This window comes from Candidatus Pantoea communis, assembly GCF_011752685.1.
In the GTDB taxonomy this organism is placed as follows: Bacteria; Pseudomonadota; Gammaproteobacteria; order Enterobacterales; family Enterobacteriaceae; genus Pantoea; species Pantoea communis.
This window is the reverse complement of sequence record NZ_VWXC01000012.1, coordinates 1-56,484: the sequence shown is the minus strand read 5'-3', so window position 1 is coordinate 56,484 and position 56,484 is coordinate 1. Positions and strand designations below refer to the sequence as shown.

58 protein-coding genes (1 of these 58 only partly in view) are annotated in these 56,484 nt (G+C 51.1%); 17 read left to right on the top strand and 41 right to left on the bottom strand.

Annotated features, from left to right (window positions below):
• On the top strand, positions 1–382 hold the 3' portion of the coding sequence (locus F3J37_RS16475; RefSeq protein WP_166934507.1) for a YbhB/YbcL family Raf kinase inhibitor-like protein. 161 nt of this gene lie to the left of the window's left edge; only the last 382 of its 543 coding nucleotides appear in the window; its start codon lies beyond the left edge, outside the window; it ends in the stop codon at positions 380–382.
• Between the two features lie 35 nt (positions 383–417).
• Here F3J37_RS16475 and F3J37_RS16470 read toward each other — a convergent pair whose 3' ends face one another.
• The 3 genes from F3J37_RS16470 to F3J37_RS16460 form a co-directional block, all read right to left on the bottom strand.
• Positions 418–1,281, bottom strand: a complete 864-nt coding sequence (locus tag F3J37_RS16470; protein ID WP_166934505.1) for a substrate-binding domain-containing protein — start codon at positions 1,279–1,281, stop codon at positions 418–420.
• A 119-nt stretch (positions 1,282–1,400) separates the two neighbouring features.
• A complete protein-coding gene (locus tag F3J37_RS16465; protein ID WP_166934503.1) occupies positions 1,401–2,042 on the bottom strand; it encodes a LysE family translocator in 642 nt (213 codons plus the stop codon).
• A gap of 67 nt (positions 2,043–2,109) precedes the next feature.
• On the bottom strand, positions 2,110–2,553 hold the full coding sequence (locus F3J37_RS16460; RefSeq protein WP_034829924.1) for an NUDIX hydrolase: 444 nt from the start codon (positions 2,551–2,553) through the stop codon (positions 2,110–2,112).
• Positions 2,554–2,711: 158 nt separating this feature from the next.
• Here F3J37_RS16460 and F3J37_RS16455 point away from each other — a divergent pair, with 158 nt between their 5' ends.
• Positions 2,712–3,101, top strand: coding sequence for a VOC family protein (locus F3J37_RS16455; RefSeq protein WP_369410674.1), 390 nt, complete (start codon positions 2,712–2,714; stop codon positions 3,099–3,101).
• 56 nt (positions 3,102–3,157) lie between these two features.
• Here the strand turns inward: F3J37_RS16455 and F3J37_RS16450 are convergent, their stop codons facing one another.
• A complete protein-coding gene (locus F3J37_RS16450; protein WP_166934500.1) occupies positions 3,158–3,511 on the bottom strand; it encodes a DUF1428 domain-containing protein in 354 nt (117 codons plus the stop codon).
• A 178-nt stretch (positions 3,512–3,689) separates the two neighbouring features.
• Between F3J37_RS16450 and F3J37_RS16445 the strand changes: the two genes are divergently transcribed.
• The 4 genes from F3J37_RS16445 (at position 3,690) to F3J37_RS16430 (ending at position 8,151) form a co-directional block, all read left to right on the top strand.
• Complete coding sequence (locus F3J37_RS16445; RefSeq protein WP_058960967.1) at positions 3,690–4,373, top strand: RipA family octameric membrane protein; 684 nt, start codon at positions 3,690–3,692, stop codon at positions 4,371–4,373.
• 100 nt (positions 4,374–4,473) lie between these two features.
• Entirely contained in the window at positions 4,474–5,001 is a 528-nt protein-coding gene (gene blc / locus F3J37_RS16440; protein WP_166934499.1) for an outer membrane lipoprotein Blc, read from the top strand.
• 458 nt (positions 5,002–5,459) lie between these two features.
• Positions 5,460–6,008: a hypothetical protein gene (locus tag F3J37_RS16435; RefSeq protein ID WP_240154116.1), complete on the top strand. Its 549-nt coding sequence runs from the start codon at positions 5,460–5,462 to the stop codon at positions 6,006–6,008.
• Positions 6,009–6,435: 427 nt separating this feature from the next.
• Positions 6,436–8,151 carry an ABC-F family ATP-binding cassette domain-containing protein gene (locus tag F3J37_RS16430; protein WP_166934497.1) on the top strand — a complete coding sequence of 572 codons (1,716 nt, stop codon included), beginning with the start codon at positions 6,436–6,438 and terminating at the stop codon, positions 8,149–8,151.
• A 90-nt stretch (positions 8,152–8,241) separates the two neighbouring features.
• Here the strand turns inward: F3J37_RS16430 and F3J37_RS16425 are convergent, their stop codons facing one another.
• The 4 genes from F3J37_RS16425 to F3J37_RS16410 form a co-directional block, all read right to left on the bottom strand.
• Entirely contained in the window at positions 8,242–9,045 is an 804-nt protein-coding gene (locus F3J37_RS16425; protein ID WP_166934496.1) for an anti-sigma factor family protein, read from the bottom strand.
• Positions 9,042–9,509 carry a sigma-70 family RNA polymerase sigma factor gene (locus F3J37_RS16420; RefSeq protein WP_240154121.1) on the bottom strand — a complete coding sequence of 156 codons (468 nt, stop codon included), beginning with the start codon at positions 9,507–9,509 and terminating at the stop codon, positions 9,042–9,044. Before F3J37_RS16420 ends, F3J37_RS16425 begins: the two co-directional genes overlap by 4 nt.
• 75 nt (positions 9,510–9,584) lie before the next feature.
• Positions 9,585–10,121, bottom strand: coding sequence for a tetratricopeptide repeat protein (locus F3J37_RS16415; protein WP_370529966.1), 537 nt, complete (start codon positions 10,119–10,121; stop codon positions 9,585–9,587).
• Between the two features lie 3 nt (positions 10,122–10,124).
• The gene (locus tag F3J37_RS16410; RefSeq protein WP_166934493.1) at positions 10,125–10,721 is read right to left on the bottom strand and encodes a cytochrome b; all 597 of its coding nucleotides are present in this window, start codon (positions 10,719–10,721) and stop codon (positions 10,125–10,127) included.
• A 172-nt stretch (positions 10,722–10,893) separates the two neighbouring features.
• Between F3J37_RS16410 and F3J37_RS16405 the strand changes: the two genes are divergently transcribed.
• On the top strand, positions 10,894–12,069 hold the full coding sequence (locus F3J37_RS16405; protein ID WP_166934491.1) for an efflux RND transporter periplasmic adaptor subunit: 1,176 nt from the start codon (positions 10,894–10,896) through the stop codon (positions 12,067–12,069).
• Positions 12,066–14,000 (top strand): MacB family efflux pump subunit, encoded by a 1,935-nt coding sequence (locus F3J37_RS16400; protein WP_166934490.1) that lies wholly within the window; start codon positions 12,066–12,068, stop codon positions 13,998–14,000. The genes F3J37_RS16405 and F3J37_RS16400 overlap by 4 nt, the downstream gene beginning before the upstream one ends.
• A gap of 76 nt (positions 14,001–14,076) precedes the next feature.
• On the opposite strand, the gene F3J37_RS16395 is transcribed toward F3J37_RS16400, so the two are convergent.
• Complete coding sequence (locus tag F3J37_RS16395; RefSeq protein WP_058960976.1) at positions 14,077–14,904, bottom strand: MurR/RpiR family transcriptional regulator; 828 nt, start codon at positions 14,902–14,904, stop codon at positions 14,077–14,079.
• 174 nt (positions 14,905–15,078) lie between these two features.
• On the opposite strand from F3J37_RS16395, the gene F3J37_RS16390 reads away from it, so the two are divergent.
• Together F3J37_RS16390 and F3J37_RS16385 are read left to right on the top strand one after the other, a co-directional pair.
• On the top strand, positions 15,079–16,635 hold the full coding sequence (locus F3J37_RS16390) for a maltose/glucose-specific PTS transporter subunit IIC (RefSeq protein ID WP_160867489.1): 1,557 nt from the start codon (positions 15,079–15,081) through the stop codon (positions 16,633–16,635).
• Positions 16,632–17,321, top strand: coding sequence for an N-acetylmannosamine-6-phosphate 2-epimerase (locus F3J37_RS16385; RefSeq protein ID WP_058960978.1), 690 nt, complete (start codon positions 16,632–16,634; stop codon positions 17,319–17,321). The genes F3J37_RS16390 and F3J37_RS16385 overlap by 4 nt, the downstream gene beginning before the upstream one ends.
• 69 nt (positions 17,322–17,390) lie before the next feature.
• Here F3J37_RS16385 and F3J37_RS16380 read toward each other — a convergent pair whose 3' ends face one another.
• The 4 genes from F3J37_RS16380 to F3J37_RS16365 form a co-directional block, all read right to left on the bottom strand.
• Entirely contained in the window at positions 17,391–17,606 is a 216-nt protein-coding gene (locus tag F3J37_RS16380) for a YdgH/BhsA/McbA-like domain containing protein (protein ID WP_034829885.1), read from the bottom strand.
• A gap of 281 nt (positions 17,607–17,887) precedes the next feature.
• Positions 17,888–18,199, bottom strand: coding sequence for a cupin domain-containing protein (locus tag F3J37_RS16375; protein ID WP_166934488.1), 312 nt, complete (start codon positions 18,197–18,199; stop codon positions 17,888–17,890).
• 173 nt (positions 18,200–18,372) lie between these two features.
• The gene (locus F3J37_RS16370; protein ID WP_034829885.1) at positions 18,373–18,588 is read right to left on the bottom strand and encodes a YdgH/BhsA/McbA-like domain containing protein; all 216 of its coding nucleotides are present in this window, start codon (positions 18,586–18,588) and stop codon (positions 18,373–18,375) included.
• A gap of 109 nt (positions 18,589–18,697) precedes the next feature.
• A complete protein-coding gene (locus F3J37_RS16365) occupies positions 18,698–19,828 on the bottom strand; it encodes an MFS transporter (RefSeq protein WP_166934487.1) in 1,131 nt (376 codons plus the stop codon).
• 129 nt (positions 19,829–19,957) lie between these two features.
• On the opposite strand from F3J37_RS16365, the gene F3J37_RS16360 reads away from it, so the two are divergent.
• The gene (locus F3J37_RS16360; RefSeq protein ID WP_166934486.1) at positions 19,958–20,707 is read left to right on the top strand and encodes an IclR family transcriptional regulator; all 750 of its coding nucleotides are present in this window, start codon (positions 19,958–19,960) and stop codon (positions 20,705–20,707) included.
• A gap of 51 nt (positions 20,708–20,758) precedes the next feature.
• On the opposite strand, the gene F3J37_RS16355 is transcribed toward F3J37_RS16360, so the two are convergent.
• The 4 genes from F3J37_RS16355 to F3J37_RS16340 form a co-directional block, all read right to left on the bottom strand.
• Positions 20,759–20,968, bottom strand: a complete 210-nt coding sequence (locus tag F3J37_RS16355; protein WP_166934484.1) for a YdgH/BhsA/McbA-like domain containing protein — start codon at positions 20,966–20,968, stop codon at positions 20,759–20,761.
• A 262-nt stretch (positions 20,969–21,230) separates the two neighbouring features.
• Positions 21,231–21,446: a YdgH/BhsA/McbA-like domain containing protein gene (locus F3J37_RS16350; protein WP_166934482.1), complete on the bottom strand. Its 216-nt coding sequence runs from the start codon at positions 21,444–21,446 to the stop codon at positions 21,231–21,233.
• Between the two features lie 132 nt (positions 21,447–21,578).
• Complete coding sequence (gene melB / locus F3J37_RS16345) at positions 21,579–23,006, bottom strand: melibiose:sodium transporter MelB (RefSeq protein WP_166934479.1); 1,428 nt, start codon at positions 23,004–23,006, stop codon at positions 21,579–21,581.
• A gap of 90 nt (positions 23,007–23,096) precedes the next feature.
• Positions 23,097–24,401 (bottom strand): alpha-glucosidase/alpha-galactosidase, encoded by a 1,305-nt coding sequence (locus tag F3J37_RS16340; RefSeq protein ID WP_166934478.1) that lies wholly within the window; start codon positions 24,399–24,401, stop codon positions 23,097–23,099.
• Between the two features lie 219 nt (positions 24,402–24,620).
• Between F3J37_RS16340 and F3J37_RS16335 the strand changes: the two genes are divergently transcribed.
• Positions 24,621–25,460 carry an AraC family transcriptional regulator gene (locus F3J37_RS16335; RefSeq protein WP_166934476.1) on the top strand — a complete coding sequence of 280 codons (840 nt, stop codon included), beginning with the start codon at positions 24,621–24,623 and terminating at the stop codon, positions 25,458–25,460.
• Positions 25,461–25,477: 17 nt separating this feature from the next.
• Here the strand turns inward: F3J37_RS16335 and F3J37_RS16330 are convergent, their stop codons facing one another.
• The 13 genes from F3J37_RS16330 to F3J37_RS16270 all read right to left on the bottom strand — a co-directional run bounded on the left by F3J37_RS16330 (position 25,478) and on the right by F3J37_RS16270 (position 38,351).
• Complete coding sequence (locus tag F3J37_RS16330) at positions 25,478–25,627, bottom strand: hypothetical protein (protein ID WP_166934474.1); 150 nt, start codon at positions 25,625–25,627, stop codon at positions 25,478–25,480.
• 92 nt (positions 25,628–25,719) lie between these two features.
• Entirely contained in the window at positions 25,720–25,935 is a 216-nt protein-coding gene (locus F3J37_RS16325) for a YdgH/BhsA/McbA-like domain containing protein (protein ID WP_058960987.1), read from the bottom strand.
• Between the two features lie 127 nt (positions 25,936–26,062).
• Complete coding sequence (locus tag F3J37_RS16320; RefSeq protein ID WP_166934472.1) at positions 26,063–26,956, bottom strand: dihydrodipicolinate synthase family protein; 894 nt, start codon at positions 26,954–26,956, stop codon at positions 26,063–26,065.
• 71 nt (positions 26,957–27,027) lie between these two features.
• A complete protein-coding gene (locus F3J37_RS16315; protein ID WP_166934470.1) occupies positions 27,028–28,356 on the bottom strand; it encodes a cytochrome c in 1,329 nt (442 codons plus the stop codon).
• Positions 28,349–29,953, bottom strand: coding sequence for a GMC family oxidoreductase (locus tag F3J37_RS16310; protein WP_166934469.1), 1,605 nt, complete (start codon positions 29,951–29,953; stop codon positions 28,349–28,351). The genes F3J37_RS16315 and F3J37_RS16310 overlap by 8 nt, the downstream gene beginning before the upstream one ends.
• Positions 29,954–29,973: 20 nt before the next feature.
• Complete coding sequence (locus F3J37_RS16305; RefSeq protein WP_166934467.1) at positions 29,974–30,474, bottom strand: sugar dehydrogenase complex small subunit; 501 nt, start codon at positions 30,472–30,474, stop codon at positions 29,974–29,976.
• Between the two features lie 56 nt (positions 30,475–30,530).
• Positions 30,531–31,910, bottom strand: a complete 1,380-nt coding sequence (locus tag F3J37_RS16300; RefSeq protein WP_166934465.1) for a c-type cytochrome — start codon at positions 31,908–31,910, stop codon at positions 30,531–30,533.
• A 2-nt stretch (positions 31,911–31,912) separates the two neighbouring features.
• Entirely contained in the window at positions 31,913–33,541 is a 1,629-nt protein-coding gene (locus tag F3J37_RS16295) for a GMC family oxidoreductase (RefSeq protein ID WP_166934463.1), read from the bottom strand.
• Between the two features lie 20 nt (positions 33,542–33,561).
• Positions 33,562–34,101: a sugar dehydrogenase complex small subunit gene (locus F3J37_RS16290; protein WP_160867473.1), complete on the bottom strand. Its 540-nt coding sequence runs from the start codon at positions 34,099–34,101 to the stop codon at positions 33,562–33,564.
• 382 nt (positions 34,102–34,483) lie between these two features.
• The gene (locus F3J37_RS16285; RefSeq protein ID WP_097119039.1) at positions 34,484–35,425 is read right to left on the bottom strand and encodes a sugar phosphate isomerase/epimerase family protein; all 942 of its coding nucleotides are present in this window, start codon (positions 35,423–35,425) and stop codon (positions 34,484–34,486) included.
• Positions 35,426–35,452: 27 nt separating this feature from the next.
• Entirely contained in the window at positions 35,453–35,881 is a 429-nt protein-coding gene (locus F3J37_RS16280) for a PTS mannitol transporter subunit IIA (protein WP_034829911.1), read from the bottom strand.
• 34 nt (positions 35,882–35,915) lie between these two features.
• Positions 35,916–36,926: a Gfo/Idh/MocA family protein gene (locus tag F3J37_RS16275; RefSeq protein ID WP_166934461.1), complete on the bottom strand. Its 1,011-nt coding sequence runs from the start codon at positions 36,924–36,926 to the stop codon at positions 35,916–35,918.
• Between the two features lie 15 nt (positions 36,927–36,941).
• Positions 36,942–38,351 (bottom strand): sugar porter family MFS transporter, encoded by a 1,410-nt coding sequence (locus tag F3J37_RS16270; protein ID WP_166934459.1) that lies wholly within the window; start codon positions 38,349–38,351, stop codon positions 36,942–36,944.
• Positions 38,352–39,105: 754 nt separating this feature from the next.
• Here F3J37_RS16270 and F3J37_RS16265 point away from each other — a divergent pair.
• Positions 39,106–39,975, top strand: coding sequence for an AraC family transcriptional regulator (locus F3J37_RS16265; RefSeq protein ID WP_160867471.1), 870 nt, complete (start codon positions 39,106–39,108; stop codon positions 39,973–39,975).
• Between the two features lie 60 nt (positions 39,976–40,035).
• Here F3J37_RS16265 and F3J37_RS16260 read toward each other — a convergent pair whose 3' ends face one another.
• Positions 40,036–41,127, bottom strand: a complete 1,092-nt coding sequence (locus F3J37_RS16260; protein ID WP_034829915.1) for a YncE family protein — start codon at positions 41,125–41,127, stop codon at positions 40,036–40,038.
• 450 nt (positions 41,128–41,577) lie between these two features.
• Between F3J37_RS16260 and fhuE the strand changes: the two genes are divergently transcribed.
• Positions 41,578–43,755: a ferric-rhodotorulic acid/ferric-coprogen receptor FhuE gene (gene fhuE / locus F3J37_RS16255; protein ID WP_166934457.1), complete on the top strand. Its 2,178-nt coding sequence runs from the start codon at positions 41,578–41,580 to the stop codon at positions 43,753–43,755.
• Positions 43,756–43,795: 40 nt separating this feature from the next.
• Here fhuE and F3J37_RS16250 read toward each other — a convergent pair whose 3' ends face one another.
• Together F3J37_RS16250 and F3J37_RS16245 are read right to left on the bottom strand one after the other, a co-directional pair.
• Positions 43,796–44,347 carry a C40 family peptidase gene (locus tag F3J37_RS16250; RefSeq protein ID WP_034829917.1) on the bottom strand — a complete coding sequence of 184 codons (552 nt, stop codon included), beginning with the start codon at positions 44,345–44,347 and terminating at the stop codon, positions 43,796–43,798.
• A 263-nt stretch (positions 44,348–44,610) separates the two neighbouring features.
• Complete coding sequence (locus F3J37_RS16245; RefSeq protein WP_166934455.1) at positions 44,611–46,128, bottom strand: MDR family MFS transporter; 1,518 nt, start codon at positions 46,126–46,128, stop codon at positions 44,611–44,613.
• A 79-nt stretch (positions 46,129–46,207) separates the two neighbouring features.
• On the opposite strand from F3J37_RS16245, the gene F3J37_RS16240 reads away from it, so the two are divergent.
• Positions 46,208–46,873, top strand: coding sequence for a TetR/AcrR family transcriptional regulator (locus tag F3J37_RS16240; protein WP_166934453.1), 666 nt, complete (start codon positions 46,208–46,210; stop codon positions 46,871–46,873).
• Positions 46,874–46,932: 59 nt separating this feature from the next.
• Positions 46,933–47,397, top strand: a complete 465-nt coding sequence (locus F3J37_RS16235) for an SRPBCC family protein (RefSeq protein ID WP_166934450.1) — start codon at positions 46,933–46,935, stop codon at positions 47,395–47,397.
• 55 nt (positions 47,398–47,452) lie between these two features.
• On the opposite strand, the gene F3J37_RS16230 is transcribed toward F3J37_RS16235, so the two are convergent.
• From F3J37_RS16230 to nac, 5 genes are all read right to left on the bottom strand, one after another.
• A complete protein-coding gene (locus F3J37_RS16230) occupies positions 47,453–48,541 on the bottom strand; it encodes an ABC transporter ATP-binding protein (RefSeq protein WP_166934448.1) in 1,089 nt (362 codons plus the stop codon).
• Positions 48,542–48,548: 7 nt separating this feature from the next.
• The gene (locus F3J37_RS16225; protein ID WP_166934446.1) at positions 48,549–49,613 is read right to left on the bottom strand and encodes an extracellular solute-binding protein; all 1,065 of its coding nucleotides are present in this window, start codon (positions 49,611–49,613) and stop codon (positions 48,549–48,551) included.
• 21 nt (positions 49,614–49,634) lie between these two features.
• A complete protein-coding gene (locus F3J37_RS16220; RefSeq protein ID WP_166934444.1) occupies positions 49,635–50,438 on the bottom strand; it encodes an ABC transporter permease in 804 nt (267 codons plus the stop codon).
• Positions 50,435–51,337: an ABC transporter permease gene (locus tag F3J37_RS16215; RefSeq protein ID WP_166934442.1), complete on the bottom strand. Its 903-nt coding sequence runs from the start codon at positions 51,335–51,337 to the stop codon at positions 50,435–50,437. Before F3J37_RS16215 ends, F3J37_RS16220 begins: the two co-directional genes overlap by 4 nt.
• A 338-nt stretch (positions 51,338–51,675) precedes the next feature.
• A complete protein-coding gene (gene nac / locus F3J37_RS16210) occupies positions 51,676–52,575 on the bottom strand; it encodes a nitrogen assimilation transcriptional regulator NAC (protein WP_166934441.1) in 900 nt (299 codons plus the stop codon).
• A gap of 490 nt (positions 52,576–53,065) precedes the next feature.
• Here nac and F3J37_RS16205 point away from each other — a divergent pair, with 490 nt between their 5' ends.
• A complete protein-coding gene (locus F3J37_RS16205) occupies positions 53,066–54,145 on the top strand; it encodes a porin (protein ID WP_304623236.1) in 1,080 nt (359 codons plus the stop codon).
• Positions 54,146–54,210: 65 nt separating this feature from the next.
• Here the strand turns inward: F3J37_RS16205 and F3J37_RS16200 are convergent, their stop codons facing one another.
• From F3J37_RS16200 to F3J37_RS16190, 3 genes are all read right to left on the bottom strand, one after another.
• Positions 54,211–54,549, bottom strand: a complete 339-nt coding sequence (locus tag F3J37_RS16200; RefSeq protein WP_166934437.1) for a helix-turn-helix domain-containing protein — start codon at positions 54,547–54,549, stop codon at positions 54,211–54,213.
• A complete protein-coding gene (locus tag F3J37_RS16195; RefSeq protein WP_058961005.1) occupies positions 54,546–54,887 on the bottom strand; it encodes a type II toxin-antitoxin system RelE/ParE family toxin in 342 nt (113 codons plus the stop codon). Before F3J37_RS16195 ends, F3J37_RS16200 begins: the two co-directional genes overlap by 4 nt.
• Before the next feature lie 120 nt (positions 54,888–55,007).
• Positions 55,008–56,279 (bottom strand): Glu/Leu/Phe/Val family dehydrogenase, encoded by a 1,272-nt coding sequence (locus F3J37_RS16190; protein ID WP_166934435.1) that lies wholly within the window; start codon positions 56,277–56,279, stop codon positions 55,008–55,010.
• Positions 56,280–56,484 lie beyond the last annotated feature (205 nt).

Here is a 56,484-nt window from a genome sequence, read left to right as displayed (position 1 = left end):
GTCGCCCGCGCTGAGCTGGGCCAATCCGCCCGTGGGCACCCAGAGTTATGTGCTACTGCTGACCGATCCGGCTGGCGCCAAAGGCTTGGGGGTGACGCATATGCTGGCGTACAACATTGATGCTACGCGTAATAAATTCCAACAGGGTGAGTTAAGCAAAGGGGGAAATTTTAGCTATGGCACCAATACGCCCGGCACGCAAAACTATTATGGCCCTTGTCCACCCGCAGGCGCGGGCTATCACCACTACAACTTTGTGCTGGTGGCGACCGACCTTGCGAACGGCAGTTTACCCGCAGGACTCAGTCACACTGAGTTAGTCGCAAAATTGAAAGGTCACGCGCTGGGTTCTGCAAGCCTGGTCGGGCGTTTAGAGAATTGATTGCAGCGGGTCGCCGGCCTGGCGACCCAATAAAATTAGTGTCGAATCGCACAACCGCACTGCGACATTTCTCCCGGCACATATTTTCCGTGATGGGAGTGGCGAACTTGCAACTCACCTTGCTGCCAGGCGTTGTCGGTATCAGCACGATTTTCCAGTAAGCGATTCAGTGCTTCGTTGACCAGCAAATCACGACGCTGTGCCCAACTGGTGAGATGCCAGGTGGAAGCGCGTGCTTCATCCACATCATCAAAACCTACGACTGCAACGTGTGCGCCCTGGCCAAAATCGCGCACTGCCTGCAATGCACCAAAGGCCAGCACATCGCTTTCGCAGAACAGTGCATTAATGCGCTCCGCTGCACGGGTTTTCTTCAGGTAGGCCATCATGGTCTGATAAGCCAGTTCTCGATCGTTAGCCCCGGCCACCAGCTGAATGTTCAGCGTTTTATGTTCTGCCTCAAGGCTGGACACCAGGCCTGCCATTTGACGCGCGGGATCGGCCTGCTGCTGACTGTGCATAAAGCCAAAGCGTTGATGTCCTTGAGACAGTAACAATAACCCCATCTCGGCACCCGCATCGAAACCATCGGCAATCACGACCTCAGCACCTGCTTCACGGCTCTGGCTTAAATGCACCGTCGCCACGTCAGGCAGTAGTTTTGCTGCGGTATGCAATTCATCCTCAAACAGGGATGTCAGAAATACCAACCCCGCCAGCGGCAAAGATGCGGCATTCTGCAACATACGTTGATAGCTTTCTGCTGAATCGACATTCAGCAACAGCGTCACTAAACCACGCGCGTTTAACTGGCGCGTCATTTCATTCAGCATCGTGACGGTATTTGGGTTAGTGAATTCATCGCTGACGATGCCGATGATATTGGGATTAACGGCCATGAACGAGCTCTCCTGCAACTTAGCGTGCGGTCATTATTTTGTAGGTAACGTAAGACACTTCACGTTACCCGATTAAGTCGCTATCGCCAATCATCAGACTTGCTGTCTCTTCTGCATTTTTAACGTCGGGTCAGGGCCAGGCGAATTCCCAGGCCAATGAATGTCATACCGACGATACGATCCAGCAGCTTTTGCAGCGTAATGTTGCGCGATACTGCACTCGCAGCACCGCCCGCCAGCAGGGCAAACGTCACATCAGTAATCAACCCAATCACCGCGTATGTTAGTCCCAACAGCAGGAAGGAACTCGCATGATAGTTACCCTCTACCACGACGAATTGTGGGAAGAACGAAATGAAAAACAATAACACTTTGGGATTAGTGATAGAGATAATAAAACCGCGTACTAAAAGATTACGTGTATTGGAGCGTGGCACCTGAGTCTGTGAGCGACATCCCTGTGGTTTGACAATAAACGTTTCCCACACCATCTTGCCACCTAAATAAATAAGATAAGCAGCCCCGATATATTTAATCGCTGTAAATAACATCGGCGAGGCGGTAATTAACGCCGTTAAACCTATTGCACTGGCCAACGCATGAGTACAGCTGCCGAGCGCCACACCGCTCGCAGATATCACGCCGCTGCGTCGCCCATTGGCCACGCTTTGCCCGATCACATAAGCGAGGTCCGGCCCCGGCGTGATACACAGCAGGAATACCGAAATGAGGAACAGGGGGAAATGGATGATATCCAGCATGCTAACTCCTTGTTGACGTGGCGTTTGTTGTACTGAGCATGGCCACGTAATCCAATCTGATGACGATTTATTTTGATACAAAGTAACGAAGGTAGAGTTGATACTCTTCGCTCATATTATCGGGCATATCATCAGTGGTGAAGAATGCCAATGACAACCCCTCACTTTTATCATTTATTAAATTACCATGCCATTTTTTTGACCAGTAGAGCGCGGTGACGACATTGATTTCATCTTTATTATTAAGCGTAAAAGTAAATTCTTTGCCAGAAAAGACTTTCAAAAAATGAAGTTCATCGATATCAATGTTCGTCTCTTCTTTCACTTCACGCACAGCGGTTTGTTCGAGGCTTTCACCCGGTTCCATCAACCCACCGGGTAGTCCCCAGCTTCCGTCTAATCGCTGTTGTAGTAAAATACGTTGCTTATCGTCAAGGATGATGACGTTCGCTCCCGCAAGCAGCAACATACGATGTCCAACTAAGGTTCTCATCTCACTGACATAGCTCATCATGCTCTCCATCCCGTTTAGAATTACGAAAAAATAGCGTTAATTCATGACGATTTAGCAACGCCAATACACAATGCGCACGCATTGCGCCATCACTCTTTTGTCGCCGCTACAGTATGAGTGACAGGACTAAACCTCATCGTCATGGAGTTAAACTTGTGGCAACACTTACCCTACGCGTAGCGCGACCGGTTTCACAACTGGAGCGCAGTCGTGAACTTTATCAATCAGGATTGGGACTGGATGTGATTGGCGCCTTTGAAGACCACCAAGGCTTCAATGGCGTGATGCTGGGAAAAGCAGATGTGCCCTGGCATCTGGAATTCACACAATGCACTTCGCATCCGGTCATCCCTTCACCCTCATCAGAAGATCTGTTGGTGCTGTATTTACCCGAGCGTGATAGGTGGCAGCAAACATGCCAGCAAATGGTATTGGCGGGATTTGTACAGATTGATGCGTTCAACCCATATTGGGATCAAAACGGAAAAACGTATCAAGATCACGATGGTTATCGAACCGTCATACAGTGTCAGCAGTGGCCGTAGCCTCTCGCATGCCTGACCGCGACAGAAATGTGCAGGGCGCCGACGCGCCCTGCACATTACTCTTCGAGTAGAATCGAGAAACCGCCGTAAATCATTCTTTTGCCATCAAACGGCATGTTTTCGCCCATCTCTTTCATCCGCGGATCGGACATCATTTTCTGATTGGCCGCATCACGCACTTCACGTGAGGGATATTCAATCCAGCTGAACACCACTGTTTCTCCCTCTTCCGCTTTCACCGACCGATAAAAATCCGTGAGCTTGCCTTCAGGTAGATCATCTGCCCAGCACTCCACGATGCGGGTGGCACCAAACTCCTTAAACAGCGGCGCTGCTTTGGCCGCCATGGCACGGTAATCCTCTTTATTAACTTCAGGCACCGCAACGACAAAACCATCTACGTACGACATAGGCTATTCCTCCGTCGTGCTGTACACGGCCGACAGTGACCGCAGAGTAAAGTGTACAAATGATGTGCAAATCATGAGCAACTGCAGCACTGAAACTGCGTGTTGTCTCGCAGATTCCTGCCTGCGGCCGAAATTGCGTTACACTGTGCACCTCGATAGTTACGCCATCAGGATAGTTATGCGCATCACCATTGATTCGGCCGATCAGCCGTTTATTCACCGTTTGCTCGGAGAAGAGATAGGACAAGTGGATACCCAATCCAGCGACACGCGTTTACAACACGCCCTCGACATCGCTCGGCAGCAGAAAAATCACGAAGCGGAACTCGACTGGAAACGCAATGCTGTGTTTTTAGCGTTGTTTATTTTCCTCTATGCCGTCCTGGGCGCCTCGCTGACGCTGGATCTCACCGCACAAGCACCCAGCCACAAAAGTCTGGTGTATGCATTAGAAGCTGTCCCCGTGCTGATCGCCTTTTCCGGTCTGTTTGTCTCGTTGTTATTCCTGTTCTTTACCCGCAGCAGCGCGCGACGCCTGCGCAGTTGGGATCAAGGCATTTTTGTGCTGGAGAAATACGTTGGCACCAACCTCTATAAGCAAATCAATGAGATGGGCGCTCGCACCACCAACTATTCACAGTCAGCCATTAACGTTGCGCTTGCCCTGTTTATTTGTGTGACCTGGGTGGTGATGTACAACTACTTCACCTTTACCACCAGCGGCGTGATTGGCAGCGTGATTTCTTTGTTTATCACCACCATGACCTACGTGATACTCGATATTCAGTTGCTGAAGTCAGGCACCTCTATTGCGATTGATGAGCCACTGATTCCGGCTGACGAAGATAAAGAGAAGAAATAATCCCCTGCATCAGGTGGCCTAAGGGCCGCCTCGATATTTCTTGCCTATAATCATGCTGACATACCCTTTAATACGGATCAGGATCGATAAAGGAGCAGTAATGAAAATATGGCCCATCGCCGCACTTGCCGCGTTATCGTTAACGCTGGTTGCCTGTAAATCCCCGACGCCACCAAAAGGTGTCACGCCCATCAGCCCTTTTGATGCCAACCGCTATTTGGGCAAATGGTACGAAATCGCCCGTCTGGATCACCGCTTTGAGCGCGGCAAAGATCATGTCACAGCCACTTATACTCAACGCAACGATGGCGGCATAAACGTGCTGAATCGTGGATATGATCCGGTGAAAAAAGAGTGGAGTGAGAGTGAGGGCAAGGCCTATTTCACCGGCAAATCGGATACCGCAGCGCTTAAAGTCTCCTTTTTTGGCCCGTTCTATGGCGGCTATAACGTGATCGCATTGGATGATGATTATCAATACGCGCTAGTGAGCGGTCCAAATCGGGGTTATTTATGGATCTTGTCGCGAGAGCCGAAGCTTCCGAATCAAGTGAAAAAACAGTACCTGGCTATCGCGCAAAGGCTGGGGTTTGATGTGGATAAGCTCATCTGGGTGGATCAAGGTTAAAGCTGCACTCAGGAATGAAGTCATTCTACTTTCCATCCCTGTGTAGTTCAGCATAACCGGGCGTGAGATTCTGGTTATGCTGCAGCGTTGGGGTGGAGAATCTTCAATCGGCGTATGACCAATAACTTGCAGGCTTGCAACCTATCACGGGTTACCCCTTATTGGATGAGGAACACATCATTCCGTGAAAACTGTACATGAATGATTTATTTAAACGAATCCCTTATTTATTAATCATATAACCAGGCATGTTTATAATGCGCTTCTCTTCGGAATATTGCCCTTTCAAAAAACCTGCTAAAATACGTCATCGTCTATGTTTTTATCAGTATAAAATATCTTTATCTGAAATTTCAAAGCTCTGATCATTCTGACTTATCAATCAACATGTTGAGTCAACCCATCAGGCTGCTGTTCGCTTTTTTTTTCATTATCGCATTGCCAGTGGTGAGGAAAAAATGAATGAAATAACAGAAGAATCCCCCAGAACAAATCTCAGATTATTATGGGGCTTACTGATTGTATTAACACTCATTTCGCTGCAGTGCCCAGCGAGCGAAATTAACCTATATTCTATCAACACGGGTTCCTACGTTTATCATCTGACCGGGAATCATGGGCAATACACTGAAAATTTTGAGAATAACTTCTTTTCGATAGAAAGAAAATTGTCCGAAGATTCCACCTATAGCGTCCTGATCGGCACCATGAAAAACAGCTTTGACGATCGCTGTCTTGCGTTAGGGGTGAGAAAAGACTGGAAAACCTGGGATGATGGCTGGACCTTTAAAGGTATCTACGGCTACACCGGTGAGTTTTTTTTCGATGCCTTTAAGGATTGTGGCGATCACGGTTCCTATCACGACTTTAAAAAGGCCACCGGAATAGGATTCTCACCCTATATTTATCATGGCTTTCAATATAATTTCACACCCTATTTCGGCATTGAATCGGGGATTATTATTCCCTCGGTATTTGTTATCACCATTCAATGGAGCTTTAGATAAAATCTGAAATTTAACGTACTGATTTTTCCAGCTAATCGAGAATAATTGTCACCAGCTTGAGGAACCTGTTCAGGGGGAGATACCGTTGCACTACGCAAGTTGGAAAATCATATCTTTTGACCGGGCATGGCCTGTGGCTTCACAACATCGCGAATATTCTGTGGATAATGCCAGCCCAGGTGACTATCATCAACCCACCCTACTCACTACTGATAAATAAGGAGGATTACTATGCCATCGTGTGAATTGTTTATTTACTCACACTTTTATAGTAATTGGCCGCGCTCAGCTATCTCTGCATTCGTGCTGCGATAATCCGCCTGAGCGAAGTCTACTGAAATTCTCATCCCTTCCTCCGGCTTACCGGGTTGTCGTCAGCAGTTTTTGACGTCAGGCGTTCGCACGCCTGCAACTTATGAGTAAGCACATGAGCACATTACTATCCGCACACGCTGTCGGCTTTGATAACGCCTTCGGTACCCTATTTCATGACATCAATTTCAGCCTCAAAAAAGGCGATCGCATTGGGCTGCTCGGTGATAACGGCACGGGAAAAAGTACCCTGCTAAAAATCCTCAGCGGAGAACTTGCAAGCAGTCAGGGCAGCGTTACGTTAGCCAACCACTGTTTGCTGGCACGAATTGAGCAACATCTTCCCCCTCAGCTCCAGCAAGCCACACTGCTGACAAGCGTGATTGCGCGTCTGCCAGAACAGCAACAGGTCAGTGAAGCCTGGCGAGCGGAAGCGCTACTCTCTTCGCTGGGGTTCGATGCTGAACAGCATACCCAAACGGCAGCCACGTTGAGTGGCGGTCAACATATGCGGTTACTGCTGGCGCGTGCACTTATTCTCCAGCCTGATCTGCTGTTACTGGATGAACCCAGCAACCATCTGGATCTTCCAACGCTGCTTTGGCTGGAACAGTTCCTGATAAATTGGAAAGGCAGCTTTGTGCTGGTCTCACATGACAGCACCTTGCTGGATCAGGTCACCAATTGCAGCTGGATCCTGCGCGATCAAACCCTGCAATTCTTCCGCCTGCCCTGCTCTGCGGCCCGACAAGCGCTGGCCCAGCAGGATGAAACCGATGCACAACGTTATCAGGCAGAACAGAATGAGATTGAGCGCGTCGAAAAAAGTGCCAAACGGCTGGCAATTTGGGGACGCACCTACGACAACGAAGGTCTGTCGCGTAAAGCGCAGCAAATGGAGAAGCGCGCCAGTTGGTTGAAAGAGGCACAAACCACGTTGACCGAAGGCAGCTTATGGCGCCTTCAACTGCTGGGAGAAGCGCTGGATGCCGATCGGGTGCTGGCGCTGACTGAAATGCACATTCGCCCAGCGGAGAACGCGCCTGCGTTGTTTTCGTTACCCAGCCTGCAGGTTAAAAGCGGCGACCGCATCGCCATTGTGGGCCGCAACGGCAGCGGGAAATCTTCGCTGCTGCGCCAACTCTGGCTGGAATACCAGCGTGAGACCACCACACTGTTTCATCCGCGTGCAAAGCTAGGTTATTACGACCAAAGCCTCACGCAATTACATGATGAGGAGAGTCTCAACGAGGCACTGGCGCATTTTGCCCCTCTGAGTGACGACCAGCGAAAGATGGCTCTGATAGGTGCGGGGTTCCCTTATCTCCGTCATCAGCAATTGGTGGGCTCGCTGAGTGGCGGTGAACGCTCACGTCTGCTGTTTGTCGGGCTGACACTCGCGCGCTATTCCTTATTGCTGCTGGATGAGCCCACCAACCATTTGGATATGCTGGGTAAAGAGGAGTTGGCAGCCGCCCTCAATCAGTTCGAGGGCGCGGTGTTGCTGGTGTCGCACGATCGCAATCTGATCGCCAGCAGCTGTAACCGTTTCTGGCTGATTCAGGATCAGCAACTGAGCGAGTGGCATGACTTTGCACAAGTGATTGAACTTATGGGGGCCGAACAACCGTCAGAAAAAAGTGTTGCTAGCGTTCAGCCCGTGGCGGCCGAATCGCATAACGACGAGGAGGAACTACTATTGGCCTTGTGCGATTTAGAGAGCAGGCTTGATGAAGATATGATGCGAAAGCCTAAACATCAAAAACCGACGTTGCAGACACAATGGCGCGTTGAGATTGCGCAGTTGAAACAGCTGCTGGGGATCTCGTAAGCGTTCTGCCGATAAAAAAAGCCCCTACGATATTTTGATGCAGTGTCGTAGGGGCATAATCGGGAGCGGTTCAAAGGTTGCCTTGTATATCTACACCAGAGCGACGCTCAACACCTGCGCCGCTCGTTTTAACTGATCAGCAGGATTGCGCCCAATCAACACGTACTGATATCCGCTGCGATGCCACCACACCAGATTCATGCCGTGCCGTTTTTCCTGCGCCAATGCACTCTGTTTACTCGCATCTTCCCGCGAAATACACAGGGCCATCGGACCGTAATTGCTGTGATTCCAGGCGATTTGAGTGATCAGTGAATCGTCGTAGCGCAACATACGCACACTTTTCAGGCTCGCTTCAGGAAGCGTCAATTGCTCAGTCGTCAGACGCAGATCGAGGTCGCGCGCCGTGCGTTGTAATGAACGCGCTAACACCTGTGGCGAACTGTCGACATCCGCCAACGTTTCCGGGCTATAGAGCGACATATATTGTGCTTCCAGTTCACGTATTCGCGCGCTCTCATCCTGTTCAGCTTTCGCGACGGGTCTGGCCCAAAAACCGACGGCACTGCCCACCAGCAGAAAACTGACTGATGCCGCGATCAACGCACGACGGCTAACCTGAACAGTCTCTTTTTTCGGTGCGGACGGCGTGTTGTCCAGCAGGTACGCCAGTCGTGACTCCATACGCTCCAGCGGCGCCTCATCCAGCATTGGCGCGAACGCATCCGCAAAAGGTTGATTGCTTTTCATCAGCTCAGCCGTCCGTGCTGACAACGTTTCACTGCGCTTTAATTCGGTTTCAAACGCCTGCGCATCCTCCGCGCGCATTTCACCATCCAGCCAGGCAACGATAGCTTCGTCGGCATAGGGCGAGGTAAATCGTGGTGCATTCACAAGCGTTTCTCCTGTACCGCAGGCCGCGCTGTCACTGCGCTGGCTAAAGTAGCGCGTGCCGCAGCGAGGCGGCTCATGATGGTTCCAATCGGTACGGCCAGCGTGTCGGCGGCTTCCTGATAGGTAAAACCCTCGACATAAACTAAAAATACCGCGTTGCGCTGTGCCTCTGGCAACTGCCCAACCCGTTGCATCACTTTGGCATATTGCATGCGCTGTTCATTGTGTTGCTGATGGTCGGGAGCGAGCAATTCATCACTCTCGACGAATCCCTGCCCCATGCGCACCCGCTGCGCGCGCAGTTCGTTGATCCACACGGAGTGCAGCACGGTAAACAGCCAGCGATCGATGCGTGTGCCCGGTGTGTACTGGGCGCTGCGTTCCAGCGCCCGCACACAGGTGGACTGCACTAACTCTTCGGCCACATCTTTATTACGCGATAACACCATCGCGTAACGCCACATACGCGTCAGATGCGCCGCCAGATGTTGACGGACTTCAGTGCTGGTAATATTTCTATCCTCCGTCAACAGCGGTCATCAGGACTCAGGATGACCATTAATGGCCGCGTGCAAATCCTGATACTCTTCACACTTCACACCGCACAGCGATTTGATGATAGTGAGCTGCTCTTTAGCCAGATCCGGTCGGCCTTTGATCATCCAGGCTTCACCTAAATATTCACGCACTTTGGCATATTTGGGGTCTAGTGCGATCGATTTCTGATAGTAACGCATCCCTTCGTCGGTGCGGCCCAGTTTACGTGTGGCGTAGCCGCGATAGTTCCATGCCTCTTTGGTGTTCTGATTGTGCAACGTATCCAGTAACGTCAGCGCAGCTTGATACTCGCCTTTTTTCGCCAGGTGGTAGGCGTAATTGGTCTTATCCTCATCACTCAGCATGCTGGTTTTTTCCGGCACGCAGGATTTGGTTTTACTGTCATACACTTGCCCTTTCGGACAATCCGGGATTTTCTTGTCACTGTCGTCATCACCCATGGCGAATGCAGTCGGTGCATGTAACACCATCAGCAATACCGGCACGGCAAACCAGCGAATTGAAGTCATCATCTTCATCATTCATTTATCCTCGCGGAGGGGCATCGAATCGCGCAACGGCAGCATACGGCGCAGCACGTTGTCACGCAGAACGTAGTGATGGAGTAACGCCGCCAGCGCATGCGCGCCTGCCAGGCTAATCAGCGCCCAGGCAACGTTATTGTGTAATCCCGCCAGCGTGTGACGCAGTGCGGTATCGACATGAATAAAGGTTGGAATATCGAACAGGCCAAAGAAATTAAACGGTTCCTGTTGCGCCCAACGAAACAGAAAACCCAATACAACCTGAGTGAATAACAACAGGTACAACAAGCCATGAACGGCATGCGCGATGATGCGCATCGGCGTGCTGCTTTCAGCTGGCGCCACGGCCAAATGCGTCTGACGTTGGCAATAGAAACGCCACAGTGGGCGCACAATCATCACCAAAGCCAGCAAAATGCCAAAAGAGATATGCCACGCCTGTAAACCCTTGCGCAGCGGTGTGCCCTTTTCCAGTTGTTCCCAAATGTGCGCCGAGGCAAACAGAAAAATGACGCTAAACGCAGTGATCCAGTGCAGCGTCATGCTGAAAGCGTCATAGCGTTGACGTGAGTTTTGGCGGGCCGGAGCGGACATAGCATTTCCCAAATAGTGAGTGGTTTAGGGGTAAACAACTCAACGACGATTTCTATTCGAAAAATTTTCATTTTTTTCTCAACGCACCCAACTTAATGCAGAAATCCTGACGAATTTTCTCCTGTTTGTTGCATTTAGTGATTACTATTCTCGCTTCATTAAAGGGATGCTTATGTTGAATACCTCTAAAAAGCGGCTTTTGGTCGCGATCGTTATTTTGGCGATCATTATTCTGGTCTGGGCCTACAGCAGTTCACGACCAAAACCGAACCCACTGGTCACCGCCGTTGTGCGTCAAGGCAACATCGAGAACGTCATCGCTGCGACGGGCAAAATGGACGCAATCGAACGCGTCAACGTCGGTGCACAGGTATCGGGGCAGGTGAAAAAGCTCTATATCAAAGCGGGCGATAACGTCAGTAAGGGCGAACTGATCGCTGAAATTGACGATCAGCCACAGCGCAGTGATTTACGCAATGCGCAGGCCGCGCTTAGCGTGGCGCAAGCCGATTTGGAGACACGCGAAGCGACCTTAGTCCGACAGGATGCGCAGTTCAAACGTTTGCAGCAAATGATCAAAGCCAATCTGGTGTCGCGCCAGGATTTTGACGAAGCGGCAGAAGCGTGGAGCACCGCGCGTGCTGAGTTGACGGCGCAAAAAGCGCGCGTCATTCAGGCTCAAATTGAGGTGGACAAGAAGCAGCTCGATCTCAGCTATACTCGCATCATGGCACCAATGGATGGCACGGTGATCGCCATCGTAACCAAACAGGGCCAGACGGTTAACGCCGCGCAGAGCGCGCCGACCATCGCCAAGCTGGCGCAACTGGGCACCATGACCATTAAAGTGCAGGTTTCCGAAGCGGACATCACCAACATCCACCCCGGCCAGCAAGCCTGGTTTACCACCTTCGCCAATCCCGATAAACGCTACAACGCGACGCTGCGTAGCATTGAACTGGCACCCGAATCGGTGATGAAAGATGATGCCTTGATGGGCAACAGTGAAAGTACGCCGGCCAGCAGTACCAATGCCGCCATTTATTACAATGCGTTACTCGATGTTCCCAATCCCGATAACACCCTGCGCATCTCAATGACCGCGCAAGTTAATCTGCTGCGCGACACTGCGAAAGACGCGCTGTTGATTCCGGTACAGGCAACGAAAAAAGACGCGGAAGGCAAGACCTTTGTCGAGGTGGCGAACAAGGAGAATCAGCCTGAGAAACGTATTATTACCACCGGTATTTCAGACAGCGTTGATATTCAGGTTCTCAGCGGCTTAAAAGCCGGTGAAAAAGTCATCCTTGCTACCCAAGCCGTCGGTGCGGACAAGGTGGTGATGTGAGCTTGATCGAACTGAAAAACATTCAGCGCAGCTATGTTAACGGTTCAGAATCTTTGCATGTGCTGAAAGATATCAATTTGCAGATCGCCAGTGGCGAAATGGTCGCGATCATTGGCCCTTCCGGCTCGGGCAAATCCACATTGCTGAATATTCTCGGCTGCCTGGATGCCGCCGACAGCGGTCACTATTTTATCTCAGGCCAGAATACCGCTTCACTCTCTCCGGACGCGCTGGCGAAAGTCCGCCGTGAACATATTGGCTTCATTTTTCAGCGCTACCACTTAATGCCGGACCTGACCGCATTAAGCAACGTCGAAATCCCGGCGATTTATGCCAATTTGCCGGGGCATGCGCGGCGGGCGCGTGCTGCTCAATTACTGGAACGGCTCGGTCTCAAAGGCCGTGAACACCATAAACCGGGTGAGCTCTCTGGTGGCCAGCAGCAGCGCGTCAGTATTGCGCGAGCGTTGATTAATGGAGCCGAGATTATTCTCGCCGATGAACCGACCGGCGCGCTGGATTCGCATTCTGGCGAGGAAGTGTTACGCATTCTTCATGACCTGAATCGTGACGGTCATACGGTAATTATCGTCACACACGATATGAAAGTGGCGCAACACGCTGACCGCATCATCGAAATCCAGGACGGTGAAATTTTTGCTGACAGCGGGCCAAAAACAGAGGCGACGCGATCGTGCTATCAGCCAATGGTGAGCAGAAGTCAGAGCAAGCTGCGCGGATTTATTGATCGCCTGCGCGAGTCAATGCGCATGGCGCTAAATGCCATGAATACGCATCGCTTACGCACCGCACTCACCATGACCGGTATTATCTTTGGTATTGCCGCTGTCGTCACTGTCGTCGCGCTTGGACAAGGTGCGCGTGAAAAAACGCTGGAGAGTATTTCCGGTCTCGGAACGAATGTGGTGTCCGTGTATGCCGGCGGTGATTTCGCCGAAGATGATGCGCATCCGGTGTTGACGCTGGTGATGGCTGATGCCGATGTGATTGCTCGCCAGCAGTTTGTCGACAAAGTCAGCCCTGAGCTGCTCTCGACCCAGCCGATCCGTTATCTCTCCAACTCGTCGAAAGCATCCGTATCGGGCGTCGGCAAAGATTACTTTGAGATTCAGGGCATCAAACTCACCGAAGGCAGCAACTTCAGTGATGAACGCCATGCCCGGCAAGAGATCATCATTGATACCAATACGCGCAATAAGCTGTTTGCAGCCAATGAAAAACCCATCGGAAAAATGATCGTGTTAGGGTCTGTGCCGGTGCGAGTCATTGGTGTGGCGCATGAAGATAACGGCATTTCGCCCAATCGTCTCAGCGTGTGGCTGCCCTGGAGCACCATGATGTACCGCATCAGTGGGCAAACAGCGCTCACAAGTATCAGCGTTAAACTTAAAGATGATGTGGTCAGCGGTCCGGCGGTGGAATCGCTGACGCAATTACTGACTGCGCGTCATGGCACCAAAGACTTCCTGATGTTTAACCGCGATAAGTACCGTAAAGCCATCGAAGGCGCGGCAGCCACCTTGACCTTGCTGATTTTGATGGTGGCGTCGATTGCGCTGATGATCGGCAGCATCGGCGTGATGAATATTATGCTGGTGTCCGTCACCGAACGAACGCATGAGATTGGCGTGCGTATGGCCGTGGGTGCGCGGCGTGGCGATATCATGCAGCAGTTTATGATTGAGGCGGTGCTGGTATGTTTGGTTGGCGGTTCACTCGGCGTGGCACTCTCACTGGTGATCGGTCCGCTGATTAGCCTGATGGCAGGCGGTGTACTGACAGCCATCTACTCATGGGAATCCGCGGGGGCAGCTTTCGCCTGCTCCACTATAATCGGCATGATTTTTGGTTATTTGCCTGCGCGCAAAGCTGCCCGTATGGATCCGGTCGCCGCGCTGGCGAGTGAGTAAATGTATCTTCTCGGGTGCGCATCGCTGCGCACCGATTTTTCCGTCATGTTGGAATTAAGAGCGAATGACCCAGCGGTCAGATTAACATCGGCAACGTTGCACTGGCCGTTTGCTGACTGGCTGTGGCGTAATGCGCATCATGTGCCATCAGCTCCCCCATTAACGCCTCAACCAGCAACATCGCCCCTACCTTCCCACTCAACGTTCCGGCATTAAGTGGACCTTCCGGTCGCGCCGCCACCAGCAACATATCCGCCAGATTGCCCATCGGGCTGCGCAGCGTATTACTTAGCATCAGCACCTGAGCTTTGCGCTTCTTCGCCACATTGACCACATGCATCAGATCTTTGGTGGAACCGGAAGCAGAGATCGCGATGACCAAATCACCTTCACCCAGGGTCGAAGCATTCATGGCCGCACGATGCATATCACCAAACAGCTGCGCGGATTTGCCCAGCCGTAGTAGACGATAATGCAAATATTCGCCGGTTATCGCGCTGGCAGCCACGCCATAGATTTGGATAGATCGCGCCTGATGCACCGCCGCACCTGCCTGCTGTAAGACCTCGCGATCAATAAATTTTCCGGTGTCACGCAGCGCCTGCACCGACTCTTCCACCAGCGCATCAACCGGATCGCCCGTTGCTGCCAGCGCGGGCTGACTCTGCTGCACATCCAGCGCCAGCGCCATCTTAAATTCGGTGTAGCCTTTGCAACTCAGGTTGCGGCACAAGCGCGTCACGCTGGCTTCGCTGGTGTCCGTCTCTTTCGCCAATTCGGTAATGGTGAGATACAGCACTCTCTGCGGTTCGGTCAGGATGAAGTCGCCCAGCTTTTGCAGCGCCGGACTGTAGCCCGGCAAGCCCTGCTTCAGATGCAGCAAAATATTTCCATTGTCCGTCATGACACCTCTCCATTAGCCATTATTGATGGCGCTTAGTGTGCGTAAAGGCCCTGCTTTGTGCCAGCAGAATTCATTATAAGTGAAAGCTATCACACTAATGGTAGTAATTTTCATCCGATGAAGTAGATTGTGATAATAATTTTTACCACAACAACACTTCGGGGATAAAAATTTATGTCAATGTTCAGTGGAGCCTCTTCAGGAGGCTGGTTTGAAAAAGCGCAACGTTTTGGAAAATCCTTTATGTTGCCGATCGCGGTATTGCCTGCCGCCGGCTTGCTGTTGGGCATTGGCGGCGCGTTATCCAATCCCAACACTGTTAAAGCCTATCCGTTTCTGGATATCGCCTGGCTACAAGGGGTGTTCACCATCATGGCCAGCGCAGGTTCGGTGGTCTTCGCCAACCTCGCAGTCCTGTTTGCGGTGGGCGTGGCGGTAGGTCTCGCGAAAAGCGACAAGGGCACAGCAGGACTGGCATCTCTGCTCGCCTATCTGGTGATGAATGCCACCATCAATGCCCTCTTGACGCTCACCGGCGTACTGGCCAGCAGTAATCTCAGTGCCGTGGGTCAGGGCATGGCGCTCGGCATTCAAACGCTGGAAACCGGCGTGTTTGGTGGTGTCGTGATCGGGCTGGTCACCGCGTTACTGCACAATCGCTATAACAAAATTGCCCTGCCACAATTTCTCGGCTTCTTTGGTGGCTCACGCTTCGTCCCGATTATTAGCTCGTTTGTGGCGATTATCGTTGGCGCGGCAATGACCATCGTCTGGCCGCATTTTCAGAAGTTGATATTCGGTATGGGTGGACTGGTCGATGCCACGGGGTATTTCGGCACCTTCATATACGGCTTTGTGTTGCGCATGCTCGGCCCGTTTGGTCTGCATCACATCTTCTATCTGCCTTTCTGGACTACCGCTTTGGGCGGCAGTGAAATGGTCAATGGTCATCTGGTTGAAGGCACTCAGCGCATTTTCTTCGCTCAGTTGGCCGATCCCAATACGCAGCAGTTTTATCTGGGGACGGCGCGCTTTATGTCGGGCCGCTTTATCACCATGATGTTTGGCCTGATCGGGGCTTGTCTGGCGATGTATCACACTGCCAAACCCGAGAACCGCAAACGTGTGGCCGGTTTGTTATTATCCGCCGCCCTCACCTCATTTCTGACTGGGATCACCGAACCGATTGAGTTCTCGTTCCTGTTTGTGGCGCCAGTGTTATATGTGATTCACGCGCTGTTCGATGGCCTGGCCTTTATGATCGCCCACATCCTGCACATCACCATTGGACAGACCTTCTCCGGCGGTTTAATCGATTTCATTCTGTTCGGTGTATTGCAGGGTGAAGCGAAAACCCACTGGATGTATGTGCCCCTGGTCGGCGTGCCATGGTTCCTGCTGTATTACTTTACCTTCCGCCTGCTGATCACTCGATTCAATTTCAAAACGCCAGGCCGTGAAGATGTCAGCATCGATACCTTGCCAGTTGCCGCTGGCGAACGCCCTTTGCAGGTGATTGAAGCGCTGGGCGGTAAAGACAATATTGCCGAACTTGACTGCTGCGCCACACGTTTGCGTATCACATTAAACGACAGTTCTAAACTTAATGAAGCCGCATTGAAGGCCACGGGCGCTCGCGCGGTTATCCAGCGTGGCAACGGCGTACAGGTGATCTATGGCCCGCACGTCACCATTATCAAAAATGAAGTTGAGGAGTTACTCGCGCTATGAAAGCAAACATGCTGGAGCAAATTAAAGGGAAACTGGTGGTGTCTTGTCAGGCACTGGAAAATGAACCCCTGCACAGCGCCTATATCATGTCGCGTATGGCATTAGCCGCGAAGCAAGGTGGCGCGTCGGCAATCCGCGCCAACAGTCTGATCGATGTAGAGCAGATTATGCAAACCGTGGATTTGCCCATTATCGCCATTATCAAACGAGATTATTCAGGCAGTGATGTATATATCACTGCCACGCTCAAAGAGGTCGATGAATTGATGGCGGCGAATCCAGCGATGATCGCGCTGGATGCCACGCAACATCAGAGGCCTGGCGAACTGCAGTTGCCGCAGTTGGTGGCGGCGATTCGTCAACGCTATCCGCAGTTATTGCTGATGGCAGATATCGCGACAGTTGATGAGGCGCTGCTGGCGGATGAACTCGGCTTCGACTGCGTAGGTACTACGCTGCATGGCTATACGGCGGAAACGCGCGGAAAGTATCTGGCGGCAAATGATTTTCACTTTCTGCGTGAAGTATTAACAGCAGTGAAGGCGCCAGTGATTGCAGAAGGCAATGTGGAAACACCTGAGATGGCGGCGCAGTGTTTAAAACTGGGCGCGCATGCTGTGGTGGTCGGTGGCGCGATAACCCGTCCTCAGCAAATAACGCAGCGTTTTGTCAACGCAATCAGCTAATACGTTTTATTAGGCCTTAAATAGCAAAGCCGCCCAAAGGCGGCCTTAACGCTGAAGCGGAAACTGAACTTATTTATACAGTTCTGCAGTCATGTGCACACGGTTGTTGGTGTTCGCTTCAGTGATTTTATACTGTGCGCCCTGCTGCTGAGCGACTGCGGCAACTTTCGCTTCGGCACCGTCAAGAGTTGATGACTCAACGGAGATGCTCTGGGCAAAGCTGGCAGCAGACATCAGTGAAAGAGCGGCGGCAGCGGCGATGGTCAGTGTTTTAATGGTTTTCATGGTCTTATTCCTTTGGGTTGTTTATGAAGGCTGTGTGCCTTCGATGGAAATAATAATAACCCAAGTTACCATTTCATTATTAACTATTAGTGCGATCATCATGATCGCACTAACCATAACTCACATTACAATAACGTCATTGATCGGTAGAGTGCCATCTTATCCACATTTCAGGTGAAAAGAGCGCTCGCTAACCTGTGGATAAATCAGCTTTTCCCGCCTGCAGTGCCAGCTCCCGCGCAGTGCTGTTTTTTTGTACGCCTTCGCGAGTTTGTCGAGGGCTAAACTGAATCTTCTTTTTCAATCACCAACACGCGTGCCGCACCTTGGGGATGAGCGACATGTTCGGTACCCACGCTGGCGAAGAAAATGTCACCCACGTTGAGCATCACTTTATGCACTTCCTCCCGCTCGCGGTAATGCATCTCGACCACACCATCTAACACCACGAAGACTTCTTCACCGTCATTGATGTGCCAGCGATAAGGCTGATCAGTCCAGTGCAATCGCACGCTGGTGCCATCAAAATTGGCAATATCGAGAGCCTCCCACGCACGCGCTGGGGAAAAGTTTTTGCCGACGATGATTTTCATGAGATGCCTGTTTTTGCTGAGTGATGACGCAACATGCTACAGACCAGTGAGCTGAGGTGTGAGACAAGGCAGGGACATTTCCGGTCAGATCACAGCACCCAATAACAGACTCCAGATTCCAGAAACAGCAAAGCCGCCCGAAGGCGGCCTTAACGCTGAAGCGGAAACTGAACTTATTTATACAGTTCTGCAGTCATGTGCACACGGTTGTTGGTGTTCGCTTCAGTGATTTTATACTGTGCGCCCTGCTGCTGAGCGACTGCGGCAACTTTCGCTTCGGCACCGTCAAGAGTTGAAGACTCAACGGAGATGCTCTGGGCAAAGCTGGCAGCAGACATCAGTGAAAGAGCGGCAGCAGCGGCGATGGTCAGTGTTTTAATGGTTTTCATGGTCTTATTCCTTTGGGTTGTTTATGAAGGCTGTGTGCCTTCGATGGAAATAATAATACCCTAAGTTACCATTTCATGATTAACTATTAGTGCGATCATCATGATCGTGCTAATTACATCTTACCGAGACCTTACACATCGCAATGATGTTGATGGCAGCTAATATGGCGGCGGCAAAAAAGGCCATCGAAAAGTGACCTGGGAGGTATGTCATGAACGCCGCCATAAATTGTCCGCCAAATATGGCCATTGATAAACGTGCCAATTGGCGCCCACGTTCCTGAGGTTGGCTTATTTCAACTGTCAGGTGATTCACCAAAGGCACTGACAGCCCAAACCCCATGCCTAATAAGATGCCGCCTGGCAGGCACAACATGACATCGGGGGCCGCTGCAAATTCAAGGTGTGCCAACAGGTAGCAAATGAACGCCATGATCAGCGTGGAATAGTGGCCGAATTGCAGCGCAACATGCGGCATCAGTGCTGCTGCCAGCACCGCCACCAGCGAGACAAATGAGAGAAAATAGCCAATATGTGCGGCATTCACACCCATCAAAGCAAACCGTTGCGGCAGCATAATAACGGCGGTGAAAAAACAGATCATGGAACAGAACGCCGCCAGCCATACCGGCCGCAACCGGCGATCGCTGTCCATTACGCCCTCTTCTATTGTTTCCGCTCTCATCTGCTGCTGAGGGCGCGGGACACAAATGAGCACCAACACCAGCAGCAGCCAAGAGAACAGATACAGCCCATACGGATAACGCCAACTTGCGGAGGCCAGAATCCCTCCCACAAAGAGAAACACTACGCCACCCAACTCGATTGCCATGCCTTGTCGCGCGATCATCTTTAATCGGGCTTCAGCCTGATAAAAACGGGCAATTAAACTGGTCCCGGCAGACATCACCACCGCTGTTGCGCCCCCCAGTAGGATGCGGTCGATGATTTGTGGCACTGCGCCCGGCAACCAAACACCTGCCACGCCCAATCCGCCATAGCAGAAAAGCCCAATCAGTAGCATAGGATAGGCACCAAAACGGTCTATCGCTCGACCTGCTAATGGCCCCGCCAATATCACGCCTAACGCAGGCAGCGTCACCAACCAACTTGCCAGATAAGCAACCCTTAATTGCGCGGCGATGTCACTCAATCCCGGCACAATGACGCATCCCACCATAATGGTCAGGCAACTGACAGCCAGGAGCGTAACTGCACCTGCGGGTTTAATTGATGTCATGATTTTTATTTATCCGAATAATGGAATGATTAACCATTTAACGGACATGAGTGTTACGACACCGGCGCATATTGTCAATGGCTACCGTGCTATAGTGGCGGCCATCTAAATTGATAAAGCGGAAGAGTGATGGCTGCAGATACAGAGGCTAACGGTTCGCAGGTTATTGCACGTGCCGCGACTATATTGCGGGCGTTAGAAAATCGACCAGCAGGATTAAGCATGTCCGAGCTGTCAAAACTGACAGCGCTACCGCGCACCACTGTACATCGACTTGTCACGTCGTTGATTTCTCAGCAGTTGCTGCTACAGGGCAGTGAAGGCATCAAGCTGGGTCCCGCGCTAGCAAGACTTGCCGCTTCGGCACATACCGATATTATCGCGCTCTCTCAACCGGCGATGGAGACGCTTGGACGTCGTACGCGAGAAACGGTCGATTTATGCGTCTGGCGCGGCAGCCATACGGCTCTGGTCAGCCAATATGCTTCCGATCAGGAGTTGCGCGTGGTCTCACCCATCAGCACTGCCTTTCCCACGCACTGCGCTGCGCATGGTAAAGCGTTATTGTCTGAACAAACGGATGATGTCATCTCGGCATTACTTCCGCAGTTGAACGATGTACGCACCCTAAATACTTTGCGAGATCCTCAGCTTCTATTAAAAGCCATTCAGCAGATTCGTGAGCAAGGCTATGCGGTAGATCGCGAAGAGCATGCGCGGGGTGTATGCGGTATCAGTGTCGCCCTGAATACCGGGCCGGGAGAACGTTATGCGCTGGCCATTGCAGTGCCATCATTACGCTTTGATGAGCAGTTTCCACAGCTTCTCGCGGCTTTATTGCAGGCAAAAACTGAAATCGAGTCGCTGCTGGTCGGTTAGCACAAATGACAAAGCCGCCCGTAGGCGGCCTTAATATCGTGGGTGGCGAGCTTATTTATACAACTGAGCCGTCATGTGCACGCGGTTGTTGGTGTTGGCTTCAGTAATTTTGTACTGAGCGCCCTGTTGTTGAGCAACGGCGGCGATTTTTGCTTCCGCACTGTCCAGAGTCGAAGCATCAACAGAGATACTTTGTGCGAAACTCGCGAATGAAACCAGGGTAAGAGCAGAAACTGCAACGAAAGTTTTGATAGATTTCATGGTCATTTCCTCAGAGTGATTTTCAGTTTTTAAGGCGTTTCGCCTCGATGTGAGAAATAATAGACCTGCTTCCCGTGGAGTAAAAGCTGAAGGATTTGCTGATTAAATTCAAAAAATTTGAATGTGATTCAATATGGCCTTTTCTTAAGCTGGATCTGTTAAAACCCGAAATCTCTCATCGTCACAATCAAGTTAGTGTTCCAGGTCTCAGAAACAGCAAAGCCGCCCGGAGGCGGCCTTAACGCTGAAGCGGAAACTGAACTTATTTGTACAGTTCTGCAGTCATGTGCACACGGTTGTTGGTGTTCGCTTCAGTGATTTTATACTGTGCGCCCTGCTGTTGAGCGACTGCGGCAACTTTCGCTTCGGCACCGTCAAGAGTTGACGACTCAACAGAGATGCTCTGGGCAAAGCTGGCAGCAGACATCAGTGAAAGAGAGGCGGCAGCGGCGATGGTCAGTGTTTTAATGGTTTTCATGGTCTTATTCCTTTGGGTTGTTTATGAAGGCTGTGTGCCTTCGATGGAAATAATAATAACCCAAGTTATCATTTCACCATTAACTATTAGTGCGATCACCATGATCACACTAATAGTACTCAAGGTTATGGATCAGACCGAGCTCCGGATCTGCTGCGCAGGCAAGGAGCCTTCTGCTTCAGGCGTGACCTCAGCTACATTTTGCGCACCATACTTATTTTGTAACCACTGCTGCACCTGATCCAATAAATGCCCATCCAACGCGTAATAGCGCAGATAAACGCCCACGGTGATAGCGAAAAAGAGTAATGGCGCGCCTACCATAATCGCCTGCATACCTAAGAGGGTTGATGCACTTTGCTGCACATTTGGCACATAGCCAATCAGGCTAAGCACCATACCGATAAACAGCCCGGCAAAAGCAGCACCTGCTTTCACCACCATGGTTTGGACAGAATAGGCAATGCTCTCAATGCGGACACCTAGCGCGTAGTCACCATAGTCCACGGTGTCCGCCACCATAATCACCAGCATTACCCAGAAGAGGGCATTGCCAATATTCACCAATACACCAGACAGTGAGATAAGCACTGCCCCTTGCGGCGCCCAAACAGCAATCGCGAACAGCATAAAGCAGCTGAGCACCGGCAGCACCGACGCGCTGAGCCACAATACCCGACGGGAGAAAATGCGAACTAAACGTGGGAACAACACAATGGTGATGAGATTAGCCACACCGGCAAACGCCATATACCACGGGAAAAGATCCTCGCGTCCAAATACATATTTAAAGTAATACACGGCGAATGCTGTAATGATGCTATAAGCCAGGTTCCACGCCAATGCCATGATTAACAATACAAATAATGGTCGGTTGCGGGTGATCATACTGAGCACGGTGCCGAGACTGTGTTGTTCGCTTTTTGCTGTTGTTTGCGATGAGGAGTACCTCTCATGCACATTCAGCAGCGTCACCAACGTAGAAAGGATGAAGAAAAACACGATGATGTAAGTGAAGTAGAGAAAACCCTCACCTTGGTTGCCGCCACCTAGCCAGCGGATAGCGGGTAATCCAATCACCCCCGTGAGATAGCCTGCACAACTGGCAAAAAATCGCGGCCAGGGAATCAATGCTTCTCGCTCACGTTTATCCAGCGTAATGCAAGGTACCAGTGACCAGAATGGCACATCCATGATGGTGTAGGTAAATCCCCACAGCAGATAGGTTATCCAGATCCACACAATTTGCCCGGTACCTTGAAAATGATGAGCATGAAACACGGCAATCAACATCACTGAGTTCACTAACGTACCCAGCAAAATCCAGGGTTTAAATTTGCCCCAACGGGACCGGGTGCGTTCGACGATCCATCCCATAACAGGATCGGCTAACGCATCGAGAAATCGCGCCACCAGAAATAACGTGGCGACCATGCCCATCGAAATACCGGCCACATCGGTGTAGTAAAACATCAGATACATATAGATGATGCCAATGGCGAAATCTTTGCCGAATGCACCCAGGCCATAGCTGATTTTGGTCTTTAGCGACACACTCATGATTGACTCTCCTCCTTGAACGGGTGGCAACCGACAGCCATGAAGCAGTTGCCTCCACGCACAGGTAATTTAGCAGAAATTCTCTGAATATCAGTGATATGAAGGCAACCAATCGCCATGTGCCGCAATCAGTTCGTCACACAGACGTATCGTATCGTCGATGGAAAGCTCCGCAGAGGTATGCGGATCGAGCAGAGCCGCATGATAAATGTGCTCTTTCTTACCGGTGACCGCCGCTTCAATGGTCAGGAGTTGCGTATTGATATTGGTGCGATTCAGCGCCGCGCACTGTGGCGGAAGATCACCGACGTAGCAGGGAGTAATGCCTTGAGCATCCACCAGACAAGGCACTTCTACACAGGCCTCGCGGGGTAAATTAGTGATTAAGCCGTTGTTAAGTACGTTACCGCCAATCTTATAGGGTTTATCAAGCATCATGCTTTCAATGATATAAGACGCATATTCCAGGCTGCGGGTATGGGTGAGATTTTCATTGTGGGTTAATTGCTCACGTTGCATATGCCAGCGTTCAATCTGCTCAATGCAGCGACGCGGATACTCATCGAGCGGAATATTAAACTGCTGAATTAATTCCGGATAATTTCGCTTGATCCAGTAAGGCATGTATTCCGCATTGTGCTCGGAGGACTCAGTGACGTAATAGCCGAATTTATGCATGATCTCATGTCGCACCCTATCATCATGTTGCTCTGTCAACGCCAATGAACGACGCCGAATCTCAGGATAGAGGTCCTCACCATTGCGTCGAATATCTAATAACCATGCCATATGATTGATACCGGCAATATTGAACACCACATTGTCAGTTGGCATATCAACGCTCTTTAACAACGTTTCAGCGCAAACTTGTACGCTGTGGCATAAGCCCACCGTTTTGATGCTGGTATATCTGAGCATTGCGCCCGTCAATGATGCCATGGGATTGGTATAATTGAGCAGCCACGCATTTGGGCAAACCTCTTCCATGTCTCGCGCCAGATCAAACATCACGGGTAACGTGCGTAGCGCGCGGAAAAGCCCCCCGACGCCCAAAGTATCCGCAATGGTCTGACGTAAACCGTATTTTTTAGGAATATCAAAATCAATCACGGTGCTGGGCTGATACCCCCCCACCTGAATGGCATTGATAACGAAGTCTGCTTGCTTCAATGCCTCACGTCGTAATTCAACCCCCGCATATTGATGAATGCGTGCGCGGTTTTGGTTAATATTGGCATTAATGTTTGTCAGCATTTTGTAAGACTCATCGAGTCGCTGCGCATCAATATCATACAGCGCAATCTCAGCATCAGAGATATCAGCAGTAGCCAGCACATCACCGAGCACATTTTTGGCAAAAACAGTGCTCCCCGCTCCAATGAACGTTATTTTCATTTTTTCACCTTATATTCCAGCATGACTGTGTCGTTAAAACATAAACAACGGCCAGGCGAAGCGATATGTATAAATGTGACATTCTTATAGCAGAATGGTATCGCCGTTAAGGAAGTGTGATGAATATCTCACATTGCCTTTTATCAGGTAAATCGGCGTGCTAGCCGCTTAAAATGTGTGATAGAAAGTTCAAGCATCCCCTCCCGTTGATGATTACATATGGAAAAATATTTACTACCTGAACATATATTGCATTTTGGTTTGAATATTTATCAGTTTGGCCACGAGGCGTGTGTGCTCGCTCATACTTTCGGCCCCGCAGTACGCCAACACTATTTATTGCACTATGTTATGGCTGGCAGAGGGAGTTTACTTTCTGAACAGGGACGTTGGGATATTTCAGCCGGGGAAGCTTTTTTAATCTTCCCGCATCAGATAACCACCTACTCTGCCGATAAGAAAATACCCTGGGAGTATATGTGGCTAGAGGTAGATGGATTGATAGCGCAGCGCACCTTTGAGCTTTGCGGGCTTAACCGAGAGACCCCCGTTTGGACGGCAGCATTACCGCGAGGTCATCAGGAACTGGAGGAGGTATGGAAATTATTGATTGCTGAAGACGCCGACCGTCCGATCAAACTGGCTGGATTAACCTGCTTATTATTCGATGCATTAATCAGTGGCGGGAAAAATAGTGCTGTCTCCACCAGCAATGATAACAAGCAGCTGGATCATGCCATTGCCTTTATCGAACGCAACTATCTGAACCCCATCGGGGTCAGTGATATTGCGAACCATTGCCGAATTGACCGCAGTTATTTGAGTCGAATGTTTCAAAAAACGTTGGGTGTAGGACCTAAACAGTATTTATTGCGCACGCGTATGAACATGGCGAAAACTTTACTGCAAGATGCATCATTACCCATCAAAGTGATTGCCTGTTCGGTGGGTTACAACGATCAACTCCATTTCTCTCGCGCTTTCAAACAATATTTTGATTTACCACCGACAGAATGGCGAAAACGTTATCCGCCAAACAGCGACTGTATTGAGCTTTAACATTACCGACGCCCCAATCAGGATTTTGCCATCAGCGATTTAACCGTGGAGATGAAGTGCGGCCACTGATGGAATCGCATAATCGGCATATGAGCCTGGCGTTGCGCCCTTAATGCATCGACAAATGCGCTGGCTTGCTGATCAATATCTTGATGATTCTGTTTCATGGGCCTGCCCCTTTTGCGGAGAGTGTTAAGACGGAAAAAGCCGCCCCGTAAGGCGGCCTTTCCCGGCACTTCCCTGTGCAACCATCCGATACTTATTTGTACAATTCTGCGGTCATGTGCACGACATTGCCGTTGCTGGCTTCAATGATTTTGTATTGTTCATTCTGCTGATGAGCCTGAGCAGCAATTTTCGCTTCTGCTCCATCCAGAGTCAGAGAAGTTGCAGTCACTGTTTGTGCGAAGCTGGCAGCAGACATCAGAGAAAGAGCGGCAACAGCGGCGATTGACATAGCTTTGATAGTTTTCATGGTCATATTCCTTGGTTTGTTTGATGAGAAGGCTGTGAGCCTTCGATGGAAACAATAATAACCATGTAAACTATATCAATCTTAACTATTAGTGCGAAAACTATGATCGCGCTAATAGTTAACTGAGCTAGGCCAACTCCAGCGATCTCATCACCTGGAGTACTTCCCGTTGATGCTCACTGGATAAAGCACGTAGCGGGCGCGGCAAGTTGTTTTCCTCCGCCAGCCCAAGCAGTGCCGCTGCGGCCGCTATCACGCGAATACTGCCGCCATGTTGACGGAACAGCGTCCAAAGCGGCTCCAGTCGCTGGGATTGCTCAACGACAGCAGCGAAATCGCCCGCCTGAGCGGCTCGTGTCAGCGCTAATGCTGTGTTGGGAAATAAGCCGCCACATACGGAATACCAGACATCGCATCCCGCCATTAAACCGTTGCCGGCCGATGCATCACCACTGACACCAATGCTTATCTCTGCGGGGAGTTGCGCACGTAATGCGCTCACCCGCTGGGCTGCGGAATGCATGTCGGCAGGCACACCCGGTATTTTGATGGAAGCGATATTGGGAAGCGCGGCTATCCGTGCGTAAAGATCATTTGAGAACTCGGTGTGGGTCGTGCCGGGATTATCATAAACGCAGATGGGCAGCGAAACATTCCGCGCCACCTCGGCATAGAAGCCAAACACTTCCTCTTCAGTGAGCTTTTGGTAGGAAACAGCAGGTAATAATAAAGCGCTTACGCCTGCATGCTGCGCATCTTCCGCCAGTCGCAGCACCTCATCTGTGCTGGTTGCGCCAATGCTAACCATCACCGGAATGCCATCCGCATGCTGTACGGCCAGCGTCGACACGCGCTTGCGCTGCTCGCGGGTGAAATAGGCGTAGCTACCGGTTGAACCCAGCACGCCCAGTGAATCGACTTTTGCCATTGTTAGACGCGCGAGAAGCGAGAGAAAGGATTTTTCATCAATGCCTGTCGCATTGACCGGGGTCAGCGGAAAGGCACTAAGACCTGAAAACATAGCCAGCTCCTGTTAGATAACGTAAAAGCGCATCTTAACAACAGCTGACTATTTGTCATAGGACAAAGCCGTTAGCGTTTGTTCTTTCTTCTGAAACCTAACCAGAACAGCCCCAGCACCACGATGAACCCGGCAGCGGCCATGCCGATGCGCGACACCAGCATCAGCGGCGAAGCATCACCACCAGCACGCAGTGATTTCACTCGCTCCTCGCTGATCTGCACCTTGCTGTGCCCGATATCTTGCATCACATAGTTAGTCAGCGCAGCGATTTGGTGGTCGTTGAGTTGACCGGCAAAGCCAATCATCCCTTGCCCTTTTTCAGGCCAAACGCCTTGCAGTACTGCCATCGCCACATTGTCCGCATTGGGCTTATTCAACACCGGATGATTTTGTAATGCCGGCAGTCCATTCAGCCCCTCGCCTGTCAGGTTATGGCAGGATGCACAGTTATTGCGATAAATCTGTGCGCCTTCGCTTAATACCGCCTGCGGCGTATCGTCACCTCTTACCAGCGTCCAGCGATTGGCCTGCGCAGGTTCAGCAGTGGCGCTATCCTGTGGTAACAAATAAGTCGCAATAGCCTGGCGATCTTCTGCTGTCATACGCGAGAAGCTCTTATCGATCGCTTCCAGCATCGGACCGCCCGCCGTTGCGCCGTTGCTGGCGTGGCCAGTTGCAAGATACTGCGCCAACATTTCACGTGTCCAATGCGGTTTGCCCTGCAAGGCTGCCGCCGTGATATCAGGTGCAAACCAGGTACCGAGTGACGCACCCTGCAAGTTTTTGTCCTGCTGTTCCGCCATCAGGAAATTACGTGGTGTGTGGCACGTGCTGCAGTGGGTTAACCCCTGTACCAAATAGGCACCGCGATTCCATTCTTCTGACTGCTTCTCGTCCGGCTGGAAGGGCTTGCTGTCCATAAACAACAGATTCCAGGCTGCCATGCTGAAACGCAGATTGAAGGGGAACGGCAATGCCGTTTTCTCAGGCTGAATATCTACCGGCTGCACACCCTGCATAAAGTAGGCATACAATGCAGCGACATCCTCATCGGTGAGCTTCGCGTAAGCGGTATACGGCATCGCCGGATAAAGCTGACTGCCATCACCGCGAACCCCTTTACGCAACGCATCGGCAAACTGCTGCTCGCTGTATTGGCCGATCCCTGCCGTTTTAGAGGGGGTGATATTGGTACTGAAGATCGTGCCTAACGGACTGGCAATGGCATGACCACCGCTGAACGGCGCTTTGCCCGCTTCGGTGTGGCACGCGCCACAGTCACCGGCAATCGCCAGATACTCGCCACGTTTAATAAGCTGCTGATCTTCGGCATGCGCCTGTGAAACCGCTAACGCCAAACTGCCTGCGGCAAGCAGGGCTTTCCAGTGCTTAGCCATGTTGCGTCTCCTGCAGGATTTTGTCTGCGGTGCGTAAAGCCAATGCCATGGCGGTCAGCGTCACGTTACAGGTGCCGACAGTTGGCATCACACCGGTGCCGACCATAAACAGGTTTTGATGGTCGTGCGCGCGTCCCCAGGCATCAGTGACGCTGGTGGTCGGATCGAGTCCCATCGAGAGTGTGCCAGTGATGTGCTGGCGGTTGGAAAACTTGCCGCTCTTGCTGTGCTTAATGTTGGTCGCGCCGAGTTTGGCCGCAATCGCATCATAGCATTCACGGGTTTTCGCGGTGCCTTTGATGACATAGTCGTTCACGTCCCAATACAGCGATGGCGTGGGTAAACCCAGCTCGTCTTTGTTGCTGCTCAAGGTCACGCGGTTGTTCGGATCGGGTAACTGCTCCAGCGCATTTTTGATGCTAAGGCGACGCGCGGCGCGGAAGCGAATCGCTTCCTGCAACTTCTTGCCAAACAGCCCTTCCGCCAGCGCTTCTTTAGTCACTGAGGCAACCTGTGAAGCGTTAGAGATATCGATACGGAACGGTGAGTGTTCGCTGCGGAAATCGCCGTCACGGAACTGACCAATCGAACAAGGACTCACCGGGCCACGTCCTGGCCAAATCTCTTCATCGACGTCAAACGTCACGCCTATCGCCGGGTGATCGCACAGGTTGCGACCCACATTATCGTGCGCGTTGGCGATACCGTTCGGGAATTTATCGCTGACAGACATCAGCAGCAGTTTTGGGGTTTCAATCGAGTTGGCGGCCAGTACAAAGGTTTCAGCCGTGACACGATGGCTGACTTTGTTCCAGTCATAGTAATTGGCTGCCACGATATTGCCCCTGGCATCGTGCTCCAGCTGATACACCACCGCTTCGGTGATCACTTTCACGCCGCTGTTTTCAGCCTGCTGTGCGGCAATCCCGCCGTGATACTGGGCGTCGATTGGGCAAAGCGGCATGCAGTTGTTATTGCCGCAGCAGGCCGGACGGCCATCGTAACTGTGGCTGTTGCGACCCGTGCTGTCATCGAGCACGGTGAAGTCGGGTGCCAGGCGTGCGGTCACGCGTTGCTGCAACCAGGACGCCGGCACGCGCTCCATCGGATAAGGTTTGCTGCGCGGCGAACCATTGTCCGGCGATCCGCCTACCCCCGCGATCACTTCGGCCTGATAGTAGTACTCTTCCAGGTCGTCATAGCCAATTGGCCAATCTTTGCCGACACCATACTGGCTGTGCTGACGGAAGTCGTTGGGAACAAAGCGCCACAACTGCGCCGCCCAGTGCCAGCTGGTGCCACCAAACATGCGAATGTACTGCGCAGCAAACGGATGCGGCCCGGCCTGATGCAGGTAATCATTCGGTTCCGGTGTATAGCGCGGATGCGGTGCCTTGGGCGAGAACGGATACGGCGACATAAAGTCAGATTTGAACGCCGATGCTCGGAAACGCTCAACCAGCTGATCGCGTGCTACTTTCGGGCCGGACTCCAGTAACAGTACTGATTTACCTGCTTTTGCCAGACGGGTCGCTAGCAGCGAGCCGTTAACGCCCGCGCCGATAACAACCACATCGGCGGAATTGTTGTTTTTCATAACGACATTACTCTTCTGAATCAGGGCTGTTGCGCCCAGCTACCACATTTGCCGTAGGAGAAACTCGGCGGCACTAATTTGTCATCCACCAGCAGATTGGCGAGCGTGTTCACGTAGGTGACATACAGCGCGTGATTGCCCTTGCCGACCACACCGTTGTACCAGCCGCCAAGTATCGCTTTTGCCAGCTTTTCACTGTCCGCATCCGAGGCAAACGCCAGGTGATCTTGCTGCAGCAGTTCTGGCTGGTTTTGCAGTAACGCCTTCAACTGTGCCAGCGCAGGGAGAAAACCTTTCTGCGTCTGACTCAGGGCCAAAAGCAGCGCACGCCCAACGGTGGCGTTCAGGGATTCTTGTTGCGTCAGCAGTTGTGAAACCTGCATAAAATCATCCAGCCCAGCCACGTTGGTCGGTGACTGGGCGGCGTTAAGGCGCGGCAACGGCAAAAGCTGGCCTGCGGCGCTGGCAATCGTCACCAGCCCGACCATCTTCAACACGCGGCGGCGTGAGTAGTGCTTCATAGTGTCTTCCAGTAAAAACGTCGCCTGCCATCACAGGCGACAGAATAAAATCAAATCTATTTTTTATGTCTGCGGCGTATCAGCCACCACACCAGCAGTGCAATCACCACCAAGGTACCGACGCCAACCCCGACCTGCGCCAGCATCACCAGTGGTGATGACGGTCCACCACGACGGATCTCCGCCACCTGATCAGGTGAGACGGTTGCGTCAACATTGCCGTAGTGATGCAAGATCCAGTTCGACAGCGTGGCAACTTGCTGATCATCTAGCTGATTCAGTGCGTTCGGCTGCGAACCAAACGGCGGCATAAACACATCACCTTCGGCGGTATGACGCTGCACACCGTAAAGAATGGTAGCAATCAGGTTCGACGGATTACGCTCTGCAGTAGCACTATTATGGAATAGGCTCGGATAAAACGCGTCTTTGGTTCCCTGGCCGCTGCTGCCGTGACACGACGCGCAATTGCCGGAGAACAGGCGAGCACCTTCATCGCTGGTGGGCGCGTTGAATGCATCACCACGGAACGCCACCAGATTTTGAGCCGCTTTACCCTGTTCGAAGCGCGAAGCGCCGCTCGCAGGTGCATCTTTATCCGTCACGCTGCCCATGTATTCGGCAATGGCGGCCAAATCGACATCCGATAAGTGCTGGAAGCTGTGGGTAATCGCCTCCGCCATGCTACCAGCAGCCTGGGCTTTCCCCGCGAGACGACCGGTTTTCAGGTAAGTGATAAGATCCTGCTGTGACCACTGGCCAATCCCACTCACCGCGTTGGCGGTGATATTGGGCGCGAACCACGGGCCGACCTGCGCACCAGTAAAGGCATCACCCTCTTTCTCCTGCATCAGGAAACCGCGTGGGGTGTGGCAAGTGCTACAGTGCGCTGCGCCATCCACCAGATAGCGTCCGCGATTCCAGCTGTCAGAGTGTGACGCATCCGCTGTGTAGCCCGGTGCTTTCAGGAACAGCGCGTTCCAGAACATCATCGAAAAACGCAGATTCAACGGGAACGGCAGATGGGTCTCTTCCGTCTTGTTATCCACCGGCTGCACGCCTGACATGAAGTAGGCGTACAGCGCATGCACATCTTCATCCGTTAAGGTGGCGTACGCGGTGTAAGGCATCGCCGGATAAAGATTGGCGCCATCGGCACGCACACCTTTACGCAGCGCATCAGCAAATTGCTGCTCACTGTAGTTGCCAATCCCTGCGACCTTCGACGGCGTGATGTTGGTGGCGATGATTTCACCCACCGGTGACTCAATCGCTTTGCCACCGGCGAAGGGTTTACCGTGTTCAGCGGTATGACAGGCAGTACAATCTGAGGCTACCGCTAAATATTCACCTTTTTTGACCAAGGCATCATCAGCGGCATGAGCGGCACCGCTCGCCAGTGCCAGAACCAGCGCGATCTGTTTGAGCTTTAACATGATTACGCCTCCAGAGCCTGTTTAACGATGGCATCAGCGGCTTTAAAGGCGAGCGCCACCATCGTCAAGGTGCTGTTACCGCAGGCGGTACTTGCCATCGCCCCGCCGCCCGGCAGGAACAGATTGCGGTGATCGTGAGCGCGACACTCGTTGTCCACCACCGAATTAGCCGGGTCATTACCCATGATGGTGCCACCCATGATGTGCTTGCTCTGGTTGAATTGTTTCGAGAACTTCTTATCGATCGCGCCCATCGCTTCGGCAATCTTGTCAGCGATCGGTTTGGAGTAGTTCTGGTACGAACGGCGAACATAGTCGCCCACATTGTAGTGAATGGCCGGTTTCGGCAGACCAAGCCAATCCTTTTTATCGCTCAGCGTCAGGCGGTTATTGGCATCAGGCAGGATCTCATGCGCCAGCACGATATCGGCGGTGCAGGCGGTCATGCGGCGGATCTCTTCATCCAGTGCTTTACCCACCAGCCCTTTCTCCAGTGCGCCAAAAGTGACGAAGCGGTTGCGCGCAAAGTTGTTGAAGCGGAAGTAAGCACCCGCATGCTCAGAACGGAAATCGCCTTGCGAGGTTTCCATAATGCCGCTATTCACCACCGGTCCTACGCCCGCCCAATAAGGTTCATCCAGCGTTAAGGTCATGGTGATTTGTGGATGGTCCATCATGTTGCGGCCGACTTGATCGGAGCTATTCGCAATGCCGTTCGGGTTGCGCGAATCAGCAGACATCAGCAGCAATTTTGGTGTTTCCAGCCCGTTACACGCAATGATGAACAGCTTGCCGCTGACACGATGGGTTTGCTTGTGCTGATCGTAGTAGTGCACCGCTTCGATTTTGTTGCCGGCATTGGTTTCAATACGCCACACCACCGCGTTATCAAGGATAGTGGCACCTTTGGCTTCGAGGCGGGAAAGTGCCGTCGCACCATCATACTTCGCGCCCACCGGACAAACCGGCACGCAGTTGTTATTGGCGCAGCATGCCGGGCGATCGTCATAGGACATGCCGCTGTTACGGGCCTGCGCGGTAGGGATGTTGTGCAACCCCAGCTTCTCGCGCACCACTTCGGTAAAACGTGCTTCACCCGGTCCAAACGGCAGCGCGGGCATCGGATAAGGTTTCGAACGCAGTGGAGGCCATTGCAGTGCCGGATCGTCCGGTCCACAAATGCCGAGTTTATATTCAGCACGGGCGTAATAAGGTTCCAGCGTCTCATAATCAAACGCCCAGTCACGGCCAACGCCGTAGCGAGAATGCAATTGCATATCCGCAGGCGTTAAGCGCCAACATGTGCCCGCCCAGTGCCAGGTCGATCCGCCCGCATAGCGCACATAGCTTTGCGCATAAGAGTCTTCGCCGCTTAATTGCAGATACCCTTTGCCCGCCCCTGCCGGTTCCGGATGCGGAGCCCAATCGCGTGACGGGTAGCACTCAATCGGGTTGCCTTTGGCCGCCAGGGGTAGATTGCGATAATTTTCAACGATTTCGGCACGCGAAACGCGCGGGCCGGCTTCCAGCATCAATACCGGAATGCCGGCATCAAGCAGTTGCTCAGCGATCACCACACCGACCACGCCGGAGCCAACGATCACCACGGGTGACTGAGAAGGAGCTGCCATATTTTATCTTCTTTTATTGGTCAGAATTGCGGTACGGGAAGAACCGGTGTGTTGGTGCGCTGCCAGTTATTTGGCCCACTGATGCCGTAAGACGGAATCGTGATGGTGTCCATCGTGGTGTGCCAGGTCAGCGCCTGTTCATAAGCGAACGCTTTTGCCGAACGTTTCGGTTCGAGGCAGCCGGTGTACCAGCCAAAGATGATTTTGTGCGCCAGTTGCTGCAAAGCACCTTCCGGAATCGCCGGGAAGAAATCTTCAACGATCTGCGCCTTATTGGCTTTGGCAATCGCCAGCAGATGATTGAGATTTGTCATGAGTTCCGGCTGTTCGAGTTCCAACAGCGCCAACATGCGCTGCCCGACCGCATCATCCAGTTTGTGATTGACCAGAAGACGAGATATCTGCATGAAAGGAATGAAATTTTTCGACGAGTCTGCAAACGCCAAACGCGGAAGCGTGGTGGTGATCAGGCCGCCAGCCACGATCACAGCGCCGGACAGTAACACTCTCCGACGTGACAACTGGACCTCGCCTGGCGGCAGGTCTTGCAACTTACTCATGGTGTATCCCTGGTTAGTGACACGGCTCAAAACCCATCGCAAAGCGAAGGTAAAAAATCTAGTTATTTGAATAACGTAACAGCACCGCGAGTTAACAATCACATAACGCAATGTTAATCAGATGACTTATAACGACACGGACTTTTAATATAATAAATGGTTCTTAAACAAAAGCCATACGTAATGATGTTTTCAAATCAAAATTGAGCGAGTTTGGGCATTAAAAGCTAACGCATAATCACTTTGAGTGATGTATGTCCCAATAGAGGTAAGGGCTGTGAGATGCGAGATGCGAGATGCGAGATGCGAGATGCGAGGATTATCATGACCATAAAAAAAGCCGCCATCCCAAAGAGATAGCGGCTTGCAAAACAGCAAAAACTTACTTGCTCAACGTTGCATTCAGCGCATCAATGGAAGTCTGCAAGCCCGCTTCCACGCTCATGGTAAGGTCTTCCATCTCCAGCGAGACGTCGCCGTTGTAACCGGTCATGCGCAATACAGAGAAGAACTCTTTCCACCACTTCAGATCCTGACCGCAACCGACAGCAACGTAGTTCCAGGTCCGGGTTTTCGTGTTCGTCACCGGTTGATACTCCATCAAGCCGTCAACGTCGGCCAAACCACGCTCAATACGCGCGTCCTTGCCGTGGACGTGGAACACTGCCCCTTCCAGCTTACGTGCAGCAGCAATCGGGTCCGCACCCATCGCAATCAGGTGCGAAGGATCGAGGTTCATGCCGATCATGTCATCCACCTCGTGACGCAGGCGCAGCAATGTCGAGGGGTTGTACACCAATTGGCATGGGAACTCTTCAATCGCGATTTGTTCGACGCCATGCTGTTTAGCGTGCTGGACAAATTTCTTCCACCACGGAATAGCCACCTCATTCCACTGATAATCGATCACACCCGGCATATAATCTGGCCATGAGATGGTAGAGGTAATCCAGTTCGGCACGCGATCTTCTGGCCCCCCACCTGGCAGGCCACTCATCATCACGATCTTTTTCACGCCCAACTTGCCTGCCAACTCAACCGCGCGATAGCTACTTTTCGTGTGTGTCTCACCCAATTCACCCGGTGCCAACGGGTTCCCCGAGCAGTTAAGCGCCACAATGCGCATTTCACGTTCAGCCAGCTCTTGCTTGAACTTCTCCAGTTTCTCTGGCGATGCCAGCAGTTCCTCTGTTTTCACGTGCGGACAGGGTGACCATCCACCCGCCGTCATTTCTACGCCCTCAATACCGTAGCTTTTAACTTTATCCAGCATCGCCGCGAAAGGTAAATCCGCCAGAACGTCAGTACATAATGCAAGCTTCATTGTTTAATCCTTCATCTGGTGCGTAAATCACGCTTTCTCAAATTGTTCGATAAATTCTTGTTTGGTTTTTGCATTGGCTAATAACGTGGTTTTCACTTCATCGCCGAGCAAATTGGCAATATCAGCTAACAGTGGAATATGTTCATTTTCAGTTGCCGCAACAGCAACGACGACAAACACCACCTTTCCAGCGCCCCAACTCACACCATTTGGAAATTGAAAAACCTGATACCCGGTTTTAATCACCTGGTCGAGGTTCTCTTTCGCACAATGAGGGAAAGCAATACCCGCCCCAATATAGGTAGAAACGCTTTTTTCACGCGCTAACATGCCATTGATAAAGCCAGGTTTTACATAACCGGACTGCTCTAACGCCTTTGCCGCTATCTCAATGGCTTGGTTTTTATTCGCTGCCCGACATTGCAAATGCAGCGCATCTTCCGTCAGTTTCAACATCGTCATTCCTCACTTTTCGCGAGAAGTTAGGTTATTAGCGATAAAGCGCGGGCTGCTCTGGAATCACCACGTCATGTTTCTCGCCATCTTTCAGCGAAGCCAGACCGGCATCACAGACCAGCGCGACGACGTAGCCATCCCAGGAGGAAGGGCCGCTCATTTCGCGACCATCACGCACGCTGTCAACAAAATGCTGAACTTCGCGATCGTAAGCCGTTGCAAAACGTTCCATGCAAGATTGCGCAATGTGTTGTGCATTGCCGTTCAGTGAGCGGGTACTGATGAACTGTTGCTCCGTCAAGGCGGCAATGGCATTTTCACCAATCACTTCACAGCGGATGTCGTAGCCGTAGTGGCAGTTCACAAACAGTTCATCGTCAATACGAACACCGGATTCGGTTTCGAAGATCACAATCAGCGGATCCTGCAAGTGCGGCAATGCGCGGCGGGTTTTCTTACGCGGCTTGTCTACACGCACAGACGTGATGTTTTCGTTCAGCAAATAGCGAATGATGTCGATTTCGTGAGTGGCGGAGTCGTTAACCGCCATCTCGAGCGTGTAGCTCTCTGGCACTGACGGGTTGCGGTGAGCACAGTGAATCAACATGATGTCGCCCAACGCGCCACCCTCAATCGACTGCTTCAGCGCCTGATAACCCGGGTCAAAACGGCGCATAAAGCCCAATTGTAAAAGGCGCTTACCCGCTTTGACCTCTGCATCAATAATTTCTTTCGATTCATCAGCCGTTGGTGTCAGCGGTTTTTCGCAAAATACGGGCTTGCCCGCATTAAAGGCCGCCAAAATTTGCGCTTTGTGTACCGGACCAATAGAGCAGATAAATACTGCATCGACCAATTCGGAATTGATCATCTCTTCTGCATCATAAAACGCGGTGGCACCAAATTCGTTCGCCACGGCATCGGCTGTTGTGTGGTTAATATCGCAAACAGCAGTGACTTGCGCGCCGGAAATAACATGCTGGAAACGTTTCAGATGGTCCCGGCCGATCATGCCCAGACCAATTAAGCCGATTTTGACTGTCATTTATTCATCCTCAGGTTAAAAACGAAATTTCTTTTCAATCTGTTCCAGAGTCAGGCCACGCGTTTCTGGTAAATATTTCACCAGCAGAATAAGCATGATGACGTTGGTCGCGCCGAAGAAACCGAAAGTCATGCCGCCACCGTAATGGCTAAGCAAATAAGGGAAGATGGATTGGATCATAAAGTCGAAGATCCACAGGCCAAATACCGCAAAGCCCATGCCGACACCACGCATTCTTAATGGATAGATTTCCGCTAACATCAGCCAGAATACCGGCGCAATCCAACCCTGCATAAACACCAGGAATACCAACATCAAGCCAAGAATGACATAAGGTGCGTTGGCGAAATTGGCATGCAGCGTATCCACTCCGTTGACGGTTTCAGTGTGGAAGAAGAATTTAAACGCAAGGCCAATCAACACCAGGCTAACGGTTACCCCAGCCTGACCGGTGAAAAACATTTTTCGGCGTGAATGCTTGCCAATCAACGCCATGCCCAGCAGCGTCGCCAATACGGAGATAATGCCGTTTGCCACCGCGCCGGTAACCGCTGCCGCATCACCGAGCCCAGTTGCTTTCAGGACGGTTGGCGCGTAGTACATGATGGTGTTGACTCCAGTCACTCGAGTGGCCAGCACAATCATTAAACCAATCAAAACCAGTTGAATCACCCAGCGATTTTTTAGCTCAGCGAACAGATTAAACTTCACCTGATCAGCCTTAACGATCTGCTGAATCTCTTTCACTTCGCGGTCTACTTCCTCCGGAAGGCGCAATGTTTTCAGCACCTTCACGGCCTTATCCGTTTCGCCACGGCGAATAAAGAAGCGTGGCGATTCAGGCATCATTAACATCCCGAACCACAAAAGCGCACCCGGCAGTGCGGGAATCGCCAGCATAATGCGCCAGTTGTGCTGCATCTCTGGATACAGGTTTACAATCGCAGCGTTAACGGAATACGCCAGGAATTGCCCGGTCACGATCATTAATTCGTTGACCGTCACCAATCGTTCACGCTGATCTGCCCGCGCTAATTCGGAAATATAAATAGGTACTGTAACGGAGGCACAGCCCACCGCTAAGCCCAGAATAAAGCGGGCCACAATCATTGAGGGCACATCCAAGGCGAATGCAGTGCCTAAAGCGCCAAACATAAAGATAGCTGCAACCCCTAGCAGGTTTTTACGCCTCCCCTGTTGATCCGATAAATATCCGCCAAATAACGATCCAAGTGCCGCACCGAATAACAGGAATGAGGTAATAAAACCTTCCTGCGCAGGTGTCAGATTCAGGTCATACTTCATGAAGATCAGCGCACCGGAAATAACACCGGTATCGTAACCAAAGCATAAACCACCAATCGTCGAAACAATGGTAATTAACCGCATGCGCTGAGGATTTTGCAGGTTCGTTTTATTATACATAGCTGTTCCATCTGGTTGTAAGGTAAAACCGTTGCAAGCCGTATTATTGGTCAGTCGTCGCTGAGGAATTTTACGCAGCCTGAATCAGAACATTTAATTAATGCACAACATCATTATTGTTATTTTTCTGGCAACGCTGAACACGCTGTCAGTCCCCTTCTCGTTACAACAACGTTATATCAAAGTGAATTCCAAACACCAGTTGCTCTCGCCCACACGATTTAACAGCGTGCGAAAGATCATATATTTCTCATAAAAATCACAAAAACCAGTGATTAAAGTCACATTGCAAATATTGTGCGTTGACATAGCAAGAATGAAGACAGATTAAAAAAAGCCATTTTTTCACATTTTTGTTAAAATATTTCTTAGCGACTATGCCACGCATTTAATGGCGCTTATCGCCTGTGGTTTCGTCAATTTTGTATTTCTACCTGTTCGTACACAGCAATTTTGATGATATTTTCACTTTAGCCCTCAACTTATCCCTATTGATTGCAAGTTCATGTCGCTCAACATAACATCATGCTTTCCTGGTATTTAATGTGTGGGTGTGTTTTGATAAAAATAAAAGTGTGACGACGATCAAACTTATATTTTTGCCAATGTTAAAAAACAAAAATCAACACCTGGCACTCTCCTAAAATCATCAACGCCTTACCTGTCAATGGATTAAATATTAGTAAAAAGCAAAAATGATGATTACGAGGCTGAAAACTAATGCAAGAATAGCGCTATACCAACAGGAGCTACCATGATTACCTTTTGCATCAATGAACACCCCTCCGCCCGTGGCTTCGACAACAGTTTGCGTCCGCGCCTGGCGTTTATGTGCAAAGCAGAAGGTAAAGAAGAGGCCATTCCTCGCGTCATGCACAAGCATGATGACCGCTTTGAAGTGATGTTCATACGCTCAGGCAGTGGCATCTACAACATCGATGGCCGAGGCTATAACGTCAAGCAAGGCGATATCATGTTGTTTAACGCGAATGTACTTCATGATGAAAGCCCTGATGCGTCAGACGATTTATTGATCTTCAGTTGCGGCGTTGAACAACTTAAGGTTGATGGCTTGCCTCTCAATGTTCTCACCACGCGCGCCCAACCTGCCGTGATGCCCAGCGGTGAGTTTTATGATGAAATTTGCCAGTTGTTTGATCAGATGTGGGCACACGTTAACAGCAAACGGCTCTTTAGTGCCGAAATCGGCGATAACTTACTGAGTGTGCTGTTATTACTGTGCCGCAATATCTGGATTGAAAACAAACAAGAGCAGGAGAGCAATAACACCCTACTGGGACAACGCATCAAAGATTACATTGATAATCACTATAAAGAAGATATCGCACTGAGTTCGATCACCGCTGCATTGAATATGAATCAATTTTATCTGGCGCACGTATTTAAAGATTATTCAGGTTATTCACCCAAACAATATCAGACACGTCGCCGAATTGGCGAGGCGCAAAATTTGCTATTGAGCACCAATCTGGGTGTCACTGAGGTGGCTAACGCCGTGGGTTACGATAACGTCAATAACTTCCATCGCATCTTTCATAATCTTGTCGGCATTCCCCCTGCACGCTATAAAAAATTCTGGCTGACCGGGCAACTCAATCGTTAATTTTTCGTTCTTCCAAAAGGAAAATGCCCTCTTTCGAGGGCATCTTTTCATAGCGCAATCTTATTTCAGTGTAATACGCGCAATACCATCGGTGCCTTTAGTTGAAGAGTCTTTATTGAACTCGGCCTTCAAGGTCACATACAGGGTATTGTTATCCGGTCCAATCAGCAGGCTGTTGGGATTCTGTTCGAATGACCAACTGTTCTTCACTGCGTAAGTGGTGGCATCCAACTGCAGTACTTTCTTCGATTCGCGCTGGCTGATGAAGATCTCATTGCGCTTCGCATCGAATTTAATACCCAGAGAATCACCCTCGATACGCTTGATCACTTTACCGGTGCGCTCGTCAAAGACCAATGTGGCTTTGCCTTTAGAATCGTCAGTCACAAACAGGCGGCCAGTGGATGGATCTTCTGCCATGTTCAGGAACAGATACTCTTTACCGTCACCGGCTGTCCAGCGCTTCTCGATTTTGTGGGTGCGCGGATTAATCACCAGGATCTCGCCAGAGCCGTTGGCCGCATAAATACGTTCAGTAACCGGAGAGTAAATAATGCCCGTTACCCATTTGCCCGCATTTTTAATCTCGGTTTTCAGTTTGAAGGTCTTAGTATCGACCACGGAGATATAACCTGGATCGGCCACTCGACCGACATACAACTCATTGCCATGCCACAGCACTTCACGCGCACCCGCTGGGTAGCCTTCTTTGCTGATTTTGCCCGGGAACACTAAACGCTGCAGCACTTTACCGCTTTGCGCGTCCACTTTGGAAATAGCGCCATCCAGTGAGTTGGTGGTGTAGAACACGCTACCCTGCTCATCGATCGCCGTACCAAAGTTTTTCAGATCGGTGTGTGTCTCACCCTTGGTCTCAAGCGTCGCAGGATCAAGACGATAGATCATACCGCCGTTAACATCTTTGAATGCCTGTGCGCTGGCGACAAACAGTGCTTTCGATGCTGGAGAGTAGGCCATTTCGTACAGACCATCGCCCAGGTCGCGTTTCAACACTGCGGTATCAACCGGTTTTACAGTCTCAGCGGCTGGTGCCTCGGCTTTTTTGGCAGGTGCCTGGCAAGCCGTCAGGCTAAATGCTGCGGCGATCGCCATAGCAACAGTGGCTTTACGCGGGCTAAACAACGATTTCATGCTGAACTCCATCAATGGATGAACGGCTCCGACCACATCGTAGCGGGCGGAAAATATAAGAAGAATGAGAATCATACGCATTAACGTAAAGTAATCAAATATTCGCGTGGATTTATGTGCTCATTCCATCCACTTAATGAAATGAGCGTTCAGCCAAATCGGGCGCTGTGTAGGGCTAAAACGAGTAAAATCTTGCCTGATAAATGTGAAAACGTCCGCAACTAGCGGGTTATAAATCCATCTAGTGAACTAAATTTCCTCGAATTTACACATTATTACACTTCAGATTGAATCCTTGCGAGATTCTATAAAGCAAATGATTATCATTGGCGTTCGTAATTAGATAGTAGATTCAATTGTTCTGCCCTTTTGGGTAGCACGACGCAACCACCAGCATAACAACCGAAGCGTAATGGCTTCTTATAACCATCATTTACCACGGAAACGATTATGTCTTCGATCGGCAGGGAATCAGGTATCCGCAAAACGTTCAGCGTTTCATTGTTGGCTATGGCAGTACACGCCCTTCTCAACCCCACATTGGCGCAGGCTGCTGATACCACTCAGCAGGATCTGGTGGTCAATGCCACCACCAGTGATAGCAGTGGTGACACTGAAAAGCAGGACTATGCGGTGAAAACCACGCGAGCAGGCACCAAGCTGCTACTCACGCCGCGCGATGTGCCGCAATCAGTGAGCGTGGTGACGCAACAGCGTATGCAGGATCAGCAGCTACAAACTGTCACCGACGTGTTGAATAACACCACTGGTATCACCAGCAATTTGGTGGATTCTGAACGTTCTGAATACTATTCCCGCGGCTTCAAAATCACTAACTTCACCTTTGATGGTATCCCCACTTCTACGGGTGATAACTGGAACTACGGTGACGCGGCATCTGATACCGCCATTTATGATCGTATTGAAGTGGTACGCGGCGCGACAGGCCTGATGACTGGGGCTGGCAGCCCTTCCGCTTCGGTCAATATGGTGCGTAAACACGCCGACAGTAAAGATTTTACTGGCTCGGTCAGCGCCAGCTATGGCAGTTGGAATAAACAACGCTATGTCGCTGATATTGCCGGGCCGTTGAACAGTGAAGGTTCGCTCCGCGGGCGCGTGGTAACGGGTTATCAGGATCAGGACAGTTGGCTCGATCGCTATCATAAAAATAAGAAGTTCCTTTATGGCGTGGTCGATGCGGATATCACCGCTAATACTACCCTTTCATTAGGTTATGACTACGAAAAGGCCGATACGCGCGATCCTACCTGGGGTGGCTTACCGGATTTCTATAGCAACGGTTCTCTTACGCACTACAACCGCAGCCTGAACTCCGCCGCCGATTGGACTTACTATCACACTGAAATACAGAAGGTTTACGCCGATCTGGTGCATAACTTCGATAACGGCTGGAGCTTCCATGTGAATGGTACCCATGCCAAAAATACCTTTAGCGATAAGTTGCTTAACCTGTATAGCGCATTCCCTGACGAGAGTACCGGCGAAGGCGTAACCGGCTACGGCAGCCTGGACCGTGGTAAACGTGAACTGACCTCCGTTGATGGTTACGCCAGCGGCCCGTTTGAGTTATTTGGCCGTCAGCACCAGTTGATGGCTGGCTTGAGTTACAGCCGCCAGCACAACCAGACTTACAGCCAGGATGGCGTCACTGACCTGGATGAATATGATATTACCGCCGCTGATATGGGGCCATTTAACAACAACTGGAACGGCAATCTTGCTGAGCCGCAGTGGCAAGGTTGGTATCTGAATGCCAATGATGTCATTCGCCAGAAGTCTGCTTATACCGCCGCGCGTATTTCATTGGCCGATCCACTATCACTGATTATTGGTGCTCGCTACACCGAATGGAGCACTAACGGTAGCAGCGGCGATATGACCCAGCACAACACCACGCCGTATGCCGGTCTGGTGTATGACATCAACGATACCTGGTCTGCGTACGCCAGCTATACGTCAATTTTCCAGCCTCAAACCTATCGCAATAGCTCAGGCCACTACCTTTCTCCGGTTACCGGAAAAAGCTACGAAACGGGGTTAAAATCGGCCTGGTATGACGGCCGTTTGACCGCAACCTTTGCGGTATTCCGCATTCAGCAAGAAAATGTCGGGACAGCAGAGGATGGCGTCTACGTTAATAACAGCAGCGAGCAGGCCTACACCGCCACTAAGGGCGCACGCAGCAAAGGCGCTGAATTTGAACTAAACGGTGCGCTTACCGATAACCTGCAATTAACCTTCGGCGCAACGCGCTATGTAGCGCGTGATTCGGATGGTCGTTATAACCCTGATCAACCGCAAACCCAGTTCAAGCTGTTCACCCGTTATCAGATTCCAATGCTGCCCGACCTGACTATCGGCGGGGGTATTAACTGGCAGAACCGCGTATTTGAAGATGTGAGCGCGCCAGATGGCAGCACCCAGCGCGTGTATCAGGGAAGCTATCCACTGGCAAACCTGTTTGCCCGTTATCAGGTCACCAAACAGGTTGCGGTGCAAGCTAACGTCGATAACTTATTCGACCGTGAGTACTACACCTATATGAACAACTATGTTTACGGTGAGCCGCGCAACTTCTCGGTTAGCGTGTCATATCAATTCTGATAAAAAAATCCCCGGCGCCAGGCCGGGGATACTTTCTGCATCACACTTTATTTTTATAATTAAAGCTGATCTGCGAATTCTGTTCACGTGGCAGACGCCGCGCCTCCAGATATACCGATTTCCAATACGGATTATTCAGTGAGGAGCGCATCACGCCCTGGCTAACCGAAGCGTGGAGGAATTGATGGTCGGTGTCATAAAAGCCAACATGTAACTCGTGTTTGATACGAAAGAACACTAAATCACCGGGTTGCAGGTGCGCCTTATCAACCGGCTGCCCCATGGCAATTAATTCGCGCGTTGTGACACGATCCATTGGAATATTGAAACGATCTTTTAAGGTTCGCCAGACAAAACCGGAGCAATCCACACCGTTTAATTGCGTGCCGCCCCACTGATATTTGGTGCCTTCCCATGAGTGCATCTGGTCGTGTAATGCCGCGATCACGGGAATCAAATCGGGTTGCTTACCACCATCGGTTGAAGCATCGACACTCTCTTCCGCAGGTGCATGAGAAGTTTTGGAAGAGCAACCTGCCAGGGTAATAACAAACAGACAGGCGATAAATTTTCTGGCCGCAGAGTTGATCATGGGATGACGTTTTCGCTGAGGGAGACAGTGGTTAGAGATTTATACCGCAAAAAAGTTGCAAAAATAAATAGCTCGCCGCTGAATTCTTTTAATCCTCTTCTTTTTTACTTAAGTTTACGCAAAGGTAACATCATGTATTTGGGATAAAAATTATATATTCCTTCGCCAATTTTCGCTTTGGAGGTTATTAATTCGCCCAACTCTGCTGCTATTTCATCCCACCATCAGCATCTGTCTGCCGATGGTGGCAAGCGGGCATCAATTTATTGTTTGGATTGACTGCGTAACGGCGACTCTGGCAGGAATAATGACAAAATAAAGGCCAGCGCCATCACCACCGCCGCCATCTGGAATGCCGCATGCACCGCTGCGCTAAATACCTGCAAATACGCTTGTTGCACATCATACGGCAAATGGTGCACTGCATTCGGGTCCAGCGTGGCGGGCAATACATCGCCCTTTTCCACCAATTCAGTCAAACCCGATTTCAAGACGTGACTAAACATCGCGCCAAATAACGCCACCCCGATTGAACCGCCCACCGAACGGAACAACGTGACAGAGGATGTGGCGACGCCAATACGGTCGGGTGTCACACTGTTCTGAACGGCCAGGACTAACACCTGCATCACCATCCCCATGCCCATTCCGAGCACGCAGGCGTAGAGATAAATCTGCCACAGCGAGGATTGCAGCGTCAGCGTCGTCATGAGTGCCATCCCAACCGTCGCCAGCAAGGTTCCGCCAATCGGAAAAAGACGATACCGACCAGTTCGACTGATAATGCGTCCGCTGATAATCGATGTCACCAGCAGCCCACCCATCAGCGGTAACAATTGCAATCCGGCTTCAGTCGGGGTTGAGCCTTTCACCACCTGCAAATAGAGCGGAAGGAAAGTGACGCTGCCGAACAGCGACATCCCGACAATAAAAGCCATCAAACTGGAGAGCGAAAAACTGCGATTACGGAACAGCCCAAGCGGAATAATCGGTTCCCATGCACGACGTTCTTCGTAGATAAAGCCAATCACTCCGACCAGACCAAACGCCAGGATGCACCACAACTGCGGATCGCTCCATGCCCGCAACGTACCGCCTTCACTGGTAAACAGGGTGATACCCACTAGCGCAAGACTCAGGCAAACAGCACCGGGATAATCAATCTCATGCGGTTTACGTTTGTTATCGGCTTTAAACACCGCATTAATAATCAGCAGCGCAAACAACCCTAACGGTAAATTGATATAGAAAATCCAGCGCCACGAGGCGTGCTGGACGATGAAGCCCCCCAGTAATGGCCCCACCACGGTCGCCAGACCGAAAACGCCGCCAAAGAGTCCCTGGTATTTACCGCGTTCTGCTGGTGGAATAATATCCGCGACGGCCGCCATACTGACCACCATCAGTCCGCCACCGCCGAGACCTTGCAGTGCGCGGGTAAAGATCAGTTGCTCCATATTTTGCGCCAGGCCACACAGTGCCGAGCCGATGAGAAACAAGATGACCGAGATTTGTAGCACCGTTTTACGGCCAAACAGATCGCCGAACTTGCCGTAAAGCGGGACAACAATTGTCGAGGCCAGCATGTAGGCCGTGACGATCCACGACAGCCGATCAAGCCCGCCCAATTCACCCACAATGGTTGGCAGTGCTGTCGAGACGATGGTCTGGTCAAGGGCGGAAAGCAGCATGACCAGCATCAATGCGCCCATCAGCAAGCGGACGGAAGGAAGACGCTCTTCTCCACTGCCTGAGTGCGGCACAAGTGTTTTAGGTTTCATATCAGACACCAATTGAAATTAATTAAATACACAATTAATATTGCTCGAAGTCTGACATGAAACAAGTGAGCGCGTAAAGATGACCGCACAAAAAGTCCCAGCTGATGATAAGACAACCCCTGCCAAACCCCGCCGTCCTGGACGTCCTCGGGGCGGAGCCATCACTGCACAACAGCGCGAGCACCTGTTGGACATTACGCTTGCGATTTATGCCGAAAACGGCATCGCTGAAACCTCGCTGAATGCGATTGCACGTAAAGCTGGCGTGAGTCCGGCGATGCTCAACTACTATTTTCAGTCGCGCGAATCGTTGCTAGATGTGGTGGTTGAGGAGCGCTTTTTACCGCTACGTCAGCGTCTTGAAGCTCACTTTAACAACGATGAAAGTGACCCTGTCACTACTTTTAGTGGATTTATTCGTGAAATCGCTGACATAGTACTGAACAATGACTGGTTTGCCCCACTGTGGATGCAAGAAGTCACCAGCGGCTCTCACGGCTTAGGTCAGCACATTAAAGAACGATATGGTCATGCGGGACGCGACAAAGTCAGGGCTTTGATTGTGCGCTGGCAACAGCAGGGTTTATTGAATGCAACGTTAAATCCCGATTTGCTGATGACCTCCATCCTGAGCATGATACTCGTGCCCTTCACACGCTTCGCCAATGAGCCGGAGTTTGATACGGAGCTGATTGTACAGCACACACTTAGCCTGTTCTGCCAGGGTATCCGCCCGCTCAGCTAACCCGTTCTCTGCTTCGCATCTACACTGTTGAAATGATATTCAGCGAGCAGGAAAAAATGATGATTCTTGATGCCGACACCGACTTACAGCTTGAGCGTACCTTGCAAGTGCCCGCCGATGTGATTTGGCGCTGCTGGACCACACCAGAACATCTCAAGCACTTTTTCGTGCCAAGGCCTCATAAGTTAGTCAGTTGCGATATCGATCTGCATCCTGGTGGTCGGTTCAACACGGTTTTTGAGGTGGAGGGGAATGAAATGCGCAATGATGGGGTGTTTCTGGAGCTGATACCGGGTCGTAAACTGGTCTTTACCGATACCTATACAGAAGGATGGAAACCTGCTGAGCATCCTTTCATGACCGCAATATTGCTACTGGAACCGCTCAATCCGCACGCGACTCGTTACGTTGCCATTGCCAGGCATCGCAACGCTGAAGCACGCGCCGAACATGAAAAAATGGGCTTTCATAGCGGCTGGGGCATGGTTGCCGATCAGCTTGAAGCTTATGCACAGACGCTTTAACTCTGGCCGAATCAAGTGTGGCACGCAAAGTGCGGCCCAAAGGCCGCAATTCGTCTTACTCATACACCACGTGATTACTGTCGCTATTCCACTCTGCCAGCACGCGGTCTCCAGCGACGAAATTCTGTGGATCGTCTCCACTCTGCGTTTGCTTCCAAGCCATCAGGGTTTCCCCATTGGGAAGGCGCAGGTTGTAGTGCAACATGTAGCCGCGATACACCACCTGTATCACCTCCGCAGCCGTAGCATTGCAGGTGGCCGTCCCCAGCGGCTGTTGTAATGGTGATAAACGCACCGCTTCAGGGCGAATTGTCACAGTCGCTTTACCTTTTAACTCCCCCTCCACCAGCAAACGCACACCGCTTTCTGTCTGCAATTCACTGCACCCGCTTTGAGAATGCATCACTTCGGCAGAGAGGAAATTTGAGGCACCGATAAAGCCTGCCACAAAGGCCGTGGCCGGTTTTTGATAGATCTGGGCGGCGCTCGCCACCTGCTCCAGCTTGCCACCCTGCATCACCGCGATTTGATCCGCCATGGTCAGTGCTTCATCCTGATCGTGCGTCACCATAATGGTGGTCAAACCGAGACGCTGTTGAAGTTGACGGATCTCCAACTGCATACTTTCACGCAGACTCTTGTCCAGTGCCCCCAGGGGTTCATCCAGCAGAAGCATATCCGGTTCGATCACCAGCGCACGTGCCAGGGAAACGCGCTGCTGCTGGCCACCAGATAGCTGTGCAGGTAAACGATCACGATAGCTTTTGAGCTGTACCATATCGAGCGCTTTTGCCACACGGTCACTGTATTCGCTGCGCGACTGTCCGCGCATCTTCAAGCCAAACGCCACATTCTCTTCAACGGTCATGTGCGGGAACAACGCGTAATTTTGGAAGAGCAATCCAATATTGCGGCGATGCACTGCCGTTTCCAGAATCGATCGTCCTCCTACGAGAATATCACCCGATGTCGGTGTCACTAGCCCCGCCACCATGCGTAAACAGGTGGTTTTGCCACAACCACTGGGACCGAGTAGCGCCAGGATTTCGCCCGCATTCACGGTTAATGAGACATTCTCAACGGCCACGGTCTTGCCGTAATGTTTGCTGAGGCTATCAAGCCGTACTTCATAAGATCGCTGCATCATCGCCTCACGCGTTGAAGGTTTGATTGTAGCGCTCCAGTAACTCGGCGCGACGCGGGATGATGTAGGTCCAATCCGGTGTGAACAGGTTTAGTTGCTGCATTTTCTCTTCGGGATAGGCGAGATATTTCAGTGTAGACTCATCAAAGTTAATGCCTTGCACCGTTGGCGCACTCAGCGTCACTTCTGCCAGCATCTTCTGCACATCTGCATCCAGCAAACGGTTAATCCACGCCAGCCCCAGTTCGCGTTGTGGTGCCCCTTTCACTAACGCTAAACCGTTAATGCCAGTAAACGCGCCCTCTTTCGGGAAGGTCATATCCAGCGGAATCCCTTTTTTGGTATGCGGGTAAATGGCTTTTGAATACTCGATACCACCCACCATCGCCTGACCCTGCGCCACCATCATCACCTGCGCTTCGCCGTCGTACACCGTCATCACGTTATTTTTGAGTTCCGCCAACTTGTCCCAGCCTTTATCGATTTCATACTGCGCTTCCTGCAGCGGCTTGCCGGTCGCCAGCGCGGCAGCAACGATCAGCATTAATATGCTTTGCGTATTCTTAGGCGTGTTCAAAATCATTTGGTGTGCAAACTGCGGCGTGAAAATTTCGTTATAGCTCGCAATCGGTTTGGTCATTTGCGGATTGATAAACAGCCCGGCCATCGAAACCGAGAACCCCACGCCGTAGCGATCGCTCAGCAAATAGCGGTCAAAGACATTTTCCAGGTTAGGAATACCTTCAGTTGGCAACGGTTCGATCAGACTTTCCGCTTTCGCCTGAGGTACGCCAATATCGTCCATCGACATCACGCTGAACACGGGTTTGGCTTTGGTGGCACGCAGTGCAGCAATGTTCGCCAGCGTAGCGCCCTCCGTGGTCAGCACTTTACAGTTGTACTCTTTCTCAAACTCCGGCAGGACTTTCTGTTTAATCAGCGCGCCCTGTGCCGAATTGTACACGCCCACTTGCAACACACGGTCGGCGGCATTGGCTTTCACCTGGATATAAGGCAGCAGCGCGGCACCCGCCACTGCTTTTATAAAGGTACGGCGTTTCATAGCACTCATAGAACATCCTCTGGTGTGAAGTTATGCGGCCATCGCACGACGCAGGCCAACCAATTTTTCCAAAATGATGACCACCACGGTGGCGAGTAAAATAATCAGCGTTGACATGGTGGCAACGGAGGGATCAAATACGGTGCCGATTTGGCGATAAAGGACGACTGGCACCGGGGTATTTTCCGAGTCGGCTAACCACATCGAAACCGGGTAATTATCGAAAGACACCATGAAGCAGAAGATGGCACCGGACATCACACCCGGCACAATCTGTGGCAAGATCACCTGACGAAACGTGGCCCAGCGCGAGGCGCCAAGCGTCCGTGCGGCTTCTTCAAGACTGGGATTAACCAGTTCAAGGCTGGTAATGACGGTGCGCACCACATATGGCGACGTCACCACGGTATGAGCCAGTAACAGGTTGAGTTTGGCGTTGCTCCAGCCGTAGCCGGTAAACAACTGCAGCAGAGCAAGGCCGGTGATCAGCACCGGGAATATCAGCGGTGACAACAGCAGACCTTTGCACAAATCGGCACAGGGTAAATTGCCGCGTACCAGCGCAAACGCCGCCGGAATACCAAGCAGTAGAGAGAATAACGTGGTGCCTAATGACAACAGCGTGCTGAACAGCAGCGCGCCGGTAAACTCACTGTTACCCAGTACTTTGCTGTACCAATCCAGCGTGAATCCACTGGGAGGGAAGCTGACAAAATATCCATCTGAAAAGGAAATCGCGATGATCAGCAATATCGGGGCAAGGATAAACACCATCATTGCTGCGGCGAAAACATATAGCGCCGCCCCGCCCCAGCCTTGTAAACGCACATTCATTTTGCCGTTCCTGGCAGACGGCGTCCGCTGAGTAACTTCATTGAAAGTGTATTTACCGTAATGACAATAAACACCAGAATGGCAGCAATGGTGGCACCGAATGGCCAGTCATACACCGCGACGATCTGTTGCTCGGCCAGGTTGCCCAGCATCTGCGCGCGCGGGCCACCGATTAGCGCGGGAATAACATAAGAACCCGCCGCCAACGAGAACACCAGGGTCATCCCCGCGACCAGCCCCGGCAGGCTGAGTGGAAAGGTGATACGGAGAAACACCTGCCACGGAGGCGCACCCAACGTTCGGGCTGCAAATGGCAAATTGCCATCAATTTTTCCCAACGCTGACGCCAGCGGCAACACCATCATGGGAAAGAAGATTTGCAGTGACGCGATAATTACCGCCCACTCTGTAAACATTAACGCGTTGGGACGCTCAATAAATCCGAGATGCAACAGCACATAATTCAGTAACCCGGTAGGGCCATTATTCAGGATCAGTTGCCAGCCATAGGCGCGCACCACTACACTCACGGCCAACGGTGCGATGATCACTAGCGTTAAAATACGTGCCAGCAACACGTTACCCCGCACCAACACCGTCGCAACCGGATAGGCTAATACTGCAGCAATCAAAGACGTGATAAGGCTGATGCGCAATGTGTTCCATAACACATCGCTGTAGAGCGCCACTGAAAAGAAATGCCAGTAATGGCTAAAGGTCCAGGGGGCACCGATATTTCCATCGCTAGACTGTGTCATCAAACTGAACAACATCAATTTAACGGCCGGGGCAAAAAAGAAAAAAAGTTGAAACGCCAGCAGCGGAATAATTAACAAAGCGGGCGATTGCCAGCGACTGGTTAATTTCACCCGTGGCATCGGCGTGGGAATAGCAGTCATCGGAATTCCTCCAGACAATATCATGCACTACGCCATAAAAATCATGACGACATCAGAGAAAACTATGTAGAGTCAGAAATTCCGCGTTATAATATAAGCAATTAAAATGACGTCTATTGCCCTTTAAATTTCTGCGTCACAAAACGTTAATGTAATTGATTGCTGTCGTCCCAATACATTTTCACAATGCGCATATTCATTTCGGTTATGGGCGAAAAGAGAGGATTGAGAAAATATAGATTATTGTTGGATTAGCAGAAAATGGCGGCATCATCTCGCTGGCCGCCAGTGTGATTTAATCAATAAAAGTCATTGTGTGGTTTTTGATTCCCTGCCGGTCACAGACTTTGGGTCAAATCGATGAGCAATTCGCGTACTGCAGCTGCAGGTTCAGACAGCGGAGTACGATCGGAGACGCAGAGAGAGAGCGTTTGACTGATGGCAGGGCCACTGATGGATCGGATCACCACATCCCGGGATTCTGACTGAATACGCTCGGCAATCGCTTTCGGCATGATGGTACAACCAAGGCCCGCATCTACAGCGCGCGCAATGCTTTTTACCGCCTCCAGCTCTCCTACAACATTCAAACTCAGGTGATGCAGGCTAAAGGCTTCATCAATGGCCCGGCGGACAAAGTTATAAGAGGGTGGCAATAGCATAGGCAAAGCGCTGAGTTGGTTGACATGCAGCGCCCCACCATCATCATCGAAATCAAAATCTGCGTGAGCAACAAAATAGAAAGTTTCTTCCAGCAGCGGTTCGTAATGCAGTCCTTTAACCCCACCGCTGCCGTGCAACAGCGCCATCTCAAGCCGACCATTTACCACTAATTCACTGTAGGCTTGCCCCACACTCTCAACCAGATGCAACAGAATACCCGGATGGCGCACCCGCATCTCACTCAACAACGCCATCGACAGCGTGGATGCGGCGCTAAACGGTGCCAGCCCAACCGAAACCCGGCCCGATAAACGCTGTCCTGCGCTGAGGACGTCGACCTCAGCTTGCGCAAACTGACGCAGCATGGCATGCGCATGGCCGTACAGCACTTTACCGGCTTCAGTTGGCACTACGCCCTGTTGACTGCGGATCAACAACTGCCGTTTAAAATGTTCCTCCAGAGCCACTAACTGCTGGCTAAGCGCTGGTTGCGCGATATGCAGTGCATCGGCCGCGCGAGTAATACTACCCATATCAACAATGGTAATGAACGACTTCAGACGTCGGATATTCATAGTTTCCGCCACATTCATATTTGCCGGGCACGTAATGTACCGTAGGCTACTGTGACTTTATCGATAATTGATTTTGGACGGTAAGAAGGATTACTTGTCTCCGGATAGGTGTTTTATATGGATGCATCGTATTATTAGCGCGCAATGAAATAAGAAAATAATATTTAGCCAAAACAAAATTATCTTATCGGTAATCCTGATATCCCCCTATGGTGATTCGCACGTTTCGTTAACGCAGAAACTTACCTAAAAAAATCACAATAATAAACATCCTACCCAACGAAATTCGCTGACCTGTGTCATTACCTGACGGCATCTTTGATGTGTGCGCTTCATCCGCTGGCTGGCTGCTGGTGTGTTTCACTCGACGCAATATTGTGTGTTCGACAAACTTAACAGCCAGCGGAAATTTTTCCTGATTCCTTCCATCGTGCAGCCAGTTTGCACGGTGCTTATACCAACAAAATGACAAATACTCCGACGAGGATAAATGATGAAGCTAAGTTTAAAACTTTGTATTGCCAGCGCCCTGTTCGCTTCTGCATTCAGTCAGGCCGCCGAGATTTACAATAAAGACGGAAACAAATTAGATCTGTACGGCAAGGTGCAGGGAGAGAATTATATCTCCAGCAACGACAGCTTAGGTGGTGATCAATCTTATATGCGCTTTGGTTTTAAGGGCCAGACGCAGATCAATGACCTGATGACCGGCTATGGTCAGTGGGAATATCAGGCACAGCTCAACAATAGCGAAGGCAGCGACGCGCAAAGCGGTAATAAAACGCGCCTTGGGTTTGCGGGTGTAAAAGTGGGCCAATACGGTAGCTTCGACTATGGCCGTAACTATGGTTTGGTTTATGACGCCATTGCTTACACTGACGTACTACCCGAATTTGGCGGCCCAACCGGCACCGCCGATGGCTTCCTGCGCGGCCGTTCAACCGGTGTCGCCACCTACCGTAACCGCGATTTCTTTGGTTTAGTCAATGGTTTGAACTTTGGTTTGCAGTATCAAGGCAAAAATGATCGTGATGCCATCAGTAAAGCCAACGGTGATGGCTGGGCAACGTCACTTGGCTACGCCACCGATTTTGGTGTGAGCGTGGTGGGCGGTTATGCCAATCTGGATCGAACTAATGCACAGAATGCCGAGGGCGTTTACGGACGGGGTGCAAAGGGTGAAAGCTGGGCAGTAGGCGCGAAATACGATGATAACCAGTGGTACTTTGGCGCTTTCTACGGCCAGACCCGTAATGCCTACGCCATCAGCAATAGCTTAACCGGCGAAAGTGGATTCGCGAATAAAACCGAAAGCCTGGAGGCCACGCTGCAATACCAGTTCCTGAACGGTATCCGCCCTTTCATCGCCTGGGTACAAACTAAAGCCAAAGATATCGAGGGTATTGGAAACGAAGACCTGCTCAAATTCCTTGAACCAGGATTGACCTACTACTTCAATAAAAACATGAAGACCTTCGTGGCGTATAAGATCAACCTGCTGGACGATAATAACAAACTGGGTCTGCCAAATGATGACCAGGTAGCATTGGGTCTGGTGTATCAGTTCTAATATTTTGAAAGGCCAGCAGTGCTGGCCTTTTTCGACTACTCGCAGTTAAGTTTGCCACGGGTCAATTACTCGATCACTAATTGGACCTTTTTGCCCATTGCCGCAACCATACCCACCAACGAATCAATGGTAAATTTTTCTGTTTTAAGATTAACCACATCAGAAACTCGTGGTCTGGAAACGTGCAGGATCTTTGCCGCTTCAATCTGCTTATGGCCGCTTGCCGTCATCCATTCAGAAATTTCAGTCATTAGCTGCTTTTTTAATTCATCGGCTCGGTTAATTTCTTCATGAGATTGTGTCAGAAGGGAGTCCGCTTCAGCCGGTTCGAATCCGAGATCAGCAAAAATATTGCTGCCCGCTTTGGTGATATGCCGCGACTGGGTATCGATTTTCTCGGTCATGTTAATTTTCTCCGTTCTTCGATAACTGCTTTATAACGCTCGATTATTATATTCACATCTTTGGGGCTGGTTTGTTGTGTTTTCTTTTGAAAGGCATGTATGACATAAATGGCTTCAACAAATTTTGCCACATAAACGACGCGATATTCGCCATCATCGCCTTTTATTTTGATCTCAATAACACCTGCTCCCCAGCGATTTACAGCCTTGTAGTGAGTGGGATTATGTCCATTTTGAATTTTGTGAAGTTCAAATCCAACGTCCTTTTTCACCTCATTGGGGAACATTTTGATGTCCTCCAGAGTTGTACCACGCCAGTCTAAATCCTTTTCATCCATTTCCGTGCGCTCCACACCACTCCATTTGTGTATAAAATATTATACACACCTAAGTGTACGGAACAAACTTCAGGCAATAAAAAACCCCGCATTTGCGAGGCTTCTCTCAAACTAATGTGTTTACGGATACAACCCGCGATCCTTCCTTGCCAGCAGAATTCGCTCGCAGGCAACGGCGTAAGCTGCCGTACGCAGCGTCACGTTCAGCGCATCCGCTTTATACCACACCGTTTCAATCGCGTGCTGCATAATGCTGTCCAGCCGTTGATTGATCTCCTCTTCGCTCCAGAAGAAGCTGGAGAAATCCTGCACCCATTCGAAGTAACTCACCGTCACGCCGCCCGCATTCGCAATCACATCTGGCACCACAGCAATGCCGCGTTGCTGCAAGATATCATCCGCTTCCGGTAGCGTTGGGCCATTTGCCCCCTCAATAATCAGGCTGCACTTCAGTTGGTTGGCACGTTCAGCAGTAATCTGCCCTTCCAGCGCAGCAGGCACCAGAATGTCGTAAGGCTGCGTCCAAAAATGTTCATCCGCTATGGTGTCAGCACCCGGGAAGCCCGCGATACTACCGTGAGCCTGCTGCCACGTCTGTAACGCCGGGATATCCACTCCGCTGGACAAATACAATGTGGCTTTGTGATCCTGCACCGCCACCACTTTTGCCCCAATCGCATGGAACAGTTCGGCGCTGACGCTGCCAACGTTACCAAAACCCTGCACCGCCACGCGGCTACCTGGCACATCAATGCCCAGCTTAGTCGCAGCGCTGCAACCGGTGACGAAAACCCCGCGCCCGGTGGCTTTGACGCGCCCCAGTGACCCGCCCAGATGCACCGGTTTGCCGGTCACTACGCCGGTGGTAGTGGCGCCAACGTTCATCGACCAGGTATCCATCATCCACGCCATTACCTGCGCGTTGGTTCCAACATCAGGGGCGGGAATATCCTGTTGGGGACCAATCATATTGCCGATCTCGCTGGTATAGCGCCGGGTTAAACGCTCCAGCTCTTTCTGGGATAAGGTTGCCGGATCGACACGCACGCCGCCTTTTGCTCCGCCAAACGGCAAATTCAGTGCGGCGCACTTCACCGTCATCCATGCAGAGAGCGCCATCACCTCCTGCAACGTCACATCAGGATGGAAACGCACCCCACCCTTACCCGGCCCACGCGACAAATTGTGCTGCACGCGATAACCCTCAAAATGACGCACTGAGCCATCATCCATTTCCAGAGGGATATCAACGATTAATGCCCGCTTCGGATGCGTCAACGTATCGGCCCAACGGCTGAGATCGCCCAGCAGTGGCAACACGCGTTCAACCTGCGTCAAATACGTTGACCAGGCTGAGTGACAGTCGCCTGTCACATAGGAAAGTTCAGACAAACTGACCTCCAGATTTTACTGTCAGGATAGAAAATGCCGCCAACGGCAGAATGGTGGCGAGAGGATTGGTTTAGTCGAGCAGGCCGAGTTTTTTCTCCAGATAGTGGATGTTGGTGCCACCCTGCTGGAAATGTTCGTCGGACATGATTTTCATCTGCAGCTCGACGTTGGTCTTGATGCCGTCGATGATCAGTTCCGCCAGCGC

What these genes read in the sequence shown, in the direction of transcription:
- F3J37_RS16470 (WP_166934505.1), bottom strand. Translation starts at nt 1,281, where the DNA reads ATGGCCGTTAATCCCAATATCATCGGCATCGTCAGCGATGAATTCACT.
- F3J37_RS16465 (WP_166934503.1), bottom strand. Translation starts at nt 2,042, where the DNA reads ATGCTGGATATCATCCATTTCCCCCTGTTCCTCATTTCGGTATTCCTG.
- F3J37_RS16460 (WP_034829924.1), bottom strand. Translation starts at nt 2,553, where the DNA reads ATGAGCTATGTCAGTGAGATGAGAACCTTAGTTGGACATCGTATGTTG.
- F3J37_RS16450 (WP_166934500.1), bottom strand. Translation starts at nt 3,511, where the DNA reads ATGTCGTACGTAGATGGTTTTGTCGTTGCGGTGCCTGAAGTTAATAAA.
- F3J37_RS16445 (WP_058960967.1), top strand. Translation starts at nt 3,690, where the DNA reads ATGCGCATCACCATTGATTCGGCCGATCAGCCGTTTATTCACCGTTTG.
- blc (WP_166934499.1), top strand. Translation starts at nt 4,474, where the DNA reads ATGAAAATATGGCCCATCGCCGCACTTGCCGCGTTATCGTTAACGCTG.
- F3J37_RS16435 (WP_240154116.1), top strand. Translation starts at nt 5,460, where the DNA reads ATGAATGAAATAACAGAAGAATCCCCCAGAACAAATCTCAGATTATTA.
- F3J37_RS16430 (WP_166934497.1), top strand. Translation starts at nt 6,436, where the DNA reads ATGAGCACATTACTATCCGCACACGCTGTCGGCTTTGATAACGCCTTC.
- F3J37_RS16420 (WP_240154121.1), bottom strand. Translation starts at nt 9,509, where the DNA reads ATGTGGCGTTACGCGATGGTGTTATCGCGTAATAAAGATGTGGCCGAA.
- F3J37_RS16415 (WP_370529966.1), bottom strand. Translation starts at nt 10,121, where the DNA reads ATGAAGATGATGACTTCAATTCGCTGGTTTGCCGTGCCGGTATTGCTG.
- F3J37_RS16410 (WP_166934493.1), bottom strand. Translation starts at nt 10,721, where the DNA reads ATGTCCGCTCCGGCCCGCCAAAACTCACGTCAACGCTATGACGCTTTC.
- F3J37_RS16405 (WP_166934491.1), top strand. Translation starts at nt 10,894, where the DNA reads ATGTTGAATACCTCTAAAAAGCGGCTTTTGGTCGCGATCGTTATTTTG.
- F3J37_RS16395 (WP_058960976.1), bottom strand. Translation starts at nt 14,904, where the DNA reads ATGACGGACAATGGAAATATTTTGCTGCATCTGAAGCAGGGCTTGCCG.
- F3J37_RS16390 (WP_160867489.1), top strand. Translation starts at nt 15,079, where the DNA reads ATGTCAATGTTCAGTGGAGCCTCTTCAGGAGGCTGGTTTGAAAAAGCG.
- F3J37_RS16385 (WP_058960978.1), top strand. Translation starts at nt 16,632, where the DNA reads ATGAAAGCAAACATGCTGGAGCAAATTAAAGGGAAACTGGTGGTGTCT.
- F3J37_RS16380 (WP_034829885.1), bottom strand. Translation starts at nt 17,606, where the DNA reads ATGAAAACCATTAAAACACTGACCATCGCCGCTGCCGCCGCTCTTTCA.
- F3J37_RS16375 (WP_166934488.1), bottom strand. Translation starts at nt 18,199, where the DNA reads ATGAAAATCATCGTCGGCAAAAACTTTTCCCCAGCGCGTGCGTGGGAG.
- F3J37_RS16370 (WP_034829885.1), bottom strand. Translation starts at nt 18,588, where the DNA reads ATGAAAACCATTAAAACACTGACCATCGCCGCTGCTGCCGCTCTTTCA.
- F3J37_RS16365 (WP_166934487.1), bottom strand. Translation starts at nt 19,828, where the DNA reads ATGACATCAATTAAACCCGCAGGTGCAGTTACGCTCCTGGCTGTCAGT.
- F3J37_RS16360 (WP_166934486.1), top strand. Translation starts at nt 19,958, where the DNA reads ATGGCTGCAGATACAGAGGCTAACGGTTCGCAGGTTATTGCACGTGCC.
- F3J37_RS16355 (WP_166934484.1), bottom strand. Translation starts at nt 20,968, where the DNA reads ATGAAATCTATCAAAACTTTCGTTGCAGTTTCTGCTCTTACCCTGGTT.
- F3J37_RS16350 (WP_166934482.1), bottom strand. Translation starts at nt 21,446, where the DNA reads ATGAAAACCATTAAAACACTGACCATCGCCGCTGCCGCCTCTCTTTCA.
- melB (WP_166934479.1), bottom strand. Translation starts at nt 23,006, where the DNA reads ATGAGTGTGTCGCTAAAGACCAAAATCAGCTATGGCCTGGGTGCATTC.
- F3J37_RS16340 (WP_166934478.1), bottom strand. Translation starts at nt 24,401, where the DNA reads ATGAAAATAACGTTCATTGGAGCGGGGAGCACTGTTTTTGCCAAAAAT.
- F3J37_RS16335 (WP_166934476.1), top strand. Translation starts at nt 24,621, where the DNA reads ATGGAAAAATATTTACTACCTGAACATATATTGCATTTTGGTTTGAAT.
- F3J37_RS16330 (WP_166934474.1), bottom strand. Translation starts at nt 25,627, where the DNA reads ATGAAACAGAATCATCAAGATATTGATCAGCAAGCCAGCGCATTTGTC.
- F3J37_RS16325 (WP_058960987.1), bottom strand. Translation starts at nt 25,935, where the DNA reads ATGAAAACTATCAAAGCTATGTCAATCGCCGCTGTTGCCGCTCTTTCT.
- F3J37_RS16320 (WP_166934472.1), bottom strand. Translation starts at nt 26,956, where the DNA reads ATGTTTTCAGGTCTTAGTGCCTTTCCGCTGACCCCGGTCAATGCGACA.
- F3J37_RS16315 (WP_166934470.1), bottom strand. Translation starts at nt 28,356, where the DNA reads ATGGCTAAGCACTGGAAAGCCCTGCTTGCCGCAGGCAGTTTGGCGTTA.
- F3J37_RS16310 (WP_166934469.1), bottom strand. Translation starts at nt 29,953, where the DNA reads ATGAAAAACAACAATTCCGCCGATGTGGTTGTTATCGGCGCGGGCGTT.
- F3J37_RS16305 (WP_166934467.1), bottom strand. Translation starts at nt 30,474, where the DNA reads ATGAAGCACTACTCACGCCGCCGCGTGTTGAAGATGGTCGGGCTGGTG.
- F3J37_RS16300 (WP_166934465.1), bottom strand. Translation starts at nt 31,910, where the DNA reads ATGTTAAAGCTCAAACAGATCGCGCTGGTTCTGGCACTGGCGAGCGGT.
- F3J37_RS16295 (WP_166934463.1), bottom strand. Translation starts at nt 33,541, where the DNA reads ATGGCAGCTCCTTCTCAGTCACCCGTGGTGATCGTTGGCTCCGGCGTG.
- F3J37_RS16290 (WP_160867473.1), bottom strand. Translation starts at nt 34,101, where the DNA reads ATGAGTAAGTTGCAAGACCTGCCGCCAGGCGAGGTCCAGTTGTCACGT.
- F3J37_RS16285 (WP_097119039.1), bottom strand. Translation starts at nt 35,425, where the DNA reads ATGAAGCTTGCATTATGTACTGACGTTCTGGCGGATTTACCTTTCGCG.
- F3J37_RS16280 (WP_034829911.1), bottom strand. Translation starts at nt 35,881, where the DNA reads ATGTTGAAACTGACGGAAGATGCGCTGCATTTGCAATGTCGGGCAGCG.
- F3J37_RS16275 (WP_166934461.1), bottom strand. Translation starts at nt 36,926, where the DNA reads ATGACAGTCAAAATCGGCTTAATTGGTCTGGGCATGATCGGCCGGGAC.
- F3J37_RS16270 (WP_166934459.1), bottom strand. Translation starts at nt 38,351, where the DNA reads ATGTATAATAAAACGAACCTGCAAAATCCTCAGCGCATGCGGTTAATT.
- F3J37_RS16265 (WP_160867471.1), top strand. Translation starts at nt 39,106, where the DNA reads ATGATTACCTTTTGCATCAATGAACACCCCTCCGCCCGTGGCTTCGAC.
- F3J37_RS16260 (WP_034829915.1), bottom strand. Translation starts at nt 41,127, where the DNA reads ATGAAATCGTTGTTTAGCCCGCGTAAAGCCACTGTTGCTATGGCGATC.
- fhuE (WP_166934457.1), top strand. Translation starts at nt 41,578, where the DNA reads ATGTCTTCGATCGGCAGGGAATCAGGTATCCGCAAAACGTTCAGCGTT.
- F3J37_RS16250 (WP_034829917.1), bottom strand. Translation starts at nt 44,347, where the DNA reads ATGATCAACTCTGCGGCCAGAAAATTTATCGCCTGTCTGTTTGTTATT.
- F3J37_RS16245 (WP_166934455.1), bottom strand. Translation starts at nt 46,128, where the DNA reads ATGAAACCTAAAACACTTGTGCCGCACTCAGGCAGTGGAGAAGAGCGT.
- F3J37_RS16240 (WP_166934453.1), top strand. Translation starts at nt 46,208, where the DNA reads ATGACCGCACAAAAAGTCCCAGCTGATGATAAGACAACCCCTGCCAAA.
- F3J37_RS16235 (WP_166934450.1), top strand. Translation starts at nt 46,933, where the DNA reads ATGATTCTTGATGCCGACACCGACTTACAGCTTGAGCGTACCTTGCAA.
- F3J37_RS16230 (WP_166934448.1), bottom strand. Translation starts at nt 48,541, where the DNA reads ATGCAGCGATCTTATGAAGTACGGCTTGATAGCCTCAGCAAACATTAC.
- F3J37_RS16225 (WP_166934446.1), bottom strand. Translation starts at nt 49,613, where the DNA reads ATGAGTGCTATGAAACGCCGTACCTTTATAAAAGCAGTGGCGGGTGCC.
- F3J37_RS16220 (WP_166934444.1), bottom strand. Translation starts at nt 50,438, where the DNA reads ATGAATGTGCGTTTACAAGGCTGGGGCGGGGCGGCGCTATATGTTTTC.
- F3J37_RS16215 (WP_166934442.1), bottom strand. Translation starts at nt 51,337, where the DNA reads ATGACTGCTATTCCCACGCCGATGCCACGGGTGAAATTAACCAGTCGC.
- nac (WP_166934441.1), bottom strand. Translation starts at nt 52,575, where the DNA reads ATGAATATCCGACGTCTGAAGTCGTTCATTACCATTGTTGATATGGGT.
- F3J37_RS16205 (WP_304623236.1), top strand. Translation starts at nt 53,066, where the DNA reads ATGATGAAGCTAAGTTTAAAACTTTGTATTGCCAGCGCCCTGTTCGCT.
- F3J37_RS16200 (WP_166934437.1), bottom strand. Translation starts at nt 54,549, where the DNA reads ATGACCGAGAAAATCGATACCCAGTCGCGGCATATCACCAAAGCGGGC.
- F3J37_RS16195 (WP_058961005.1), bottom strand. Translation starts at nt 54,887, where the DNA reads ATGGATGAAAAGGATTTAGACTGGCGTGGTACAACTCTGGAGGACATC.